Raw genomic sequence first — 57,065 nt, 5'->3', positions numbered from 1 at the left:
GGTAGTCCGGCGATCAAAGGCGAATCCGCGGACAAGGACCACCAGGGCTGGATCGAACTGAAATCGTGGGATCACTCGATTATCCAGCCGCGTTCGGCGACCGCGTCGACCGCAGGCGGCCACACCGCCACGCGTTGCGAGCACGGCGACATGATCTTCACGAAGGAAATCGATTCGTCGAGCCCGCTGCTGTATCAGCACGCGTCGGGCGGCACGACGTTCGACGAAGTGACGATTCATTTCTCGCGTGCGGACGGCGAAGGCAAGCGTGTCCAGTATCTGGAAATCAAGCTCAAGTACGTGATCATCTCGAGCATCGCGCCGAGCGTGCGCGAGGAGGGCCTGCCGGTCGAGACGTTCTCGCTGAAGTATGCGGCCGTGCAGTGGAAGCAGACGCAGCAGAAGATCGGCGGCAACCAGGGCGGCAACACGCAGGGCGCCTGGAGCCTGACGAAGAACGACAAGACCTACGCGGTCTAAGGTCGGTTGCGGCAACGGGGCGCGCGGCGCTCCGTTGCCGTTTTCGCAGCAGATGCCGGCCGATGAAACGCTTCGAACCCAGTTTTCTCGACAAGCTGTTCGACGACGAACCGCATCTGCCGGCCTCGGCCGCGATGCGGCAATTGTCGCTGGACGAGCTGAAGAACACGGTCGCCCGCGACGTCGAGGCGATTCTCAATACCCGTATCGCACACACCGAAACCGAGCTGGCCACGCTGCCGGAATGCCAGAAGTCGGTGCTGACTTACGGGCTCAACGATTTCGCGGGGCTGAGCCTCGCCAGCCACTACGATCGCGCATTCATCTGCAAGTCGATCCAGCAGGCGATCGCACGCCATGAGCCGCGGCTGCAGCAGGTGCAGGTGACGTTCGAGCTGAACGAGCAGTCGACCAACGCGCTCTACTTCGCGATCCAGGCGCTGCTCGTCGTGCATCCGGCCGAAGAGCCGGTCAGCTTCGATGCGATGCTGCAGCCTTCGACGCTCCAGTATTCGGTCACGCGCGCGCGCACTGCACGCATGCTGTAATTCAAGCCGCCGCGCGGGCCGGACCGCACGGCGGCGGAACAGGGTCCGGCAAGGAATGGAAGAGGTTCGGGGTCGTCGATGGAAGAATTGCTGCCGTACTACGAGCGCGAATTATCGTTTTTGCGGCGCTATTCGCGGGATTTCGCCGAACGCTATCCGAAGATCGCGGCGCGCCTCGCGCTGTCCGGCGAGCATTGCGAGGATCCGCACGTCGAGCGGATGATCGAGTCGTTCGCGCTGCTCGGCGCGCGAATCAACAAGAAGCTCGACGACGACTACCCGGAATTCACCGAAGCGCTGCTCGAAGTGCTGTATCCGCACTATCTGCGGCCGTTTCCGTCGTGCTCGATCGCGCAGTTCGCGGCGGCGGCGCCCGGGCAGCAGACGGAGCCGGTCGTGATCCGGCGCGGCACCGAGCTCAAGAGCCGCCCGATCCGCGGCGTGCAGTGCCGGTTCCGCACCGCCTACGACGTGACGCTCGCGCCGATCCGCATTTCGGAGGCGCGCTATACGCCGGTCGCGCTCGCGCCGAGCGCGACGGTGCTGCCGTCGAACGCGACGGGCGTGATCTCGATCACGTTCGAATCGCTCGCCGCGCAGCTCGATCTCGGCGCGCTCAAGCTGCCGACGCTGCGCGCGCATCTGCACGGCGAGCAGTCGTTCGTCGCCGCGCTGACCGACTGCCTGTTCGTCAACGTGCTCGGCGCGTACGTCGAACCGGAGCGCAACGGCCGCTGGACCGCGCTGCGCCAGTTGCCGATCGCGCAGGCCGGCTTCGACGAAGACGATGCGCTGATCGACTATCCGGCGAAATCGCATCCCGCCTATCGTCTGCTGACCGAATACTTCGGCTTTCCCGACAAGTTCGACTTCGTCGATTTCGACATCGCCGCGATCGCGCGCGCATCGGGCCGCTGTCAGCGCGCGACGCTGCATCTGGTGCTGCAGGACGTGCGCAGCGATTCGCATGTCGCGCGGCTGCTCGAGCTGCTCGCTGCCAGCCACTTCCGCTTGTTCTGCACGCCGGTCGTCAACCTGTTCCGCCAGCACGGCGAGCCGATCCGCATCACGCATCGCGCGGTGTCGTATCCGGTGATCGCCGAAGCGCGCCGCGCGTTCGCGTACGAAGTCTATTCGATCGATTCGGTGAAGCTCGTGCGGCAGCAGGCGCACGAGGAATCGGTGATCGAGTTCCGGCCGTTCTATTCGCTGCATCACGGCGAAGCGGCGCGGGTCGGTCATTACTGGTTCGCGCGCCGCAACGATTCGGTCGCGCAGAAGAGCCCCGGCTACGAGACCGAGATCTCGATCGTCGACATCGATTTCGAGCCCACTTCACCGCAGACCGACACGCTGAGCCTCGATCTCACCTGCACGAATCGCGACCTGCCGGCGATGCTCGCGTTCGGCCTCGAAGGCGGCGATCTGTTCCAGGACGGCGGCGCGCAGACGGCCGGGATCGCGCTGCTGCGCCGTCCGACGCAGACGGTACGCTTCGAGCGCGGTCGCGCCGCGCACTGGCGTCTCGTGTCGCACCTCGCGCTGAACCACGTGTCGCTCGTCGCGCACGGGCTCGCGCCGCTCAAGGAGATGCTGACGCTGTACGACCTGCGGCGCACGGCGGTGTCGACGCGCCAGATCGACGGGCTCGTCGCGATCGAGCAGCGCGGCGCCGTGCAGTGGCTGCCCGGCAAGCCGTTCGCGACGTTCGTGCGCGGAATCGAAGTGCGGCTGACGATCGACGAAGAGCATTTCGTCGGCGCGAGCCTCGCGTCGTTCGTGCGCGTGCTCGACAGCTTCTTCGGGCTGTACGTGCACCTCAACAGCTTTGTTCAACTGGTCGTCGTGTCGAAGCGCACCGGCGAGGAGATCATCCGATGCAAGCCCCGCACCGGCGAATCGATTCTGGCGTAGTCGATACGCTGCTCGACGAACCGCACCGCTTCGAATTTTTTCAGGCGGTACGCGTGCTCGAAGGGCTGTTCGCGCGGCAGGCCGCCGATGCGCCCGGCGCGTGGCGGCAAGGCGACGTCGTCGCGCACCGGATCGCGTTCCGCAATACGCTGTCGCTCGGCTTTCCGCCGAGCGAGATCGAAGGCGCCCGCTCGTTCGACGACGACGGCCTGCCGCTCGACTCGGCCGAGCAGCGCGAAGCGGCGGTCGCGGGCGGCGAGCTCGGGCGCGTCGAACTGACGCCGGCGTTCTTCGGGCTGCTCGGCGCGCAGGGCGCGCTGCCGCTGCACTACACCGAACAGATCGCGGCGCGCGAGCATCTGAAGCGCGACCATGCGGCGCGCGCATTCTTCGACGTGTTCTCGAACCGCGCGACCGCGCTGTTCTACGCGGCGTGGAAGAAATACCGGCTGCCGTTCCACTACGAGCTCGATCGCGACGAGCGCTATCTGCCGCTGCTGCTCGCGATCGCGGGCGTGCCGAGCGACGACGTGCGCGACAGTCTCGCGGCAGGCGCGGGCGGCGTGCTCGACGAAGCTGTCGCCGGCTATGCGCTCGCCGCGCGGCACCGGCCGATGTCGGCCGCCTATCTGCAGCGCACGCTGTCCGACTATTTCCGCGTGCCGGTGAAGATCGATCAGTTCGTCGGCAAGTGGTACGACGTGCCGCCCGATCAGCTGAGCGTGCTCGGCCAGGTCAACGCGGTGCTCGGCGCGACGGCGCTGGTCGGCGAACGCGTGTGGCAGCGCGACATGCGCGCCCGGATCGTGATCGGCCCGCTGTCCAAGCGCGACTACGAGGCGTTCCTGCCGGGCGGCGCGCAGGCCGTTGCGCTTGAGCGGATGCTGACGCTGCTCGCCGGCGTCACGCTCGAATACGAAGTGAAGCTCGTGCTGAAACGGACCGAAGTCGGCGCGAGCGTGCTCGGCGCCGGCTCGCGGCTCGGCTGGGACGCGTTCCTCTGCACGCGCGACGCCGACGAAGACCGGTCCGACGCGCGCTACGAGCTGCACGTGATTCACTGATACCGAACGACAACAAACACGCAAACGAACCTGAGATCGACGCCATGAGCACGCCTCTGAAGACCCTCATCACGAAACTGAATCCGCTGTGCCGGCATGCGGCCGAGCGCGCGGCGAGCGCGTGTCTTGCGCGCGGCCATTACGAGGTCGATCTGGAGCATCTGTTTCTCGCGCTGCTCGAGGAGCCGGCGGGCGACCTGTCGCTCGCGCTGCGCGCAAGCCGCATCGACGCGCATGCGTTGCGCGCCGATCTCGAGCGCGAGCTCACGCGTCTGAAGACCGGCAACACGCGCACGCCGGTATTCTCGGTGCATCTGATCGCGCTGTTCGAGCAGGCCTGGCTGATCGCGTCGCTCGATTCGCAGCTCGGCCGCATCCGCTCGGGCCACCTGCTGCTCGCGCTGCTTACGGCGCCGGACCTCGCACAGTTCGCGCAGCGGATGTCGGCGCGCTTCTCCGAAGTGAACGTGACCGATCTGAAGCACAAGTTCGACGAGATCACGGCCGGGTCCAGCGAAGCCGAGCCGCATCGTGCGGACGCGGCACACGGCGACGCCGCTGCGCCGGCCGAGGGCGGCGCGCCGGCAGCGGGCGCATCGAAGACGCCCGCGCTCGACACGTACACGACGAACCTCACGCAGCGTGCACGCGACGGCAAGATCGACCCGGTGATCGGCCGCGAAGCCGAGATCCGTCAGGCGATCGACATCCTGATGCGGCGCCGCCAGAACAATCCGATCATGACGGGCGAGGCCGGCGTCGGCAAAACGGCCGTGGTCGAAGGGCTCGCGCTGCGCATCGCAGCCGACGACGTGCCGCCGCCGCTGCGCGGCGTCGCGCTGCACGTGCTCGACATGGGGCTGCTGCAGGCCGGCGCGAGCGTGAAGGGCGAGTTCGAGAACCGTCTGAAAAGCGTGATCGACGAGGTCAAGAAGAGCCCGCATCCGATCATCCTGTTCATCGACGAGGCACACACGATCATCGGTGCCGGCGGACAGGCCGGCCAGAACGACGCGGCGAACCTGCTGAAGCCCGCGCTCGCGCGCGGCGAGCTGCGCACGATCGCGGCGACGACGTGGAGCGAATACAAGAAGTACTTCGAGAAGGATGCCGCGCTCGCGCGACGCTTCCAGGTGGTGAAGGTCGAGGAACCGAGCGAGCCGCTGGCGGCCGCGATGCTGCGCGGCATGGCCGGTCTGATGGAGAAGCACTTCAACGTGCGGATTCTCGACGACGCAATCACCGAGGCCGTCCGGCTCTCGCATCGCTATATCAGCGGGCGGCAACTGCCGGACAAGGCGATCAGCGTGCTCGACACCGCGTGCGCGAAGGTCGCGCTCGCGCACAGCGCGACGCCGGCCGCGATCGACGACACGAAAAAGCGCATCGAGCGCATCGACGCGGAAATCGCGTCGCTCGAGCGCGATGCGGCAGGCGGCGCAGCGCACGACGAACGGCTCGGCGAGTTGCGCGGCGCGCGCGACGCGGCGCTCGAACAACTCGCGAAGGACGAAGCGCGCTACGAGGCGGAACGCGCGATCGTCGCCGAGATCACCGCGCTGCGCGAGACGCTCGACCGCGCCCGCGCGCCGGCCGACGACGGCCAGCCGGTCGACGTGCAGGCCACGCGCGAGAAGCTCGCCGAACGCGTCGCGGCGCTGCATGCGCTGCAGGGCGGCGAGCCGATGGTGCCGCTGCAGGTCGACGGTCACGTGGTGGCCGAGATCGTCGCTGCGTGGACCGGCATTCCGCTCGGCCGGATGGTGAAGGACGAGATCGGCACCGTGCTCAATCTGAAGCCGCTGCTCGCCGCGCGCGTGATCGGCCAGGACCATGCGCTCGAAGCGATCGCGCAGCGCGTGCGCACCGCGTCGGCGAACCTCGAGGATCCGAACAAGCCGCGCGGCGTGTTCATGTTCGTCGGGCCGTCGGGCGTCGGCAAGACCGAGACGGCGCTCGCGCTCGCGGACATCCTCTACGGCGGCGAGCGCAAGATGATCACGATCAACATGAGCGAGTATCAGGAGGCGCACAGCGTGTCCGGGCTGAAGGGTTCGCCGCCGGGCTACGTCGGTTACGGCGAAGGCGGTGTGCTGACCGAGGCCGTGCGGCGCAATCCGTATTCGGTCGTGTTGCTCGACGAGGTCGAGAAAGCGCATCCGGACGTGCTCGAGATGTTCTTCCAGGTGTTCGACAAGGGCATGATGGACGACGCCGAAGGGCGCGAGATCGACTTCCGCAACACGCTGATCATCCTGACGTCGAACGTCGGTTCGGCTGCGGTGATGCAGGCGTGCCTGAACAAGCCGGCCGAGGAACTGCCCGATCCCGATGCGCTCGCGGAAGCGCTGCGCCCGCAGCTGTACAAGGCGTTCAAGCCCGCGTTCCTCGGCCGGATGAAGGTGGTGCCGTACTACCCGATCTCCGACGACGTGCTCGCCGAGATCATCGAGCTGAAGCTCGAACGGATTCGCAGCCGCATCGAGGCGAACCACAAGGCCGCGTTCGAATGGGACGAATCGCTCGTCGAAGCGGTCCTCGCGCGCTGCACCGAAGTCGACTCGGGCGCACGCAACGTCGACCACATCCTGAACGGCACGCTGCTGCCGGAGATCGCGGGCCACGTGCTGGGCCGGATCGCCGACGGCGCGTCGATTGCGCGCATCGCGGTGCGCGCGGACGACGCCGGCGAGTTCGCATACACGGTCGAATGAGCGCGACCCTTTCGATGCATCAACGGATTTACTGAACCATGCCGATCAATCTGCCCGAGCTGCTGACGCCGATCAGCGACGCGTCGCCCACCGGCGACGACCTGCTGTTCTCGAACGAATTCGACGCGATCCAGGAGGCGCGGCGCTACGACGATCCGACGCTCGATCAAGGCGAGTGGGTGACCGAGATCAAGGAGGCCGACTGGGGCCTCGTCGTCGAGCGCGCGACCGACCTGCTGCGCACGCGCACCAAGGATCTGCGCGTCGCAGTGTGGCTGACCGAGGCGCTCGCGCTCGAGGACGGCATCACCGGTCTCACCGAAGGCTATGCGCTGCTCGAAGGACTGTGCCGCGAGTATTGGGACACCGTTCATCCGCTGCCGGAAGGCGAGGACGTCGAATACCGGCTCGGCAACGTGGCGTGGCTGGCCGGCCGCACGGCCGAGCTGCTGCGCGGCATACCGATGACGGACGGCGCGGCGAACGCGTTCACGACGCTCGACTGGGAGGTCGCGCAGCACGTGGCGCAGGCGATCAAGCGCGATCCCGAGCATGCGGACGACATCGCGCGCGGCAAGCCGTCGGTCGAGCAGATCGATGCATCGCGGCGCGTGACGCCGATCGCGTTCTACGCGACGTTGCTCGCGAACCTGAAGGCGTTCGAGTTCGCGCTCGACGCATTCGAGGACACGCTGGTCGCGCGCGCGGGCGATGCCGCGCCGAGTTTCCGGCAGACGCGCGACGCGTTCGAGACCGTGTATCGGCTTGCCGAGCGCTTTGCGCGCGAGCAGGGCTATACCGGCAGCGCGCCGCACAAGGAGGCGGCGCCTGCCGCGCAGCCCGAGCGCATCGAGCCGAGTTTCGGCACGCCGATTCAGACCGAGGAGACCCACGTGCAGTCGCAAACCGCTCCGCGTCCGCCGGTGACGCAGACGATCGCCGGCATCCAGAACCGTGCGCAGGCCGTCGATCAGTTGCGTGCGGTCGCGCGTTATTTCAGGCAGACGGAGCCGCATAGCCCGGTCGCGTATCTCGCCGACAAGGCGGCGGAATGGGCCGACATGCCGCTGCACAAGTGGCTCGAGAGCGTCGTCAAGGATGACGGATCGCTATCGCATATTCGCGAGCTGCTGGGGGTGAGGCCGGACGAGCAGGGGTAAATGCGCTCGAACGTTAGCCGTAAACCAAACGGGCGGCGTTTGCACGCCGCCCGTTTCGCGCTTCAGCCGGCCTCGTCATAGATGGCCGGCCGCTGCACCTACTGCCCAACCCTGAACTCGATCCTCCGATTCCTCGCCCGCCCGTCCGCCGTATCATTCGGCGCGATCGGCTGATCCGGCCCGACGCCTGTCGTCGTCATCTGCTGCGGCGCGATCCCTTTCGTGATCAGATACCCCTTCACCGCATCCGCCCGAGCCTGGCTCAGCGCGATGTTCGACGTCCGGTTCCCCGAGTTGTCGGTATGCCCGATGATGTCGACGGTCCGGTTCTGCAGCTTCGCGAGCGCCGCCGCCATCTGATCGAGAATCTGCTTGCCCTGCGGCGTCAGCGTCGCGCTGCCGGTCTCGAACTCGATCGTGCGGTTCGCGAGCGTCTGATCGAGCAGCCCCTGCTCGGACGCCGACACACGCAACCCGTTCCGGATCGTATAGGTCGGGTTCAGCGTATTGGCCATGTCGCTCGCGATCTGCTGGCGCTGCGCCTCGTTGTGCACCTCGCCCTTCATCTCGATCTGCGTGCCGTTGATCTTCAACTGCCCCTTGCTGATCTGCTTGAGCTGCGTACCGAGCAGCTTCTGCACGTTCGCGCTCCAGTTCGGCGGCGTCGCGACGTCGCCGACCTCGATCTGATCGACGACGTTCGCGGCGCCGTACGTATCGCGCAGCTTCTGCAGCACGGCGGCCTTGGTCGCCTCGTCGGGCACCTTGCCGCCGACGACCACCTGGCCGGGCGTTGCATTCGCGGGCGGCGGCGCGAGCGTGCCGGCCGTGCCGCGCACGAGCGTGCCGGATGCGGCCGCGCTCGCCGAACCGGTGCCGGTATTCGCGGGCAGCGCACTCGCCGCGACGATGCCGTTGCCGACCGGCGTGACGGTCGCGCCGCCGGCGTTCTGCGCGTATGCCGCACCGCTGGCGACGAAGCCGGCCGCGGCCAGCGCGGCGACGACAGCGCAGCGGCGCGCGCGCAGTGCGTGATTCGTCCGTTGCATCGCATCAGCCTCCGATGAACGCTTCGCGGAACGCGTCAATCGCGACGCGCAGCGAGAGTTGCGGTTGATCGAGATAGCTGACGAGTTTGCTGACCTGCGGATCGTTTTGCGCATGGGCGTCGATCCACTCGGGATCGTCGATATCGATGTTGTGGGCGGCATAGGTCTGCGGGTCGACGACGCTCAGCAGCGTCTTCGCCGACGCGCCGTTGAAGCCGATGATCAGTCGTTCGCGCTCGGCGATCGTGCCGATGAAGATCGCGAGCTCGAAGTCGGCCTGCGCGACGAACGGCGCGATCAGTTCGAGCCAGAACGCGGCGACGAGGCTGCGGTAGAACGGATCGACGGGTAGCGGCAGCGTGAGGCCGCGTTCGATATGCGACGAGCCGCTCTGCATCACGGGCCGCAGCAGCGAGCCGAGCGCGAGCATCGCGCCGCGCAGCCGCACGGGATGGCCGCTTTCGAGCAGCATCTGCTGCAGCCCGTACAGCGACTGATGTTCGACGAAGTCGTTGAACGTGCCGTCATGCGACGTGCCGGGCCCGCCGATGTCGATCGGCACCTGCGTGTCGCCGAGCGCCTGCAGCGCGCCGGGCGGCTCCTCGCTCGCAAGCAGCGGCGCGATCTGCGCGGCGACGCGCGACCACAGCCGCGCGAACGCGAGCGGGCTGCGCGCGAGGAACGCGAGCGGCCGGTCGACTTCGAGCGCGGTCGCGCCGAGGAACGGGAAGCGGCGCATCGACACGTCGTGGCTCGCGACCATATGGCCCGCGATCGCGAGCTTGCTGCGCGAGCCGAGGAACGCGAAATGCATCGGCTTCGCATCTTCGTAGACGATCTTCCAGCGCGGATCTTCCGCGAGCAGTTCGAGCGCCTGCGCGATCCAGCGATCGAGCGTCTGCAGCAACTGCGGATTGTGCGCGCTCTTCACGAAGTCGCCGCGCGAAGGAATCTTGCCGAAATAGGCGACTTGCGCCTGAACGGTTTGCGTCATTGCGCCCCCTGTGCATTCGAACCGGTAGCGGCCGCGACGGTCGGCGCGGCGGCCGGCGCGCCGGCGCCGGCCTGGGCCGCGTTCTGTGCGGCGCCCGCGCTCGCATCGACGACCGACGACGGCAGTTGCAGCCCGCGCAGGCTCTGCTGCTGCGGCTGGTCGCCGCCGCCGCTCGTCGGCTGCGACGTGCTGATGATGCGCATCGTCACCGACACGCTCACGCTGCCCTGCGTCCACGTGAGGTCGAACGTGCCGTCCGGCCGCCGCTTGCGCTGCGCGGAGTTGATCAGTTTCTCGAGACCGTAGCGGCCCGGCTCGTTGACGAGCTGCACGGTGCGCCCGTCGAACGTCGTCGCCGACAGCGTCGCGCCCGGCGAGCCCTGCGGGTTCGGCCACACGAAGTTGGTCCACTGCGGCGGCGTGTTGCGGTAGCGCAGCTGCTGGCCGTCGATCGCGACCGTGTATTCGGTCGTGCCGGTGCTCGGCTGCGGCAGGATCTGGAACACGGTCTGCGGTTCCGCCGACGCGGCGGCACCGCCGGCCGCGCCGCCCGCGAGCGGTGCGACCCAGCGCGCGAAGCCGTTCGTGAAGTCCGGCGCGAGCGCGAGGCCCATGTCGCCCCACGTACGCGCGGCAAGCGTATCGCCGCGGCGTACGGCGAGCGGCCCGAGCGTCGTGCCGACGAACTTCGCGATCGAGCCGTCCGGACCGAACACCTGCGCGATTTCGCCGGCGCCGGCCTCGACCTTCGCGTTCGCCGCGAACGGATACTTGGTCGCGAGCGAGCTCTGGAACGGCTGATAGACCTGCGCGTTCCACACCTTGTTGACCTCGACGCTGGCCGGCTGGATCACGACCGAGAACGCCTGCATCAGCGGACGCACGAGCAGCGGGCGCAGCGCCTTGCGTTGCGAATCGGTGAGGCCGGTCAGCATCTGCTCGTCGACGAACTTCAGCGAATCGGCGAGCTCCGAGCCGTTGCCGTCGAGCGTCTGCTGCATCAGCTGGCGCGCGCCGGGCCCCGGATCGCCCTGGTTCTTGATCACGTTGAAGCGCGTGCGCACCTTCGACAGCGTGTCCATGTAGCCCTTCAGCATCGACGTGCCGTCGTGCGTCGCGACGATTCGCGCGAGGCCGATGAACGCCTGGCCGATCGGCCCCATCGGCACCTCGACCGGATTGCCGTTGATGTCGATGTTGGCGGCCGCAACCTGGCCTGCCTGCGAGCGCGTGAACAACTGCTTGACCCAGTTCACCACGCCGGTCTGCGCCTTCTTGATCGCGACGTTCGCCAGCGACGGGTTGTCCCACGAGGTCTGCTCGTACGCGGTCTCGAGGATCTTGCGGATCGGCGAGTCCTGCGGGTCGCCGAGGCGGTTCATGCCGTCGACGGCCTGGCCGAAGCTGCTGAAGCCTTGCACCGCGATGCCCTGCATGAACTTCTGCCAGTGCTGCGCGTACTCGGTCTTGTACATCCCGACCAGCGTCTTCTGGATCTGCTCGGGGCTGCCTTCGAGCGTCAAGTCGTCCTGCGTCGACGTATTGAGCACCCAGTCCTTCGCCTGCAGCTCCTTGGTCGCGGCGTCGCGGATCGCGGGCTGCACGTAGTCGAACCACGCGTCGCGCGTGAACGTGCCCGGAATCGCATAGCTGCCGGCAATCAGCGCCTGGTTGCCGTCGCCGACGATGCGCGCGACGGTCATCGGCGCGAAACGCGTCGACGCGCGTGCCTTGATTTCCTCGTACACGCGCTGGCGGGCCGGCATGCCGCGCACCACGCGACGCAGGTTCTCGCGCGTCTGGTCGACGAGCGCGAGGTTCGCGTCGATCATCGGCCAGTCGTCGTCGTTCACGCGCGCGAGATAGAACGAGATCATGCGCTCGGCGCTCTTGATCATCTCGTCGCGCGGCATGTTGCCGCGATTCGTCTCGAGCCAGCCGCGCCAGAAGCGCGCGAGCTGGTCGGTCAGGTGCGCCTGTTCGACGTGACGCTTGTCGGACAGCATCAGGTAGGTCTTCAGCGCGTTGTACGCGTCCTGCACGTTGGTCGGCGACGCGTCGCTGTACAGGCCGCCTTGCGGCGCGGCCGGCGGTTGCGGCGCGGCCAGCGCACCCGCGACGGACGACGACGGTTGCGCGGCGCCCGCCGGATTCGTCGATACCGGCAGCGCGCTCGCCTGCACGGCGCCCGATTCGGGCGGCCGCGTCATCGGCACGAGCTGGTCGGGGTGTGCATTCACGTCCTTCAGGAACGACGCGAGGTTCTGCGAAACCGGGTTCAGCAGGATCTGGCGCACGCCGTTGTAGTACTCGGTCAGCAGGTGCTGTTCGAGACGATCGCCCTGATACAGGCCGAGCGACACCGACAACGGCTTGTCGCGGCGGAACTGTTCGAGCTGCTCGATGCGGTCCTCGAGGATGTCCATCGCCTGCAACCGCGACTGCAGATCGTTGCGGCCCTGCTGCAGGCGCGTGACGTTGTCGAGATCGGCCTGCACGTTCGCGACGAGCTGCTGGTTGCCGATCGTCGACCACGTCCAGCCGCCGAGCGCGAGCGCGAGCGCCGCGACGAAGCCGAAGAAGGTCGCGTAGCGCAGCCGCGTCTTGGTCGGGCTCGCGAACTGGCGCACGGTCTGGCGGTCGGCGAAGATGACCTTCGAGAACAGGTCGCGCAGGAAGAAGCCGTTCTTCGAGAACGCGCTGTGCGGCTTCGGCAGCGCGGTCGCGTCGAGGCCGAAGCGGTGTGCGATGCGCTGCGCGGCCGCGCTGCTGGTTTCGCCTTCCTGCAGCGCGCTCGTGAAGTAGAAGCCGCGGAAGATCGGCTTGTACTGGAACGGGTTGTTCTCGAACAGCGTCGCGAGGAACGCGCGCAGCGCCGGCTTGATCGTCGAGAACTCGAGCGGGAAGCTCAGTTGGCCCGGCGACAGCTGATGGCCGCGCGACAGCGACAGCTGCGCGATGCTGATTTCCTTCAGCCCTTCGTAGAGTTCCTCGAAGCGCTCGTCGAACAGCGCGACGACGTCGCGCTTCTCGTCCGGTTCGTACGGCAGCGTCGCGCCCCACACGCGGTCGTACTCGTGCTTGTCGCTGCTGCTGAAGAATTCGGTGAAGCCGGTAATGAGGTCCGCCTTCGTGAACATCACGTAGACGGGCGCGAACACCTCGAGTTTTTCGGTCAGCTCCTGAACGCGCTGACGGAGGTTCTTCGCGAGATTGATCGCGAATTCGGGGCGGTTGCCGGTGAGTTCGGCAATGCTCGCGGTCACGATGATGCCGTTGATCGGCGCCTTCGGCCGGTAGCGTTTCAGCAGGCCGAGGAAGCCGAGCCATTCGCTGCGGTCTTCCTCGTGAACCGAGTAGCGGCCCGCGGTGTCGAGCAGGATCCCTTCGGTCGTGAAGAACCAGTCGCAGTTGCGCGTGCCGCCGATGCCGTGGATCACGGCGCTGTTCTTGTCGGCGAACGGGAACTGCAGGCCCGAGTTGATCACCGCGCTGCTCTTGCCGGCCGCGGGGTTGCCGATCACGATGTACCACGGCAGTTCGTACAGCGCGGAGCCGCCCGATACCTGGCCGATCTTCGAGGTCTTGATCGTCTTCACCGCATCGGACAGGCGCGTGCGCAGCGCATCGAGGTCGGCCGTCTTCGCATCGGGCGCGACGGCCGCCGCGGCGGGCGCTGCGATCTTGCCGGTTTCGGCCTGTTCTTCGAGCACCTCGCCGAGCTGCCGGTTCGCGCGCTTCACGCGCCAGCGCCGCCAAAGCGCGACCGCGAGCCACAGCGCGAGGATCGCCGCGAGCGCGATCGCGGCCCACAGCAGCGGCAGCTGCAGCATGTCGGCGACGATGAAGAGGATCGCCGCGAGCGCGACGATCCCGACGATCGAGAGCGTACGCGGGTGAGTCAGCACGTTGAGGATGCGTTGCATAGGACGTTCAGGTTCCGGTGCGATTCGGTGAGGCGACGGGCGTGCGAGCGGCAAGCGTGACACCGCGACGTGTCGCCATGCTGTCAAACGGGGTGAAGGGGGCTGGCATCAATGCGCCCGCGGCATCGGAGAAGGCGCGCGCATGAATGAAAGGACGCTGTGAGTTTTAAAACGCAGGCGGCGGCCGGAAAAAATCGCGCATCGAAATGCCCGATCGATTGCGCCGCCGATATCGTTTCCTGTCGGGTGATTAACAAGCCCCATGCCGCCCTCATTATTTCCTGTCCGGCAGCCCTGGCTAGCTGCCGCGTCCCAGTTTAAAACCGGGTTTATGGTATTCCACGTGCCCGAGATCCATCATTTTCCATCGGCCGCCCCATGTGAGACCGACCTGTTCGGCCACCTGTCCGTACAACTGATAGCCGCGCATTGCCCACGGATCTTTCTCGGAAATGACGAGCTTGCCGTCGCGCAGGAATGCATTGTCGGCCGCGAGCCCGAATTGGTGATAGCTCTGGAACGCCGCCGCATTTGTTACGTTGCTGCCCATCTGCGCGAGCCGGTTTTGCCGTTCCGGGCTTCGATAACCCTCGAGCAGCGCCATTTCATAACCGTATTGCTCGTGCATGATCTTGTAGACCAGCAGCAAGCGCGTACGGAAATCCGGATCCAGCAGATTCCAGTCGCGGCTCGCGTCCTTGAGCGCCGGCCTTATCTGCTCGACTTCCCGCGTGGCAAAGACTTCCGGCGGCAACGGCGGCGGCGGCACGAGCTGCTCGCCCTGCAATAGCGCGGCGATCTTTTCGTCCGGCACGCGCGCCGTGTCGTCGTACTGAAACAATTGCCTGCCGCGTAACGCAATCGCGACCAATGGCGGCGTCGCAAGAATACCCGCCGAGACCATAATCATCAAGCGCCGCCGAACCAGTAAATTTTGCACGTCGCTCAGCGTACTGCGCGTGACGCGTGCCGATTTAACAATCTGACTTCGCGCGCGTGCGGCGCGATCGTTCGCACGGCGCGTAAGACGGCCGTGAAATTGCGCGACGGAATCGAAAACCGTCGCGCGGATGCCTGGTAAAAGCAACAGTGCCGCAACCGCGACGGCGAAATAGGCGACGAGTGCGACGGCAATCAATGAAATCCCCGGAAATTGGAATTGATTGTGTTTTGCAATGCTTGCTCTTAGAATCAGGCTGCTTCGAGAGGCCGGGCTATATTATCGCGGTGAATTAAACCAGGATTCAATGAGACGCTGAATGAGTGCGCCGGAAAATTCAAATTCGAAAACTCCACCGAGCCTGCTGTCCGATACAAAGCCTGCGGACAACGGCGGCTCGCAGCCGTCGCGCATTCTCGCGGATCTGGAAGGACGCGTCACGCCGCCGGCCGAGCCGCCGCGCCGGTCGCTGAAGGCGCCGATCGCCGCCGTCGTCGCGCTGCTGGTCGCCGTCGGCGGCTGGGGCGCATGGCGCTGGCAGCAGCAATCGGCCGACGAGCCGGCCGCGGTAGCCGCCGCGCCCGCGCAACCGGCCGGGAAAGCGGCGCCGGCAAGCGGGGCGAGCGTGCAGGTCGCGCAGAACGGCGCATCGGCGGCGTCGGCCGTGCAGCCGGCGACGATCGTCAACGACGAGCCGGCATCGGCGGCGGTTGCGTCCGCATCGGCACCGCCGGCAGCGGACGACAGCCGGCTGTCGCGCGCGCTCGCGAACGGCGCCGACGACGCATCCGGCGCGACGACGGCCGGCGCAGCGGCGACGGCCGCCACTGCTGCCGCGACGACGGCCGCAGCCGCCACGACGGCCGCAGCCGCCACGACGGCGAAAACCGCGAAGGCCGATGCGAAACCGGACGCGAAGAGCGCGAAGGTGGCCGCCCGCAGCAAGGCGGACGCCAAGGTCGACGCAAAGGCCGAGGCCCGCAAGCATCGGAAGGAGCAGACCGAACTCGCGCAGAAGAAGCATCGCGACACGTCGGTGCGCACTGCGTCCGCGAAGGACGATCCGGACGCCGACCTGCTCGCCGCGCTCGTCGCACGTACGAAGCCGGCCGACAAGAAAGCGGCCGCGCAGAAGGCGCAGCCCGTGCCGACCAAGGCGGCAGCCGCGACCGGCGGCTCGCTCGCGGCACGCGTGAAGGAATGCTCGGAGCGCGGCTTCTTCGAAGATCAGCTGTGCCGCTGGAGAGTCTGCGACGGCCATTGGGGCAAGGATCCGGCGTGCCCGACTGCCGCACAGTCGGACGCGCGCCAGTAAGGCTTCGCACGCACCGAATCGCCGCATGCGCGCCGCCCGCCGGGCGGCGCGTTGCTTTTGGGGCCCGTGCATCGGCGCGGCACGGTCGCAGCGCGCCATATGTGACACTGTCACGAAACCGTCACACATGTGCGGCATACGTCATGTTTCCCTTCCCGGTGCGCTGCCGGCGACGCGCGCTCGACGCACCCTCGCTTCGACACGATGGACCTGATCGCACAGACTTACGGCGCCGACACGTCCGGCATGATATGCGGGTTCCGCTTCATGCGCGGCGAGCCCGGCGTGCCGCTCGACGCATCGGCTGCGGCCGACTGGCTGCGCACGTGCTGCGCGCGCGATGCAGCCGACGCCGACGATTTCGTGTGGCTGCACTTCAATCTCGCGCACGGCGCGAGCGAGCGCTGGATGCGCACGCATCTCGGGCTGCCCGACAGCTTCTTCGAATTTCTGCATGAAGGCTCGCGTTCGACGCGTATCGAGCAGGAAGACGGCGCGCTGCGCGCGATCGTCAACGACGTGATGTTCAACCTCGAGCTGACGCCGTCGGAGATCGCGACGCTGTTCGTGCACGTCGAGCAGCGCATCATGGTTACCGCGCGGCTCAAGCCGCTGCGTTCGGTCGACACGCTGCGCGCGTGCGTGCGCGACGGCGAGCGCTTCCGGTCGCCGGCCGAACTGCTGATGCATCTGCTGCGCGATCAGGCCGACCTGCTGATCCAGATCATGCGGCGCACGAGCATCGACGTCGACCGGATCGAGGACAGCTTCCTGTCGCAGCGACTCACGTCGAACCGCATCGAGCTCGGCACGATGCGGCGCACGCTGACGCGCCCGCAGCGCATGCTCGCGCCGGAACCGGGCTCGATCTTCCGGCTGCTCGCGCGGCCGCCCGCTTGGCTGCACGCGGACGACGTGCAGGAGCTGCGCGAATCGACCGAGGAGTTCTCGCTCGTGCTCGCCGATCTCGCGGGGCTCGTCGAGCGCATCAAGCTGCTGCAGGAAGAGATCGGCTCGCGTCTGGACGAACAGAACAACCGCACGCTGTTCACGCTGACGCTCGTCACCGTGATCGCGCTGCCGATCAATATCGTTGCGGGCTTCTTCGGGATGAACGTCGGCGGCGTGCCGTTCGCGGAGAACAAGCACGGGTTCTGGCTGATGGTGCTGTTCGTCGCCGGCTTCACCGCGCTCGCCGCATGGTGGGCGTTTCGGCGGCGCAACGATCGCTGAGCGGCACAGCCGCATCGCGCGACGCATCCGCAAAAAAACGGGCCTCGCTCGCGAGGCCCGTCGTACGGGTAAGCGCATGCGCCGGCCGGCGCGGCGCCGCAAGCGGCGTCGGCCGGCCGTGCATCGTTACTGCGTGAGCACCTTGCGCGGCTTGAACGCGCCCTGGTAACGCAGTGCCGGACGTTCCTTCGTCGTCGGCGCGAGGCCGTCGAACGTCGGCGTCTGACGCAGCTTCATCGCAGCCGGCGAGGCGACCGAACCGATCGACGTCGAGCGCGATGCCGGCGCGAGGTTGTTCGCGACGAGCAGCGCGGCTTCGCTCTTCAGGTTCGCGAGCAGCACCGGATCGGTCGAGCTGTTGACCTGCGTGAGCACGCCGCTCCAGGCCGCGTCGCTGTAGTTCACGACGTAGTAGTCGAGACCGCTCGGATCGGCGACCACGCCCGTGCAGCCGTCGAGCCGCGTTTGCGCCTGCGTGTCCTTCAGCGCGAGCGTCGTGCGCTTCGACAGGCCCTGACCGTACGCGAGCGTGATCGGCACCGTCCATTGCAGGCCCGGATACGCGTTCTTGTTCGGGAACGGCTGCTGTTTCAGCGTGACGATCGTCTGGTTCTTCGTCAGGTCGCACTGCGTGTCGAGCGAGACCAGCGGCACGCCCGTCTGCCGCACATAGCTGTCGCCGATCGGGCCGACCGGCTGGCCGCTCGCCTTCGACAGCGCGTCCCACAGACGCTTCGGCGTGCCGTTACCGAAGGAGTAGTCGGTCAGGTACTGCTGCAGGCCCTTGCGCAGCGTCTGCTCGCCCAGATAGTTCTCGAGCGTCTTCAGCACGTGGCCGCCCTTGTCGTAGGTGAACGCGCTCGCGCTCAGCACGAAGTCGTTCGACGCCCAGCCGTTGAAGTTCGGTGCGACCGGGAACGCGTTCGGGCCGATGTCGCGATTGATCACGCGGTACTTGTTCTTCACCTGATCGAGCCAGCTGAACTCGTCGGGGAAGAACTGGATCGTCGTCTTCGTTTCGAAGAACGTCGCGAACGACTCGTTGAGCCACACGTTGTCCCACCAGTCGGTCGTCACGAGATCGCCGAACCACTGGTGCGCGACTTCATGCGTGAGCACCTCGTTGCCGTACTGCGACATCGGCTGGCCCGGCTCCGGCAGGATGTCGTCCGCGAATTCGAGAATCGAGCCCCAGTTCTCCATCCCGCCGAAGTTGAGGTCCTTCTGCTCCTTGAACGCATCGTTCGCGGCGACCGTGTCGAACTTCGTGAGCGGCAGCGGAATGCCGGTGTACCGATAGTAGAAGTCGAGCGCCTGCTTGGTGCGGTCCATCGCCGGCTTCGCCCAGTCGCGCATGCCCGGCGGCGTGAACACGCGCAGGTGCAGGCCGCCCTTGCCGCCCGGCAGCGGGCTCGTGAAGTCGTCCTCGTAGGTGTCGAACAGGCCGCCGCCGAAGAACAGCAGGTACGACGGCATCGGCGGCGTCTTTTCGAACTGCACGAGCTTGTAGCCGCCGCCGACGTTCGTCGACGGCTTCTCGGCCGCGTTCGACACGACGCGCCAGTTCTGCGGCACTTCGGCCGTCACTTCATAGGTCGGGCGGAACGCCGGCTCGTCCCAGCCGGGGAACCACTGGCGCGCGAGGTTGGTTTCGCCCTGCGTGAGGATCGCGCCGCTCGTCGTGCCGTCGGTCGCCTTCAGGTCGACGCGGAAGATCCCTTCGGCGGCCGAGCAGCCCGGATACGGATCGTCGCCGCAGCTGCCGCCGGTCTTGTTCACCGGATCGTCGTACGACTTGAAGTTGATGATGCCCGACCACTCCATGTGCAGCGAATAGTTGCCCGGCGAGATCGTGCCGCTGACCGGGCGCAGCTGATAGAAGTCGCCCTTGTCCTGCGGCGTCGCGATCAGCTGGACGTTGCCCGGCTGCAGCGTGATGCGGCCGTTCGTGAACTTGATCCGGTGGCCCGCGATCACGATGTTGTTCACGGGCTTCAGCACCTTGATCTCGACGTCGGCGCGGCCGTCGAACGCGTTGAGCGCCTCGTTCGGACGGAACCAGAGGCGGTAGTTGATCGGCACGACGGTGTCCGGCAGCTCGACGGGCGCGACGCTCTTGTCGACGTTGGACGCGCTGGTCTGCGGGCCGCCGGCGGCGGGCGACGAGCCGGCGTTCGGCGCGGCGGCCGAACTGAGTGCGGAAGCGGAGCCTAGGCCGCCGTCGTCGCCGCCGCACCCGGCGAGCGCGAGCGCGGCAACGAGCGGCAGATAACGCATCTTGCGAATAGAAATCGACATGACTGAAAACCTCGATTGTAGAAAGAGTCGTTCAGTGCTGCGAAAACGCCGGCAAAAGCAATCCCCCGCCGCTGGATAAGCGGCGAAAAAAGCCAATGACGGATTTATTCGAAAAGACGGCCGGCCGACTACGTAAAGGTAATCATGGTTTGCTGCCCCCTCTGTGTTTCCGGATATCGGTTGACTTGCCGGTTCGAAATCGCCGGGCGCGTGTTGTACTGAATGGAATGCGCGCGCACGACAGACGGCGCGCCGTGCACGGGCGCGCGCCTGCTTTGAACCGACGCCCCACGGGGCGGGCCGGGCCAGGCCGCCGGACGGAAGGACGGCGTGGTATCGCCGTTCCGCAAAGTCGCCGTCATGCGGCTTGAAGGTTTGTCGGCCTGCTCGAAGGATGCGTCAATATACTTGATGGTTTTGGGTAAAGGAAACGAAAAAATTAGAAAGTCCGTCTATTGCGGTTTTTGCGCTTCATTGAATTACGGATGGAATGAATTAACGATTTGGTTATTCGTTGAATTCCGTAGTTTTAATCTGTTAAGGAACCGGCGGTGCGCTGAAACTACGAAATCGGGCGCGTGCGGGTGCGGTCGGTACAATGGCAGATCGATCCGACGAATTCGCTGCCGCGAGGAGGCTGTCCATGCTGCGAGCCCTGTTCCGTTTCGCGCCGCTGCGCGCCGTGCTGTTGCTGTTCGCGGCCGCGTTCCTGCTCGGCGGTTGCGCGAGTCTCACGCGCGAGCCCCTCAGCGTGTCGGTGGTCGGGCTCGATCCGCTCGTCGGGCAAGGGCTCGAGATGCGGTTCAGTCTGAAGCTGCGCGTGCAGAACCCGAACGACACACCGATCGAATACGACGGCATCGCGGTCGCGCTCGAGCTGAACGGCGCGCCGTTCGCGAGCGGTGTCAGCGATCGCTCGGGCGTCGTGCCGCGCTTCGGCGAGGCCGTGCTCGACGTGCCGGTGTCGGTATCCGCGTTCGCGGCCGCGCGGCAGGCGTGGAACCTGCCCGGCGCCGCCGCGAACGGCGAACTGCCGTATGCGCTGCGCGGCCGGCTCGCAGGCGGCGTGCTCGGCACGGTGCACTTCAGCGACGCGGGTACGCTGCGCCTGCCCGCGATGCCGGGCTGGGGCGCATCGTGACGCGCCTGTACCGTGCCGTGCCCGCTTTGCCGCACGGTGCAAAGCGCGGTATGGTGTCGTCCGCGCGGCGAATGTCCGCCGCGCGCAAGCCAACCGTAGCCGAGCTCGCGTGACCGATTTCCCCGTTTTCCACTGGACCGACGCCGACGGCGTCGATCATGCCGTGCGCTGGCGTTCCGAAGCCGGCGTGCCGCCGCCGAAGCGCGCGGTGCCCGCCGACGACCGCCTGACTGCCGACGCCGCCTATCGCCTCGCGTGCGAGGGCACCGCACTCGTCTGGCAGGGCGATTTCCAGAATGCGCGCCAGCTCGTGCAGGCGATGGCGCGGCGCGTCGAGCGCAAGCCGAAGAAGGCGAAGGCCGCCGCGGGCGTCGAGGCATTCAACCTGCACCGTCTCGCGCAGTCGCAGCGCGCGCGTACGCTCGGCATGCTGCTGATTCCGCTCGACGCCGACTACACGATTCCGCTGCGCCGCGCGCCCGACGTGCGCGCCGCATGCGAGGAAGCGTACGGGCCGGGCGGCGCGCCGTCGATGGTGTCGTTGCGCGAACTGCTCGGGCTCGTCGGCGCGCACGAATGGCGCAAGAAGGGCGTGCCGATTCCGGCGCTCGGCGGCGCGGCGATTCATCCGCACTACGGCGTGTTCTCGCCGGTGCGCGGCGAATACGTGACGCTCGTCGCGCGCGCGCCGCTGCCCGCGACGTCGGTCGCGTTCGACATCGGCACCGGTACGGGCGTGCTCGCGGCGGTGCTCGCGTCGCGCGGCGTCGAACGCGTCGTCGCCACCGATCAGGATCCGCGTGCGCTGGCCTGCGCGCGCGAGAACCTCGAACGGCTCGGTTACGCGGGCCGCGTCGACGTCGTCGAAGCCGATCTGTTTCCGCCGGGCCGTGCGCCGCTCGTCGTCTGCAATCCACCTTGGGTGCCCGCGCGGCCGAGCGCGCCGATCGAGTATGCCGTCTACGATCCCGACAGCCGCATGCTGCGCGGGTTTCTCGCGGGGCTCGCCGCGCACCTCGAACCGGGCGGCGAAGGCTGGCTGATCCTGTCCGATTTTGCCGAGCATCTCGGGCTGCGGCCGCGCGACACGCTGCTGCAATGGATCGACGCGGCCGGGCTCGTCGTGCTCGGCCGCGACGACATCCGCCCCGCGCACCCGAAGAGCGCCGATGCCGACGATCCGCTGCACGCGGCGCGCCGTGCCGAGCTCACGTCGCTATGGCGGCTCGGCGCGCGAGCCTGAGCGCGCGTTTTCGGTAAACTGTCGCCATTCCTCACGATTGCCCGCCGCCGGGCCGTGGTCGACCGACCGCGGCCCGGCCGCGCTTCACGATGTCCAACAAGACTTACGAAATCCGTCCGGAGCAGTCCGTCGAACTGCTGAAGGAACTGCATATCCTGACCCGCGACGGCAAGATGAACCAGGACAGCCGCCGCAAGCTGAAGCAGGTGTATCACCTGTTCCAGTTCATCGAGCCGCTGCTCGCGAGCGTGCAGGCCGATCGCGGCGCGGTGACGCTCGTCGATCACGGCGCCGGCAAGTCGTATCTCGGCTTCATCCTGTACGACCTGTTCTTCAAGCAGCAGCCGGGACACGGCACGCCGGCGTTCGCGTCGCATGTGTACGGGATCGAGACGCGCGAGGAGCTCGTCGCGCGTTCGACCGAACTGGCCGCGCGGCTCGGGTTCGGCGGCATGTCGTTCCTGAATCTGTCGGTCGCCGATTCGATCACGTCGCCGAAGCTGCCCGACACGGTCGACGTTGTCACCGCGCTGCACGCGTGCGACACCGCGACCGACGACGCGATCCGCTTCGCGCTCGCCAAGCGCGCACGGCACATCGTGCTCGTGCCGTGCTGCCAGGCCGAAGTCGCGGGCGTGCTGCGCCGCCACAAGGGCAAGTCGCTGGCGAACGCGCTGACCGAAGTGTGGCGTCATCCGCTGCATACGCGCGAATTCGGCAGCCAGATCACGAACGTGCTGCGCTGCCTGCAGCTCGAGGCGCACGGCTATCAGGTGAGCGTGACCGAGCTGGTCGGCTGGGAACATTCGATGAAGAACGAGCTGATCATCGCGCAGTACAAGAACCTGCCGCGCCGACGCCCGAGCGAGCGGCTGAACGAGATCCTCGACATGTTCGGGCTCGCCGAGCTGCGCGAGCGCTTTTTCGTTCCGCAGCGCGACGCGGCGGCCGGCGAAACGGTCGAACAGCACGCCGGCTGACGCCTACGCGCACGGCACGCGTGCGCGCACATCGAGCGGAGCCGGCGGCGCTAGACGTCGTCGCCCGCGCCGCTCATCCACTCGCGCCAGCCGTCGTGGCCGAGGCGGCGCAGGGTTTCCTGGTTTTTTTCGTAGATCGCGGCGGCGTCCGGAAACGCGTCGACCGCGCGCGCGATGCTGTCCTCGCGCAGCAGATGCAGGATCGGATACGGCGCGCGGTTCGTGTAGTTCTCGATGTCGTCGGGCTCGCTGCCGTCGAACCGATACTGCGGGTGAAAGCTCGCGATCTGCAGCACGCCGTCGAGTTTCAGCTGCTGCACGAGGCGATCGGCGAAGAACAGCGCGTCGTTGTAGTCGACGAAATCCGCGAACGCGTGCGGATAGATCACGAGCGTCGTGTCGATCTGCCGCAGATCGGCCGCTTCCAGCGCGCGCAGTTCGGCCTCGAGATCGGCGAGCGCCGTGTCGAGCGCGGTCGCGTCGCTGACCGCATAGCGCACCTGATCCTTCACGTACACGCTCTTCGCGAACGGGCACAGATTGAGCCCGATCACCGCGCGCGCGAGCCAGTGACGCGTGGCGGCGACGATTTCGTCGGTGGATTCGGGGCGGGTGTCGATCATCGGAAACGGACGGGAAGGGCGGCAACGGCCGCATTGTAGCGGGCGCGCGCGGCCGCTACGCGCAGGCGGCCTCGATCAGCTGCGTGACGAGCGCCGGTGCGATGCCGATCGGCGTTTCGCCGTGCCGGTACGTCTGGCTTGCCGCATAGATCCCTTCGATCACGAGCGCGAGCGAATCGGCGAGCGCCTTCGGATCGCGCGCGCCGGCCGCTTCGCAGAGCGCGACGAGCCGCTTCATCAGCTGTTCCTTGTTCTGCGCGACGCGCTCGCGCGCCGGATGCGACGCGTCCGGAAATTCGGCAGCGACGTTGACGAACGGGCAGCCGCGGTAGTCTTTCTGCGTCGCGCGCTCGGCGAGATCGACGAAATACTGGATCAGCTGCGCCTTCGGCTCGCCCGGATGCTTCGCGAGGCTCGCGTCGACGCGCTCGAAGAAGCACGCATCCATGCGCGCGAGATACGCGAGGATCAGGTCGTCCTTCGACGAGAACTGACGATACAGGCTCATCTTGTTGACGCCGGCGAGCTCGACGACCGCTTCGACGCCGACGCTGCGCACGCCTTCCCGGTAAAACAGTTCCTGCGCGGCGCGCAGCAGATGCTCCTGTGCGGTGGCGCCGGCGATCGCGCGGCGCGTGCGGCGAGCTGGCGGCTTGGCGGCCTCGATGCCCGACATGATGACCCTCGACTGCGTGGTGAATTGCTTGACATGTTACCGACTGGTCACTACGATCGCAACACACTTGTGACCGGTCAGTAACAATGCCGGTCCGGACAATGGAAAAATGCCAAGCATCGGCCCGGGTCAGCCGATGCGGTGTGCGGCGGAGGTGGCCCGGTCGAAATGGGCGGCGCGCGGGCGCGTGCCGGCCGACTGGAGAACGCGAGATGAACTGGGCAGTGAGACGAATCGGCGGGCGGTTCCATTACGGATGGCTCGCGGCGGCGGTGGTATTCCTGATCCTGCTGGCCGCGGCCGGCACGCGCGCGACGCCGAGCGTGCTGATGGTGCCGCTCGAGCGCGAGCTCGGCTGGAGCCGCGCGGCGATTTCGCTCGCGATCTCGGTCAACATCGCGCTGTACGGGCTGACGGGGCCGTTCGCGGCTGCCGCGATGCAGCGCTTCGGCCTGCGGCCGACGATCCTGACGGCGCTCGCGACGATGGGCGCCGGCGTCGCGCTGTCGTCGATGATGACGCAGAGCTGGCAGATGGTGCTGATCTGGGGGCTGATGGTGGGTTGTTCGACGGGCGTCGTCGCGCTGACGCTGTCCGCGACGTTCGTCACGCGCTGGTTCCATGCGCGCCGCGGCCTCGTGATGGGGATTCTGACCGCGAGCACGGCCACCGGCCAGCTCGTGTTCCTGCCGATGCTCGCGGCGATCGCGCAGCGTCACGGCTGGCGGCCGGTCGTGCTGGTCGTCGCGCTCGCGGCGGCGATCGTGATCCCGCTCGTCGCGTTGCTGCTGCCCGAACGGCCGGCCGACGTGAAGCTGCGTCCGTACGGCGAGCCGGCCGATGCACCGGCCGCGCCCGACGCGACGAAGGAGAATCCGCTCGCGGTCGCGTTTCGCACGCTGCTCACGGCGAGCCGCTCGCGCGATTTCTGGCTGCTGTTCTTCAGCTTCTTCATTTGCGGCGCGAGCACCAACGGCTACGTCGGCACGCACCTGATCGCGATGTGCAGCGACTACGGGATGACGGAAGTGCAGGGCGCGTCGCTGCTCGCCGCGATGGGCGTGTTCGACCTGTTCGGTACGACGCTGTCGGGCTGGCTGTCGGATCGCTACGACAACCGCGTGCTGCTGTTCTGGTACTACGGGCTGCGCGGGCTGTCGCTGATCTATCTGCCGCATGCGTTCGGCATCGACTTCTTCGGGCTGCCGCTGTTCGCGATGTTCTACGGGCTCGACTGGATCGCCACCGTGCCGCCGACCGTGCGGCTCGCGACCGACGTGTTCGGCAAGGCGGCCGCGCCGGTCGTATTCGGCTGGATCGTCGCCGGCCATCAGCTCGGCGCGGCGTTCGCGGCGCTCGGCGCGGGGATGCTGCGGGCGAGCCTCGGCACCTACACGATCGCGTCGATGATCTCGGGCGGGCTCTGCATCGTCGGCGCGCTGATCGTGCTGCGGATCAACCGCGGACCGTCGCGCGCGGCCGCGCAGGCCGCCTGAATACGGCGGCCGCCGCGTGCGGCCGCCCTTTGCAGGTACGGCGATTTGCATTGTCCGCGGCGATCGGGCGCGTGTCGCCGCAAGCGGTTATGCTTGCGTTTCGGCGAGGCGTTCGCGCCCCTTCATCGATGTCAGCGAGGAACCGCATGTCTGTCAAACCTGCTCCCACTACCGTTTCGATTCACGAACTGATCGCGGGCCGCTGGAGCCCGCGTGCCTATTCCGATGCGCCGATCAGCGCGGCCGACCTGCATGCGGTGCTGGAGGCGGCGCGCTGGGCGCCGTCCGCGTACAACGCGCAGCCGTGGCGCTTCATCGTGTTCGATCGCACGCGGGACGAAGCCGCGTTCAAGCGTGCATTCTCGACGCTCGTGCCGTTCAATCAGGGCTGGAACGCGCCGGCGCCGGTGCTGATCGCAGTCACCGCGCATACGCTCACGCCGAAGGGCGAGCCCGCACCGACCGCGCTGTACGACGCGGGCGCGGCTGCGATGTCGCTCGTGCTGCAGGCGCACGCGCTCGGGCTCGCCGCACACCAGATGAGCGGCTTCGATGCGAACGCGTTCCGCGAGGCGTTCGAGATCCCGGCCGACGTCGCGATTCCCGCGATCATCTCGCTCGGCCACTACGGCAACGTCGACAAGCTCGATCCGGTGCTGCGCGATCGCGAGAAGGCGCCGCGCACGCGTCATCCGCTCGGCGAGATCGTCTACGCGGGCGCGTGGAAGAAGGGCTTCGAAGCGGCCGCGTGAAGGCTGGTGCGCGGCGCGGCGGAGCGCGCCGCGGGCGCCGCGCGACCGGCGCGACGGCCATACGCCGATCGCGCCCGCCCGTTGTGATCGCGCGGGCTTCATGTTAAAAAGCCCGTCCTTTCCGTTTTCGCGCCGGCCATGCGGCGGCTCTTTCCCATGACTTACTGCGCGATCGATTTCGGTACGTCCAATTCCGCCGTGGCGCTGCCTCACGGCGACGGCATGCGGCTCGCGCCCGTCGAGGGCGACCACCTGACGCTGCCCACCGCGATTTTCTTCAACAACGACGAGGAGACGGTCGAATACGGCCGTGCGGCGCTCGCATCGTACATCGACGGCTTCGACGGCCGGCTGATGCGCTCGATGAAGAGCATCCTCGGTTCGCCGCTCGCCGAGACGACGACCGATCTCGGCGACGGCACCGCGATCGCCTATACCGACGTGATCGCGCGTTTCCTGCAACACCTGAAACAGAAGGCCGAGGCGTGCGCGGGCGCGCCGATCCGCCGTGCGGTGCTCGGCCGCCCGGTGTTCTTCGTCGACGACGATCCGCGCGCCGACCGCCTCGCGCAGAACCAGCTGCAGGCGGCCGCGCAGTCGGTCGGATTCGCCGACGTGCGGTTCCAGTACGAGCCGATCGCGGCCGCGTTCGACTACGAGTCGCGCCAGCAGGCGGAGCGGCTGGTGCTCGTCGCCGACATCGGCGGCGGCACGTCCGACTTCTCGCTGGTGCGCGTCGGCCCGGACCGCATGACGCGCCTCGACCGCAAGGACGACGTGCTCGCGCATCACGGCGTGCACGTCGCCGGCACCGACTACGACCGGCGCGTCGAGCTGTCGGCGATCTTGCCCGCGTTCGGCTATCGCGCGCTCGATCCGGAAGGCCGCGAGCTGCCGAACCGGATCTATTTCGATCTGGCGACCTGGCATCTGATCAATACGGTCTATACGCCGAAGCGGCTCGGCGAGCTGAAGCTGATGAAGCATCTGTACCGCGACGCGCGGCAGCACGAGCGGCTCGTGCGCGTGGTCGAGCAGCGGCTTGGGCATGCGCTGATGGCGCGCGCGGAAGAGGCGAAGATCGGCGTGGCCGCGGGCGGGGAGACGATGATCGACCTGAACGATGTCGAAGAGGATCTGCAGATCGCCTTCGACGCGGCGCGCCTGATCGATGCGAGCCGCGAGGACACCGCACGGATCGTCGATGCCGCACGCGAAACGGTGCGGCTGGCGGGCGTCGCGCCGCGCGACGTCGGCGCGCTGTACTTCACGGGCGGCTCGACCGGCTTGGCGTTCCTGTCGGGCGCGCTGGCGGCCGCGTTTCCGGACGCGCAGCCGGTGTTCGGCGACCGCCTCGCCAGCGTCGCGACGGGCCTCGGCATTCACGCGCAGCGACTGTTCGGCTGACCGGCCGACGCGCGTTGCGCACGCGCTGCGCGCCGTGCCTGGCACGCTCCGACGCGACAAATAAAAAGCCCCGCCGAAGCGGGGCTTTTTTCACGAAATCTCGCGCAGCAATTACAGCGGGCGGATGTTCGCAGCTTGCAGACCCTTCGGGCCCGTCTTCACTTCGAATTCGACCTTCTGGTTTTCTTGCAGCGTCTTGAAACCTTCGACGCGGATTTCCGAGAAGTGCGCGAACAGATCGTCGCCGCCGCCTTCCGGGGTGATGAAGCCGAAGCCCTTTGCGTCATTGAACCACTTGACGGTACCGGTTGCCATGTTACTTGTTCCTAAAAAGATAAAACGGGGCCGAAGCCCATGGGGTGCGGAAAATCAAGGAAGGGGGTAATGGGACCAACCGGAGTACCGTTGATGGGCGAACTACGAAAGACCAATTCACTCGCCGCTTGAAATCCTGCGAAGTCCGTTATACGGCTAATCGGGCGCGCGGTCAACCGTATTTCCATGTCCTCAGGGTTATTGCGGATATTTAAGCTTACAAACATTGCAGAAACGCCGGATTTTTTGTAGGGGGCGATCGATTTTGGCGCCAACTTGGAGGTGCAACCGTTAAACTACGCGCCGCGCGGACCAGGTTGCCCCGATCGGGTGACCTGTCCCCCCAAGAATGCGTGCGCGGCGCAGTTCGAGCCGATCCCGAACTGCGGGCCGACCATGCTTTTTGAGACACAGGAGAGGATGTGAAGAGTTCTATACAACGGAACATCGGCCCGTTTGCATTGATGCTGACGGGGCTGGGTTCGATTATCGGCTCGGGCTGGCTGTTCGGTGCCTGGAAAGCCGCCAAGATCGCCGGTCCGGCGGCGATCTGCGCGTGGATCATCGGCGCCGTCGTGATTCTCGCGATTGCGCTGACGTACGCGGAGCTCGGTGCGATGTTCCCCGAGTCGGGCGGGATGGTGCGTTACGCGCGCTACTCGCATGGGTCGCTGGTGGGCTTCATCAGCGCATGGGCGAACTGGATTGCGATCGTGTCGGTGATTCCGATCGAAGCCGAGGCGTCGATCCAGTACATGAGCACGTGGCCGTATCCGTGGGCGCATGCGCTGTTCGTCAACGGGGAATTGACGACGCCGGGCCTGCTGCTGTCGGCCGTGCTGGTGGTCGTGTACTTCCTGCTGAACTATTGGGGCGTGAAGGCCTTCGCGCGGGCGAACACCGCCATCACGATCTTCAAGTTCCTGATCCCGGGCCTGACGATCCTCGGCCTGATGCTGACGAGCTTCCATTCGGAAAACCTCGGCACGAGCTCCGGCGCGAGCTTCGCGCCGTACGGCTGGTCGGCCGTGCTGACCGCAGTGGCGACGAGCGGCATCGTGTTCGCGTTCAACGGCTTCCAGAGCCCGGTGAACCTTGCCGGTGAAGCGCGCAACCCGTCGCGCAGCGTGCCGTTCGCGGTGATCGCGTCGATTCTGCTCGCGCTCGTGATCTACGTGCTGCTGCAGATGGCCTACATCGGCGCGGTGAATCCGGCCGACGTCGCGAAGGGCTGGCAGCACTTCAACTTCTCGTCGCCGTTCGCGGAACTCGCGATCGCGCTGAACCTGAACTGGCTCGCGATCCTGCTGTACGTCGACGCGTTCATCAGCCCGAGCGGTACCGGCACGACCTACATGGCGACGACCACGCGGATGATCTACGCGATGGAGCGCAACAACACGATGCCGAAGATGTTCGGCAACGTGCACCCGCTCTACGGCGTGCCGCGCCAGGCGATGTGGTTCAACCTGCTCGTGTCGTTCATCTTCCTGTTCTTCTTCCGCGGCTGGAGCTCGCTCGCGGCCGTGATCTCGGTCGCGACCGTGATCTCGTACCTGACGGGCCCGATCAGCCTGATGGCGCTGCGCCGTGCGGCGACCGACATCGAGCGTCCGCTGTCGATTCCGGCGATGAAGCTGATCGCGCCGTTCGCGTTCGTCTGCGCGTCGCTGATCCTGTACTGGGCGAAGTGGCCGCTGACCGGCGAAATCATCCTGCTGATGATCGTCGCGCTGCCGGTGTACTTCTACTTCCAGGGCAAGTCGGGCTGGACCGGCTGGGGTGCCGACCTGAAGGCGGCATGGTGGCTCGTCGCGTATCTGCCGACGATGGCCGTGCTGTCGCTGATCGGCAGCAAGGAGTTCGGCGGTTACGGCTATCTGCCGTACGGCTGGGACATGCTGGTCGTCGCCGTGATCTCGCTCGGGTTCTACTTCTGGGGCGTGAACACCGGCTACCGGACGCAGTATCTCGACGAGCGCGAGTCGCACGACGAGATCCTCGAAGGCATCGGCGCCTGACGCAAGCCGCCCGCTCTGCCGCCGGAATCGGCGGCGGCCGAGCGCGCAAGCAAGCCCGCCCGAGCAGCGATGCTCGGGCGGGCTTTTTGTTTTGTGCGGTCCGGCAGGGGCGCCAAGCGGGGCGGGCAGCGAGGCCCGCAGCCGGCGCGGCCGCTCAGGCCGTCGCGCTCGAGAACACGTAGTTCGTCATGGCCAGCACGCGCTGATACGTGCCGAGCGCCTGGATGCCGAGCCGGTAGTCGTCGTCGGCCGCGCCGAGCGCCGCGAACACCGGCAGCAGATGCTCGTCGGTCGGATGCATCAGCGCCGCGTGCGGCGCCTGCCTGCGGTAGTCGAGCAGCGCGTCGATGTCGCGCTCGGCGAGCTTCGTCTCGAACCAGTCGGTGAATTCCGCGACGCGCGGATCGGCGTCCTCCGGCGACGCGCCGAAATCCGCCGCGCGCAGATTGTGCGTGATCTGGCCCGAACCGATCACCATCACGTCCTCATCGCGCAGCGGCCGCAGCGCGCGGCCGACGGCGAAGTGATGCGCGGCGTCCGCGCGCGGCTGGATCGACAGCTGCGCGACCGGCACGTCGGCGTGCGGGAACATCAGCAGCATCGGCACCCACGCACCGTGATCGAGGCCGTGCTCGAGCGTCGCGGTCGCGATGCCCGCCGCATTCAGGAGGTCGGCCGCATGCTGCGCGACGTCGGGCGCGCCGGGCGCCGGGTAGCGGATTTCGTAGAGCGCGCGCGGAAAGCCGTAGAAGTCGTGAATCGTGTCCGGATGCGCGGCAATGCTCGCGACGGGTTGCTGCGTGCCCCAGTGCGCGGACAGCATCAGCACCGCGCGCGGGCGTGGCAGTTCGGCACCGAGTTCGGCGAATGCGCCGGACGGCAATGCCGGATCGATCGGCAGCGTCGGCGCGCCATGCGACAGGTAAAGCGAAGGCAAGCGGTTCATGTCGGTGGCCTGCTGAAGGGATGTTGCGTTCGACTATAGATCCGCACGCGAGATTGATAAACAGCGGTTCTGGATTTTATTGAATCTCTATGGTTGATAATCGAACCGCACATCGGCTCGCCGGCCATTCGCATCATCTGCGGAAGGCTTTCGCCGAACTTGGGCGAAAATCGGCGAAGATGGCTAGAAAACGGCGATGTTTCGCCGCGAGAGACGCGCTACTGCGCGTGACGGAGCCCTGCCCACGGCGTCGTGAGCGGCGTATCGGGTGCGAACAGGTCGAGCACGCGCGTGACGGTCTGGTCGACGAGTTCGTCGATCGTCTTCGGCATCGCATAAAACGCCGGCAGCGGCGGGAACACGATGCCGCCCATTTCGGTGACGGCCGTCATGTTGCGCAGATGCGCGAGATTGAACGGCGTTTCGCGCACCATCAGCACCAGGCGGCGACGTTCCTTCAGCGTCACGTCGGCCGCGCGCGTGATCAGGTTGTCGGACAGCCCGTGCGCGATGCTCGCGAGCGTCTTCATCGAGCAGGGCGCGATCACCATGCCGTGCGTCGCGAAGGAGCCGGACGCGATCGTCGCGCCGACGTCGCGCACCGAATGGACGACGTCCGCGCGGCTTTCGACGTCGGACTTCGACAGCTTCAGTTCGTGCTGGATATTGAGCCAGCCGGCGTTCGAGATCAGCAGATGCGTCTCGACGCCGCCGGCGGCGCGCAGCAGATCGAGCAGCCGCAGGCCGTAGATCGCGCCGGTCGCGCCGGTGATCGCGACGATCAGCCGGCGACGCGGCGCGCTGGGAGAGACCATCGGGGAAGCGGTGTTACGCGGCGGCGAACAGTTGCTGCAGTTCGCCCGACTGGTACATCTCCATCATGATGTCCGAGCCGCCGATGAATTCGCCCTTCACGTACAGCTGCGGGATGGTCGGCCAGTTCGAGAATTCCTTGATCCCCTGGCGGATCTCTTCGTCCTCGAGCACGTTGACCGTCTTGAACTGATCGACGCCGCAGGCCTTCAGCACCTGCACCGCGCGGCCGGAAAAGCCGCACATCGGGAATTGCGCGTTGCCCTTCATGAAGAGCACGACCGGGTTTTCGTCGACGATTTGCTTGATACGTTGTTGGGTGTCCATGACTGACCTTGCGTTTGCGGGGCGTTAGATCGAAATGATAGCGGATTTCAACCGGGCGGGCCGGGCGTCAGCGGGGCAGGCGGCCGCCCGTCGTGCGTTCGATCGCGGCGAGATCGGCGAGCGATTCGACCGCGTCGAAACCGTGCGAGGCGAGCAGCGCGCGCACCGCTTCGGCCTGATCGTAGCCGTGCTCGATCCACAGCGTGCCGCCCGGCTTCAGGTGCGCACGCGCGCCGGCGACGATCGTGCGGATCGCGCTCAGCCCGTCTGCGTCGTCGGTCAGCGCGCCGCGCGGCTCGAAGCGCAGGTCGCCTTGCGACAGATGCGGATCGTGCCGCGCGATATACGGCGGATTGCTGACGATCGCGTCGAAGGCGAGCGCGGGATCGAGTGCCGCGTACCAGTCGCTTTGCAGCCACTGCAGCGGGCCGCCGGGGCGGCGCGCGTCGAGCAGTTTGTCGGCGTTGCGCTGCGCGACCGCGAGCGCGGCGGCCGACCGGTCGAGCGCCCATACGCGCGCGTCGGGCCGCTCGGCCGCGATCGATACCGCGATCGCGCCGCTGCCGGTGCCGAGATCGAGCACGGCCGGATGCGCGAGCCCGTCGATCGCGTCGAGCGCCGCTTCGACGAGCAGTTCGGTTTCGGGACGCGGGATCAGCACGTCGGGCGTCACGTCGAACGGGCGGCCGAAGAACTCGCGCATCCCGACGAGCTGCGCGACGGGCTCGCCGGCCGCGCGGCGCGCTTCGAGCGCACGATAGCGTTCGACCGCCTCTGCGTCGAGCGGCCGATCGCCGCGCGTGATCAGCTGCGTGCGCGTCCAGCCGAGCGCGTGCGCGAGCAGCACGCGCGCGTCGACCGCATCGAGCGGCGTCGCGCGCAGCAGGTCGTCGGCGGTCGGTGCGGACATCGTCGCGGCCTCAATCGGCGTCGCCGAGCGACGCGAGCAGCTCGGCCTGATGCTCGCTGACGAGCGCGCCGATCAGTTCGTCGAGATCGCCGTCCATGATCGCCTCGAGCCGGTAGAGCGTCAGGTTGATCCGGTGATCGGTCATGCGGCCCTGCGGGAAGTTGTACGTGCGGATCCGCTCGGAACGGTCGCCCGAGCCGATCAGGCTCTTGCGCGTCGCGGCTTCCTTCGCGTGCTGCTCGTGATACTGCTTGTCCTTGATGCGCGCGGCGAGCACCTTCAGCGCGCGATCCTTGTTCTTGTGCTGCGAGCGGTCGTCCTGGCACTCGACGACGATCCCGGTCGGCAGGTGCGTGACACGCACCGCGGAATCGGTCTTGTTGATGTGCTGGCCGCCCGCGCCCGAGGCGCGGAACGTGTCGATCCGCAAGTCGGCCGGATTGATCTCGACTTCGCCGATTTCGTCCGCCTCCGGCATCACGGCGACCGTGCACGCGGACGTATGGATGCGCCCCTGCGTTTCGGTGGCCGGCACGCGCTGCACGCGATGGCCGCCCGACTCGAACTTCAGCCGCGAATACGCGCCCTGGCCGGCGATCCGCACGATCACTTCCTTGTAGCCGCCGAGATCGGACGGACTTTCCGACATCATCTCGACCTGCCAGCGCTGCCGTTCCGCGAAGCGCAGGTACATGCGCAGCAGATCGCCGGCGAACAGCGCCGATTCGTCGCCGCCGGTGCCCGCGCGAATTTCGACGAAGATGTTGCGATCGTCGTTCGGATCCTTCGGCAGCAGCATCTTCTGCAGCTCGACCTCGAGCCGCGTCATCCGCTCGCGCGCGCTGCGGATTTCTTCCTCGGCGAAATCGCGCATCGACGGATCGGCGAGCAATTCCTGCGCGGCCGTCTCGTCGCTGCGCGACTGGCGCCACAGCGCGTACTGCTCGACGACCGGGCCGAGTTCCGCGTGTTCGCGCGTGAGCTTGCGGTACTGGTCGAGATCGGCCGTGACGTTTTCGCGGCTCAGCAGATCGTTCAGTTCGGCCAGCCGGGTGGACAGCTGGTCGAGCTTGCGTTGCATGCTCGTCTTCATGGTGTGGAGCGGCGCTCCCGGGCAAGGAGTATTCGGAAAGGATAGGCCGGCCGGCAGCCGGCGGCAGTGCGATCGGCCGGCGCTAGTGGCCGGACTGATCGTTGGAGCGCGGCGCGTGCTGGTAGAAACCACGCATCAGCTCGATCAGCGAATCGCGATCGGCGCCGTTCACGCGGTTGAGCGCACTCGTCGGGCCGTGGATCAGCTTGTTGGTCAGCGCCTGCGACAGCGCTTCGAGCACGGCGGCCGGATCGTCGCCGCGAGCGAGCATTTTCTGCGCCTTCTCGACTTCCAGGCGGCGCAGCGCGTCGGCCTGCGTGTGCATGTGACGGATCACCGGCACGACGCTGCGCGTATCGAGCCACTGCATGAAATTCTGCACGCGCGTCTCGATGATCGCTTCGGCCTGCGCGACCGCCGCCTGACGCGATGCATTGCCTTCGCGCACGATCGCGCCGAGATCGTCGACGGTGTACAGGAACACGTCCTTCAGCTTGCCGACTTCGGGCTCGATGTCGCGCGGCACGGCGAGATCGACCATGAAGATCGGACGGTGGCGGCGCGCCTTCACGGCGCGCTCGACCGCGCCGAGGCCGATGATCGGCAGCGTCGACGCGGTGCACGACACGATGATGTCGAATTCCTGCATCCGCGCCGGCAGGTCCGACAGCGGCATCGCGCGGCCGTTGAAGCGTTCGGCGAGCCGCTGGCCGCGCTCGGCCGTGCGGTTCGCGACGACAAGCTCGCGCGGGCCTTGCGCGGCGAAGTGCGTCGCGCAGAGCTCGATCATTTCACCGGCGCCGATGAACAGCACGCGCTGATCCGACACCTTTTCGAAGATCCGCTGCGCGAGGCGTACCGCGGCGGCCGCCATCGACACCGACTGCGCGCCGATTTCCGTCGTGCCGCGCACTTCCTTCGCAACCGCGAACGTGCGCTGGAACAGCTGGTTCAGATAGGTGCCGAGCGCGCCGGCTTCGGACGCGGTACGCACCGCGTCCTTCATCTGGCCGAGGATCTGCGTTTCGCCGAGCACCATCGAATCGAGGCCCGAGGCGACGCGAAATGCGTGCCGGACCGCTTCGGACTGCGGCAGCGCATAGACGTGCGGCGCCAGTTCATCGACCGGAATGCGGTGATAGTCGGACAGCCAGCGGATCGCGGCATCGCGCGCCGCGCGATCGTCGGTTGCGCAGTAGAGCTCGGTACGGTTGCAGGTGGACAGGATCGCCGCTTCGGGCGCGTTCGGCGCCTGCGGGCCGAGAAAGACGTTCTTGAACGTGACGAGAGCCGGCTTGATCTGCTCGAGCGGAAACGCCACGCGTTCGCGCAAGGCGACTGGCGCAGTGTGGTGGTTGATTCCGATCGTGAGGAGTTGCATATCGAGGGCTATCGTTTAGCCGCATATTATAGCGTCTCGGCGGATTGCTCACCTGCGCTGTAGCGGGCGTCCGCGATGCGCGGGCGGCGATTTGGGGGCTCGATCGGCACGCGATCGAGCTGATAGCCGTAGCCGTACAGCGGCAGCAGCCGGTAGCCGCGTTCCGGCAGCAGCCGCAGCTTGCTGCGCAGCCGCGATGCGTGCGTGTCGAGCGTGCGCGACTTCATGTCGCGGTGGCGCGCCCACACCGTCTCGAGGATATGTGCGCGCGACACCGGCCGCGACAGGTTCGCGAGCAGCAGCCGCGCGAAGCGGAACTCCTTCGGCGTGAGCGCGACGGTGTGCTGGCCGAAGCTGACGAGCAGGTGCGTCGCATCGAACGCGAATTCGCCATACATTTCGCGCGAGCGCACCGGCGGCCGCCGCACACCCGCGCGCCGGCTCAGCGCGGTCACGCGTGCCAGCAGCTCGGGCCCGCCGACCGGGCGCACGAGGCAGTCGTCGGCACCCGCATGCAGGCAGGCGACGATTTCGCTTTCGCGTGACAGCTGGAAGACGGCGATCGCGGGCAGCCCGGGCAAGACCGCCTGCGCACGCGGAATGATGTCTTCGGCAGGGCTGTCGCCGGCCCAGCCCGCGACGATCAGCATGTCGCAGGTGTCGCCTGCAAACCATTCGAAGAACGCCGCGCTGGTGGAAAATGCGTGGCAAACGTGACCGCCGATGAAGAGCTGGCGATTCAGGAACGCGGCGTGGTCCGCGTCCGGATCGATCAGAGCGATTCGCATGATGTGTGTTCAATGCGGCAGCCGGTGCGCGCTTGCCATAACGTCGACTGGGCCCCTACACTCGAACGTTCGCGGCGCCCGGCTGTCCCGGGTTCGATGGATGATCGATGCTAGCCGCTGGCAACGTTCACGCCTATTGGACGAATCTGAATTTATAGAAGGCGTCGAATGAACTGGTTTGGGATTGTTGTCCTGGGGGCGGCCGTCGGGCTCGTCGGCCGCTGGCTGCACCCGATGCGGCGTGCGGGCCGGCCGGCGTGGTGGGCGTCGGTGCTCGTCGGCATCGCGGCGGCGGCCGCCGCGCGCATGCTCGGCAACCTCTCGGGACTGTTTTACGACGGCGAAACGCTCGAATGGCCGGTCTGTACCGGCGCCGCGTTCGTCGCCGTCGCCGTGACGGTCGCGCTCGCGGCCCGTCGATGAAAGCTCTCAGGTGAAATCATGAATGCCCGTCTTCCCGAAGTCTCGCCGGTGCCGGCCCGGCTCGCGCTGCTGCGCGACGCGATGGTCCGCGAGGACCTGGCCGCGTATCTCGTACCGTCCGCCGATCCGCATCTGTCCGAATACCTGCCCGAGCGCTGGCAGGCCCGCCGCTGGTTGTCCGGCTTCACGGGCTCGGTCGGCACGCTCGTCGTGACCGCCGATTTCGCGGGCCTCTGGGTCGACAGCCGCTACTGGGTGCAGGCCGAAGTCGAGCTCGCCGGCACCGGCGTGCAGCTGATGAAGATGACGGGCGGCCAGCAGAGCGCGCCGCACGTGGACTGGCTCGCGCAGAACGTGCCGGCCGGTGCGACGGTCGGCGTCGACGGCGCGGTGCTCGGCGTCGCCGCCGCGCGCGCGCTGACGGCGGCGCTCAGCGCGCGCGGGATCGCGCTGCGCACCGATCTCGACCTGCTCGACGCGATCTGGCCCGAGCGGCCGGCGCTGCCCGCCGACCCGGTGTTCGAGCACGTCGCGCCGCAAGCCGACACGACGCGCGCGAGCAAGCTCGCCGACGTGCGGCGCGCGATGCAGGCGCAGGGCGCGCAATGGCATTTCGTGTCGACGCTCGACGATCTCGCGTGGCTGTTCAATCTGCGCGGCGCGGACGTCAGCTTCAATCCGGTATTCGTTGCGCACGCAATGATCGGCATCGACAGCGCGACCTTGTTCGTCGCCGACGGCAAGGTGTCGCCCGCGCTGGCCGCGTCGCTCGCGCAGGACGGCGTCGAGGTGCGGCCGTACGGCGACGCGCGGGCGGCGCTCGCCGCGCTGCCGGACGGCGCGACGTTGCTGGTCGACCCGCGCCGCGTGACGTTCGGCACGCTCGAAGCCGTGCCGGCCGGCGTGAAGCGCGTCGAGGCCGTGAACCCGTCCACGTTCGCGAAATCGCGCAAGACGCCCGCCGAGATCGCGCATGTGCGCGTGACGATGGAGCACGACGGCGCGGCGCTCGCCGAATTCTTCGCGTGGTTCGAGCAGGCCGTGAACCGCGACACGATTACCGAGCTGACGATCGACGAGCAACTGACCGCCGCGCGCGCACGGCGCCCCGGCTACGTGTCGCCGAGTTTCGCGACGATCGCCGGCTTCAACGCGAACGGCGCGATGCCGCATTACCGCGCGACGCCTGCGTCGCATGCGACGATCGCCGGCGACGGGCTGCTGCTCGTCGACTCGGGCGGCCAGTACCTGACGGGCACGACCGACATCACGCGCGTCGTGCCGGTCGGCACCGTCAGCGATCTGCAGCGGCGCGATTTCACGATCGTGCTGAAGTCGATGATGGCGCTGTCGCGTGCGCGTTTCCCGCGCGGCATCCGCTCGCCGATGCTTGACGCGATCGCGCGCGCGCCGATGTGGGCGGCCGGTCTCGACTACGGTCACGGCACCGGCCACGGCGTCGGCTATTTCCTGAACGTGCACGAAGGTCCGCAGGTGATTTCGCACTACGCGCCGGCCGAGCCGTACACGGCGATGGAAGAAGGGATGATCACGTCGATCGAGCCGGGCGTGTACCGCCCCGGCCAGTGGGGCGTGCGGATCGAGAACCTGGTCGTGAATCGCGCGGCCGGGCAGACCGAGTTCGGCGATTTCCTCGCGTTCGAGACGCTGACGCTGTGCCCGATCGACACGCGCTGCGTGCTGATCGAGATGCTGCACGAGGAAGAGCGCGCGTGGCTCAACGCGTATCACGCGACGGTGCGCGAGCGCGTCGGCCGGCACGTGAGCGGCGACGCGAAAGCATGGCTCGACGCACGCACGCAGCCGATCTGACGCGGCGAGCGGCACGGGCCGCGCGGCGGCCCGACGGCAACGACGGCGAGGAGCGACGATGGCGGATACCGCAGTGATCGTGGTCGACATGCAGCGCGGGCTCGTGCAGCGGGCGACGCCCGCGTACCGGCTCGACGACGTCGTGTCGGGCATCAACCGGCTGACCGCGGCGGCGCGCGCCGCGCGTGCGCCCGTGTGCTTCGTGCAGCACGACGGCGACGCGGCCGACGACATCGTGCCCGGCACGCCCGGCTGGGAACTGCATCGCGGGCTCGTCGTCGAGGCCGGCGACTGGCGCATCCGCAAGCGGATGAGCGATGCGTTTCACGACACGCCGCTCGCCGCGCAGCTGGACCGCCACGGCGTCCGGTCGGTGCTGATCTGCGGCTACGCGACCGAGTTCTGCGTCGATGCGGCCGCGCGCCGCGCGGCGCTGCTCGGCTACCGCACGACCGTCGTGTCGGATCTGCATACGACGAATACGCGCGCACACCTGTCGGCCGAGCAGATCGTCGCGCATCATCACTTCATCTGGGAAAACGGTTCGCTGTCGGGCAACGCGGTGACGCCGCGCCCGCTGGCCGACGTGCTCGCAACGGAGCTCGCATGACGATCAAGGCGGTGGTGTTCGATTTCGGCGGCGTGCTGATCGACTGGAGCCCCGAGTATCTGTACCGGAAACTGATTGCCGACGACGCCGAGCGCCGCTGGTTTCTCACGCACGTCTGCGCGATGGAGTGGGTCGTGCGGCAGGACGGCGGACAGACGATCGAAGAAGGCACGAACGAGCTCGTTGCGCAGTTTCCCGAACACGAAGCGCTGATCCGCGCGTTCTACGCACGCTGGCACGAGATGATCGGCGGCGTGCTCGCGGAAGGCGTCGCGCTCGTCGAGCGGCTCGAGGCGCGCGGCATGCCGCTGTTCGGGCTCACGAACTGGTCCGCGCAGACGTTTCCGTATGCATGGGAGCACTTCCCGGTGCTGCGGCGCTTCAAGGACATCGTCGTGTCGGGCCACGTGAAGCTCGTGAAACCCGATCCGGCGATCTACCGCGCGATGCATGCGCGGATCGATCCGCATCTGCCGGGCATCGCGCCGCACGAACTCGTGTTCATCGACGACAACGCGAAGAACGCGGCCGCCGCAACCGCGCTCGGCTGGCACGGCATTCACCACACGAGCGCGGCCGCGACCGAAGCGCGGCTGCGCGAACTCGGCGCGCTCGCGTAAGCCGCCGCCAACAAAAAACCCCGCGCTTCGGACGGACAGCGCGGGGTTTGTGCGTCGGCGGGGACGCCGGCCGATCAGCGCGTGATCGGCTTGTAGCGGATGCGCTTCGGCTTCGCCGCTTCCTCGCCGAGACGTGCGCGCTTGTCGGCTTCGTATTCCTGGTAGTTGCCGTCGAAGAACGTGACCTGCGAGTCGCCTTCGAACGCGAGGATGTGCGTCGCGATCCGGTCGAGGAACCAGCGATCGTGCGAAATCACCATCACCGAGCCCGCGAACTCGAGCAGCGCGTCTTCGAGTGCGCGCAGCGTTTCGACGTCGAGGTCGTTCGACGGTTCGTCGAGCAGCAGCACGTTGCCGCCGGAGATCAGCGTCTTCGCGAGATGCAGCCGGCCGCGCTCGCCGCCGGACAGGTTGCCGACGATCTTCTGCTGGTCGCCGCCCTTGAAGTTGAAGCGGCCGATGTACGCGCGCGACGGCGTTTCGTACTTGCCGACCGTCAGCACGTCGGCGCCGCCCGAGATTTCCTCGAACACCGTCTTCGAGCCGTCGAGCGCATCGCGGCTCTGGTCGACGTACGCGAGCTTCACGGTCGGTCCCGTCACGATCTCGCCCGAATCCGGCTGCTCCTTGCCCGTAATCATCCGGAACAGCGTCGACTTGCCGGCGCCGTTCGGACCGATGATGCCGACGATCGCGCCGGCCGGAATCTTGAAGCTCAGATTGTCGATCAGCAGCCGATCGCCGTACGACTTGCTGACGTTCTTGAATTCGATCACTTCATTGCCGAGGCGATCGCCGACCGGAATGAAGATTTCCTGCGTTTCGTTGCGCTTCTGGTATTCCTGGCTGTTCAGCTCCTCGAAGCGCGCGATACGCGCCTTCGACTTCGCCTGACGGCCCTTCGGGTTCTGGCGCACCCACTCCAGTTCCTTCTTGATCGCCTTCTGGCGCGCGGATTCGGCCGCCTCTTCCTGCTTCAGGCGTTCCTCCTTCTGGTCGAGCCAGCTGCTGTAGTTGCCCTTCCACGGAATGCCGTGGCCGCGGTCGAGTTCGAGAATCCACTCGGCTGCGTTATCGAGGAAGTAGCGATCGTGCGTGACGGCGACGACCGTGCCCGGGAAGCGCACGAGGAACTGCTCGAGCCAGTCGACCGATTCCGCATCGAGGTGGTTGGTCGGTTCGTCGAGCAGCAGCATGTCGGGCTTTTCGAGCAGCAGCTTGCACAGCGCGACGCGGCGCTTTTCGCCGCCCGACAGGTGCTCGATCTTCGCGTCCCACGGCGGCAGGCGCAGCGCGTCGGCCGCCACTTCGAGCTGCTGCTCGGGGCTACCGCCGTCGCTCGACGCGAGGATCGCCTCGTATTTCGCCTGCTCGGCCGCGAGCGCGTCGAAGTCGGCGTCCGGTTCCGCATACGCGGCGTAGATTTCCTCGAGCTTCTTGTTCGCCTGGAACAGATCGCCGAGCCCTTCCTCGACCGCCTCGCGCACCGTCTTGCTCGGATCGAGCTGCGGTTCTTGCGGCAGGTAGCCGATGTTCAGGTTCGGCATCGGCGTCGCTTCGCCTTCAATATCCTTGTCGACGCCCGCCATGATGCGGATCAGCGTCGACTTGCCCGAGCCGTTCAGGCCGAGCACGCCGATCTTCGCGCCCGGAAAGAACGACAGCGAGATGTCCTTCAGAATCTGGCGCTTGGGCGGCACGATCTTGCCGACCCGGTTCATCGTGAAAACGTATTGGGCCATTTCGGTGTGAAGTCAGAAGTGGTTGAGACGGCCGCGCAGCGCGCTGGCGTGGCGGCGTCGGATGATTCGGTACGGAGCGGCCGCGCGGTGCGCGGCGGTGTGCCGCGTGCGGCGACGCGAACGGCTATTGTACTTCGCCGCCGGCTGTCGCTGGCGCGGCTCGGCCGTTTGGCCTAGGCACGCTCAGAGCCACTCGGCGACGCCGCCGTGGCCCGAGCACGTGCCGCGTCGATGGCGGCTGAAGCTGTACGCGCCGTCGCGGCATCGCGCGCTCGCGCCTTCCGGCACGCGGCCCGATTTCGAGCGGGCCGGCGCGTGGACGGTCTCGCCATCGCGATTGCGATAGGTGTCGTGGCGATCGAGGTCGGCCTCGTTGCCGTAGGCGGGCGATGCGCGGAACGCGTGTGCCGGAGCGGACAGCGGCGCGGTGGCGGCGAACAGCGCGATCGACAAGGCTGCGATGCGCGTCGCGCGGCGGAGCAGGGCGGGCATGGTCTTCTCGTGATGTTGTTATTGGAACGGCGCGATGGCCCTGGGCGGCATGCTAACCGATGCGCGGGAGAAGCGGCGCGGCGCGGGCCGGCCGGGGCGCGCGCTGTCGCTACGTCGCGCCGGATATCGATGGCGCGTCGCCGGCGCGCGCGGCATCGAGTATCCAGCGCCGGAACGCAGCCACCTTCGGCCGTTCCGCATGATGCGGCGGGTAGACGAGGTAGTACGCGAAATCGTCGAGCCGTGCGACGTCGGCGAGCTGCACGAGCCGGCCGTTCGCGAGCTCGCCGCGCACCATCGCGGCCGGCAGCAGCCCCGCGCCTTGCCCGGCGACGATCGCCTGCAGCAGCAGGCCCGCATCGTCGAAGGCGGGGCCGCGCGGCGGGCCGAAATCGTCGATGCGCTGCGCATCGAACCAGATGTGCCAGCCTTTGCGCTCGGCATCGTGCAGATGCGGCCAGTCGACAAGGTCGGCCGGCGTGCGCGGCATGCCGAGCCGTGCGACGAGCTCGGGCGATGCGAGCGCGACGATCTCCACCGTCAGCAGGTGCTCGCTGCACAGTCCGGCGTAGCGGCCGAGGCCGTGACGAATCGCGACGTCCACGCCGTCGCGCGCGAAATCCGTGAGTGCATGACTCGTGACGATTTGCAGATCGACGTCCGGACACGCGTCGCGAAACTGCGCAAGGCGCGGCACGAGCCACGCCGACGCGAAAAACGGCGTGACGCTGATCGTCAGCACGCCGCTGTCGGCCGCGCCCGACACACGCTGCGACGCGTCGGCGATCTGCCGGAACGCGTTGCGCACGGGCGGCAGGTAGTCGCGACCCGCGGCGGTCAGCAGGATGCCGCGGTTCACGCGTTCGAACAGCTGCACGCCGAGATGCGTCTCCAGCGTGCGGATCATCTGGCTCACGGCGCCCGGCGTGACCGACAGTTCTTCGGCCGCGGACTTCACCGACAGATGGCGGGCGGCCGCCTCGAATGCGCGCAACGCGTTCAGCGGCGGCAGGCGGGAACGATTCATTGAGTTTTTCTCAATCGAAAGGCCGAGCAAATATCGTTTGAGGCGCTGCGCACGCGCGAGTAACGTCGGTGTGTCGGATCGCGTTGCCGAAGTCGCCGTGGCGGCGGGCGATGCGATCAACATAGTTCAACTATATCCATGACGCAAATCCGGACGCCGGCGTGGCGGCCGGTGCGGCTCGGGAGGAGCATCGTGATCGATCGCCTGCGCACATCGCGCGTGTTCTACGGCTGGTACGTGGTCGCCGCCGCGTTCGCCGTGACGTTCGTCGGATTCGGCAGCGCCTATACGTTCAGCGCGTTCGTCGAGCCGCTGCAGCGCGATTTCGCCGCGTCGCGCGGCCAGATCTCGCTCGTGTTCTCGCTCGCCGGTTTCCTGTATTTCGGCTTCGGCATCGTCAGCGGGCCGCTCGCCGATCGATTCGGCTCGCGGCGGCTGGCCGTCGTCGGCATGTTGCTGACCGCCGCCGGGCTCGCGGCCGCCGGCGCCGCGCGTACGCTGCTGCAGGTCTATGCGGCATACGGGCTCGGCGTGGGCTTCGGCGTCGGCTGCGCGTACGTGCCGGCCGTCGGCGCCGTGCAGCGCTGGTTCGTGCGGCGCCGCGGCTTCGCGTCGGGGCTCGCGGTCGCGGGGATCGGCGTCGGCACGCTCGCGATGCCGCCGCTCGCGTCCGCGCTGATCGCGCAAGTCGGCTGGCGCGGCGCGTACTTTGCGCTGGCCGTGCTTGCGGTCGTGCTCGGCGCGGGGATGTCGCTGCTGATCGAGAACGATCCGCGCGGGCGCGGACTGCTGCCCGATGGCGATGTGACGGATCCGGCCGCCGACGGCGCGTCGGCGTCGGCGGGCGATCGCGGCCCGTGTGCTAAGCGGGCGCCGTCGGATGCGGCGCCGCGGCGCAGTCCGACCGACGTGCCGGCCGCCGGTACGACGGTGCGCGAAGCTGTCATCTCGCGGCCGTTCGCGAGCCTTTACGCGGCTTGCCTCGTCTGCTCGTTCGGCGTGTTCGTGCCGTTCGTGCATCTCGTGCCGTACGCGGTCGATCATGGCGTCGCGCCGGCCGCGGCCGTGCTGCTGCTCGGCGCGATCGGCGTCGGCAGCACGGCCGGGCGCTTCTTCCTCGGCGGCCTCGCCGACCGCTTCGGCCGCCGCGCGTCGTTGCTCGCGATGTTCGCCGGCATGGCTGTCGCGCTCGTCGCGTGGGCGGGCGCCGGCACCGTTGCGACGCTCGCCGCGTTCGCGCTCGTGTTCGGCGTGTTCTACGGCGGCTGGGTCGCCGTGCTGCCCGCGGTCGTGATGGACGCCTTCGGCGGGCGCAATGTCAGCGCGATCATCGGCGTGCTCTATACGAGCGTCGCGTTCGGCACGCTGATCGGGCCGGCCGCGGCCGGCTTCATCTACGACGCGGGCGGCGGCTATCTGGTGCCGATCCTGGCCAGCGCCGCCGCCAACGCGATCGCGTTCGCGATCGTCGCGACGAGCGGGCGCACGCGAGCGGCGGCGCGCGCGGCCGGCCGATAGGCGCACCGCGCGATTTCCGGTAGGGTGGGCGGATCGTGAACCGGCGACGAAACGCGGAGGGCCTCATGACGTTCGACGAAGTTCGGCAAATCGTGCTTGCGTGGCGGGGCGTCGAGGAAGGCACGTCATACGGCACACCCGCGCTGAAGGTGAGGCGCAAGATGCTCGCGCGGCTGCGCGAGGACGGCGACACGCTCGTCGTCAAGGGCGTGGGCCCCGACGAGCGCGCATGGCTCATCGAATCGGAGCCCGACGTGTACTACGTGACCGATCACTACGTCGGCTGGCCGATCGTGCTGGTGCGCCTGTCGGCCGCGAGTCCCGAGGCGGTGACAAACCTGCTTCGGCGCGAATGGGAGGCGATCGTGCCGGCCAAATGGCGGGAAGCGGGCGACGCGAGTTGACGCGTCGATCGGTGCCGGCACGTGCGGCCGAACCGGATCACGCGTTGCATCGATTCGCGTCGATGCAACAAGTGGTTCCATCGAAAATATTCAATTGGTTCTTAGTGAAGAACCGTTTGATGCTTACACTGCATCGCTTCGAAGGCGGCTGACCGAAAGCCGACGGAATCGACGCTCGCGATGCGCCGGCGCGCTGCGCGCCGCATCGCACCCGCAGCTTCGCAGACTGCGCGGCGCGCCGTCCCGCAGCGGCCCGGCGGATTCGCGTGCCGCGCGCACGTGGCTCCATCCCGGCTCAACAAAGACAATCCCCACGCCGTCTTCACGCGACACCCGGTCGTACCGGACCGTTTTTTGGAGAGAGACAGATGAAGGAAAGCAAGACAGGCCTTGGCACCGGCCTGAAGCAGCGGCACGTGACGATGATGTCCATTGCGGGCGTGATCGGCGCGGGCTTGTTCGTCGGTTCCGGCCACGCGATCGCGGAAGCCGGCCCGGCATCGATCCTCGCGTATGCGATCGCGGGCGTGCTGGTCGTGCTCGTGATGCGCATGCTCGGCGAAATGGCCGTCGCGCATCCGGACAGCGGCTCGTTTTCCACCTATGCCGACCGCGCGATCGGCCACTGGGCCGGCTTCACGATCGGCTGGCTGTACTGGTGGTTCTGGGTGCTCGTGATCCCGATCGAGGCGACGGCCGCCGCGACCATCCTCAATGCGTGGTTCCCCGGCATCGCGACGTGGATGTTCGCGCTCGGCATCACGCTGCTGCTGACCATCACGAATCTGTTCTCGGTCAAGAACTACGGTGAATTCGAATTCTGGTTCGCGCTGATCAAGGTCGTCGCGATCGTCGTGTTCCTGTGCGTCGGCGCGGCGGCGATCGTCGGCATCGTGCCGGCGCCGGCCGTGTCGGGCGTGTCGAACCTGTTCGCGCATCACGGCTTCATGCCGAACGGCGCCGGCGCGGTGCTCGCGGCGATGTTGACGACGATGTTCTCGTTTCTCGGCACTGAAATCGTGACGATCGCGGCCGCCGAATCCGACAACCCGCAACGCCAGATCGTGCGTGCGACGAATTCGGTGATCTGGCGCATCACGCTGTTCTATCTCGGCTCGATCCTCGTCGTGGCGGCAATCGTGCCCTGGAACGACCCGCTGCTGCCGGCGCACGGCTCGTATCAGCGTGCGATGGAGCTGATCGGCGTGCCGAACGCGAAGGCGATCATCGATGTGATCGTGCTCGTGTCGGTCGCGAGCTGTCTGAATTCGGCGCTGTACACCGCGTCGCGGATGCTGTTCTCGCTGTCGAAGCGCAAGGATGCGCCCGCGTTCCTGCATCGCACCGATGCGACCGGCACGCCGCGCGCGGCCGTGCTCGCCTCGACCGCGTTCGGCTTCGTGACCGTGATCGCGAACTACCTGATGCCCGAGCAGGTGTTCGGCTTCCTGCTCGCGACCTCGGGCGCGATCGCGCTGCTCGTGTATCTCGTAATCGCGATCTCGCAGCTGCGGATGCGCAGGACGCTCGAAGCGACTGGCGCGGATCTGCCGCTGCGGATGTGGATGTTCCCGTGGCTCACGTGGGCCGTGATCCTGTTCATCTGCGGCACGCTGACCGTGATGCTCGTGAGCGAGGAACACCGGATGGAAGTCGGTGCGACGGCCGTGCTGGCGCTGTTCGTGCTGCTTGCGTCGTGGCTGAACAAGCGAGGTCGCGATGCGCGGGTGGGGGAGGGGCGGCGCGTGTCGGCGACGTAACTCGCGTGAACCGGACGGGCGCGGCTGCTGCGCCCGTTCGCGCTGTGCGGCGTAGGCGCGGTGGAATCGAGGCGTGGCGTCGGGGAGGGCGGGCGTTGGCGGCACACCGCGCGCGGCAGCGCGATGAATATCGGCGATAGCGCGTTACGCGAGAGAAAACTCCAGAATATCCTGGCGACAGAGATCCGTGGCCAGATCGCGGATGCGGTCCGCATCGGTGTCGGCAAAACCAGAAATCAGTGTTCCGAGGCTGATGCCGGGGCGCTCGACGATCAGTCGAATCAGCGTTGCGCCTTGATCGTCCAGATTGACCTTGGTGCCGTTGGCGATCACATAGCGATCGTCGCGGCCAGGCGGCCGATAAGCGCTCAAGCGAATTCTCGATTCATCTGGGATTGCCGGCACCGCTGGGTTCCCCAATGTCTCGAGTGCGAGATCTGTCTCGATACGTATGGCCCCGGTCCTATCGTCGAGAAAGCGGCGGTAATTCTCTCGGGTGCAAATGAAGTCCTCGAATTGTTGCCCTATCGACGCCAGGACGTTTTTATCGTTCTCCCAGTCACTCAACGAACGTCTGGCGTCGAGCAAGTGCGGCATTCGGTTTATCGCCCAACTCAAGTAATCAATGACATAGGCCGGGAAAGTTCCGAATGCAAGATGGAAGGTCGCTTCACCGACGGGAAGCGGGTTGTGCCACCAGCCTCGTGGTAGATAGAGCAGATCACCGGCCTCCAACATGACGTCCATATACGGGGTGTCAGGACACGGATACAGGCCCTCGTAATCCTTGCTTTGTTGCATGTAAAGCGGTGCCTCGAGTGAGGGCTCGTACAGGACCCACCGCTTGCGCCCGATGAGTTGTATTGCGAAAACGTCACGTGTATCCCAATGGCAGCGGAACGAGTCGCGCTCACCGAATGCCAGATAGGCGCTACTGACCACCTGTCTGCCGGTGAATTCGATGAGTTGTCTCGATAACTGATTGACCTTCGGTTCAGTGGCGATTTTGTTTGCGATCAATGTCGCGCCCTTGCGCAATAATCGTAGACAACTGGCTTGATCAGGCGATGGCGAAGCGTGCCGATGTCCCACCAGCTTTCGATGTATTCGCTCTTTGGTCGGATGCCGTCGAAAGTCAGCTTGAAATCGTCGGAGGCTACGTTGCTGCGTTCGAAGATTTCGTTTACGTCTCGCCAGGAGAAGTTGCGAAGCGATACGGCTCCTTTCATAAGCAAGGGGCGCTTTTCCTGGTAATTGAGTGCGAAGTCTTTAGGGGAGACGCTGAACGAAATGCGCATCGGAACGATTTGATGTTTGGGCTGCTTTCGGGTTCGGTTGGGGAAGGCGATTTAGTTGTAGTTGGTTCATGGCGCGTTGTAGTTGGTGCCCGCTGAGTTGGTCGCATTTTCCAAGAATCCAGCGGCCATTCCGCTATAAAATCCAAGCTGACCACTGAGAATGGTCATTGCACCCGCTTGCATGAGTGTGGGGGTTGCTGAGCCGGTAAAAAAGCCGAACGCGGCCCCGGCAAGTATGGCTGAAGCGAAACCGCCCGGGTTTCCTTGTCCAGTGACCGATGCTTGCCCCAAGTAACTGGCTCCGCTTGCGAGGCCGCCAAAAATGGCCCCGGCTGGCCCCACGGCGCCAGAGACTGCCTTCAGATCTTGAATCGAGATTTCACGCATTTCAATTTTCCGTAAAGTTGTGACGTCAGAGGTGTTTGGCAAGTAGTGATCTTGCGACGTTTGCCAAAATTACAGATAAAATTATTAGGAACATCCAGGGATTTATGTTTGTTTTTATGATGTGCGATGATATTATCTTGAATAGCCAGTGCAGGACGATATAGATAGAAATGATGAGTGCGCATCCAATGAAGAAGTCGATGAAAAAAGCGTCGACTGAACCGGGGGTGAATTTTATGCCGAGAATTTCGGCGTGCGGTTCATTTCTCATGGAGTGATTGATCCTTGGATTGATGCGATGTCGAGTGACTGCGGGAAGTGATTGGGGGAGTATTGTGTGCGATCAGATGCTTGTATATAGAACAAATACTAATTTTTATAAATCTGCGTCGGAAAATGTCTGAAGTCGTAGCTCGATGACGATCGCTGTTTTTTGTCGGAAGTGTGCTGAACGAATTTTCGGGTTGTATCCGTCCGGCGCCATTCAATTGATCCATCGATTCGAGTCGGTCTACGGACAGCCGGTGTGTAACGGCTTTGCGGTCGGACCAGGGCGGAGAAGCCGGTCGACGCATCCGTCGGGCAACATTCCCAGGTAAAGGCAAACCAAAAAGCAAATTTGCGTCGCGCCCTCCGCGATTCGTTCTCGCGAGTAAATGGACGATCAACAGATCGGCTATTTGTAACTGACATGGTTTCATTTATCGTTCGTCCACCTCATCTCTGAAGGAGTACGACCATGTCGGTACGTCATCTGGTTTCATCCGTGCTGGCGGCGAGCGCGCTGCTCGGCGCGGCATCGTCGAGCATTGCCGGCCCGCTCGCCGTGGATGTCTACAATCCGGGCGCGAAGAGCATCTTTCCGGTGTCGTCGGAGATCGTGTCGGGCAAGACCGAAGCGATCCTGATCGACGCGCAGTTCCAGCGCAACGACGCGCAGGCGCTCGTGAACCGGATCAAGGCGACGGGCAAGACGCTGAAGGCCGTCTACGTCAGCCATAGCGATCCGGACTACTACTTCGGCCTCGACACGATCCACGCGGCGTTCCCGGACGCGAAGATCGTCGCGACGCCGCAGACGGTCGCCGCAATCGAAGCGAGCAAGGACGGCAAGCTCGCGTACTGGCGGCCGATCCTGAAGGGCAACGCGCCGGCGTCGATCATCGTGCCGCGGCCGCTCGACGGCGACACGCTGAGCGTCGACGGCGAGAAGCTGCGCATCGTCGGGCTCGACGGCCCGACGCCGGATCGCACGTTCGTGTGGATTCCGTCGGAGCGCACGGTGGTGGGCGGCATTCCGGTCGCGGCGAACGTCCATGTGTGGATGGCCGATACGCAGACCCCGCTGTCGCACGCGAACTGGCTCGCAACGCTCGACCGGATCGATGCGCTGAAGCCGGTGCGCGTCGTACCGGGCCACTTCCTGCCGAACGCGGACGGCAGCCGGCCGTTCACGACCGGCGTCGCGTTTACGCGCGCCTATGTGAAGGCGTTCGATCAGGAGGCCGCGCGCGCACGCGATTCGTCGGCGCTGATCGCTGCGATGGAGGCGCGCTATCCGACGCTGGGTGCGAAATCGTCGCTCGAACTGAGCGCGAAGGTCGCGAAGGGCGAGATGCAGTGGCCTGCGCCGCAGCCGTTTCCGGCGATCGGCAAGGTCGCGCGCGTGACCTTCGGCGACACGGTGTTCGACCTGCACTTCAAGGACGACAAGACGATGTCGTTCATCGGCACGGCAGGCCAATTCAAGGGCGTGGCCGATACCGTGCAATACACGGCGCACGAGATTCGGCCGCAGGTGTACATGGTGTACTGGCACGAGCCGTCGACCGGCTCGAACGTCGTGCACGTCGAGGATTTCGCGCGCGGCACGGTGAACACGAACATCGCGACGAAAGACGGGCAGTTTCTCCACATGTCCGGCACGATGGCGATCGTCGGCGCCGAGTAACGAACGGATGCGGCCGCGACACGGTACCGTCGCCGCGGAGCGTCCCGCGACGCAAAAAAAAGCCCGCATCGAGCGGGCTTTTTCACAGCAGCATCGAAACGACGCTCAGACGTTGAACAGGAAGTTCATCACATCGCCGTCGTGCACGACATATTCCTTCCCTTCCGCGCGCATCTTGCCGGCTTCCTTCGCGCCTTGCTCGCCCTTGTACGCGATGAAATCGTCGAACGCGATCGTCTGCGCGCGAATGAAGCCGCGCTCGAAGTCGGTATGGATCACGCCGGCCGCCTGCGGCGCGGTGTCGCCGATGTGGATCGTCCACGCGCGCACTTCCTTCACGCCCGCGGTGAAGTAGGTCTGCAGCCCGAGCAGCTTGAAGCCGGCGCGGATCACGCGATCGAGACCCGGCTCCGACATGCCCATGTCGGCGAGGAACGCTTCCTTGTCGGCATCGTCGAGATCGGCGATTTCCGCTTCGATCGCCGCGCACACCGCGACCACCGGCGAATTCTCGCTTTCCGCGTACTTGCGCACCGCGTCGAGGTGCGGGTTGTTCTCGAAACCGTCGTCCTTCACGTTCGCGACGTACATCGCCGGCTTCGCCGTGATCAGGCAGAACGGCTTGAGCAGCGCCTGCTCGTCGTCGGACAGCGCGAGGCCGCGCACGGCCTTGCCCTGGTCCAGATGCGCGCGCACCTTGTCGAGCACCGCGACGAGCTTCGCCGCTTCCTTGTCGTTGCCGGACTTCGCGGCCTTCGAATAGCGCGCGAGCGCCTTCTCGACCGTGCCGAGATCGGCGAGCGCGAGTTCGGTGTTGATCACCTCGATGTCGTCGATCGGGCTCACCTTGCCTGCGACGTGGACGACGTTGTCGTCCTCGAAGCAGCGCACGACGTGCGTGATCGCATCGGTTTCGCGAATGTTCGCGAGGAACTGGTTGCCGAGGCCTTCGCCCTTGCTTGCGCCGGCGACGAGGCCCGCGATGTCGACGAACTCGACGACGGCCGGCACGATGCGCTCGGGCTTCACGATTTCGGCGAGCGCCTTCAGGCGCGCGTCGGGCACTTCGACGATGCCGACGTTCGGCTCGATCGTGCAGAACGGGTAGTTTTCGGCGGCGATGCCGGCCTTGGTCAGCGCATTGAACAGAGTGGACTTGCCGACGTTGGGCAAGCCGACGATGCCGCATTTGAGGCTCATGGAATCCTTCGAACGGATGAAGCGGCGCGGCCGGGCAGGGCGCGGCGGCGCGGGACAAAGAGGGCGGCCGGCGCTGGGCAGCGCGACGGGCCGGCGTTCAAAGACGCTATTGTACCGTGCCGACGCGCCGGTTTCCGGCTGCGGGCCGCACCGGCGCGGCCGCCGGCGCCACCGCCATCACCGCCACCGCGGTCACCGCCGCTGCTGCCGGCAGGGCCATCGCCGCTACCTCACGCTCCCAATCGACGTGCGCGCGCCGCAGCAATCGCCCACATGCGGCGACGGGTCGCGCCGCCGCGCGCCGCGATTCCGCTGATTTCCCGCAAAGTCCGGCCGCGTAAGGGTTTGGCCCCGCGGCTATAATGCCCGCCATGACTGTCCACCATACCTTCGACGTCGCCGTGGTCGGCGGCGGGCTCGTCGGCAAGACGGCCGCGCTCGCGCTGACCCAGTCCGGCTACAAGACCGCGCTGCTCGCGCAGCCGGTCACGCCGCGCCCGGCCGATCTCGCGTTCGATACGCGCGTGTATGCGCTGTCGTCCAGCTCGCAGGCGCTGCTTGAGCGGCTGCGCGTCTGGCAGGCGCTCGATCACGGCCGGCTCGCGCCCGTCTATGACATGCGCGTGTACGGCGATGCGCACGCCGAGCTGCATTTTTCCGCCTATCAGGCGTCGGTGCCGCAGCTCGCCTGGATCGCCGAATCGTCGTTGATCGAGACGTCGCTCGACGCCGCGCTGCGTTTTCAGCCGAATCTGACCTGGTTCGACGCGCGCGCGCAGGGCCTCGACGTGCGCGACGACGCGGCCGTGCTCGCCTTGTCGTCGGGGCAGGTGCTCGAAGCCGATCTCGTCGTCGGCGCAGACGGCGCACACTCGTGGGTACGTTCGCAGATGGGCGCGCGCGTCGAGCGGCGCGATTACCGGCAGACGGGCGTCGTCGCGAATTTCAAGGCGTCGCTGCCGCACCGCGAAACCGCGTATCAGTGGTTTCGCGACGGCGAGATCGTCGCGCTGCTGCCGCTGCCCGACGGCCACGTGTCGCTCGTGTGGTCCGCGCACACCGCGCATGCGGACGAGCTGCTCGCGCTCGACCCCGCGCAGCTCGCGGCCGAAGTCGAGCGCGTGTCGCACGCGCAGGTCGGCACGCTCGAATGCGTGACGCCGGCCGCCGGTTTCCCGCTCGCGCTGCAGACGGTCGACAAGCTGATCGCGCCGCGCGTCGCGCTCGTCGGCGATGCCGCGCATCTGATCCATCCGCTCGCGGGGCAGGGGATGAACCTCGGCCTGCGCGACGTCGCCGCGCTCGCCGACGCGATCGCGAACAAGGAAAGCTTCCGCAACCTCGGCGATACGGTGCTGCTGCGCCGCTACGAGCGTTCGCGCCGCGAGGACATCCGCGCGCTGATGGTCGCGACCGACGGCCTGCAGCGGCTGTTCGCCGTGCCCGGTTCGTTCGCGAAGGCCGTGCGCAATGCGGGCATGGCGTTCGTCGGCGCGCAGCCGCTCGTGAAGCGCTGGCTGGTATCCGCCGCGCTCGGTTGAGCGAACCTTCGGCCGCATCGCCGGTCGGACTCGGTTCCGTTACGGCGTACACTGTGCCGTGCATTCCGATAGAGCTGAAGGAACAACTCGATGAAAAAAACGATCCGCATCGCCTCGCTGGCGCTGGCCGTCACGACGGCGGCGCTCGGCTGCACCGCGCAGGCCGATCAGACCACCGACAAGCTGAAAGCCACGCTGCAAGCGCGTCTCGGCAACGACGCACCGATCAAGAGCGTGTCGAAATCGCCGGTCGCGGGGCTGTACGAAGTGAACCTCGGCTCGCAGATCATCTATAGCGATGCGGCGGGCGACTACGTGCTGCTCGGCGATCTCGTCGACGCGAAGACGCACAAGAACCTCACCGACGCACGCCTGTCGGAGCTCAACAAGATCGACTTCACGAGCCTGCCGTTCGCCAACGCGATCAAGGTCGTGAAGGGCAACGGCGCGCGCAAGATCGCCGTGTTCTCCGATCCGAACTGTCCGTATTGCAAGCGTCTCGAAACCACGCTGCAGTCGGTCGACAACGTCACCGTCTACACGTTCCTGTATCCGGTGCTGTCGCCCGATTCGACCGCGAAGTCGAAGGCGATCTGGTGCGCGACCGATCGCGCGAAGACGTGGCAGAGCTGGATGCTCGATCATCGTGCGCCGTCCGGCACCGGCAACTGCGACACGAGCGCGCTCGACAAGAATCTCGCGCTCGGCCGCGGCATGAACGTGACGGGCACGCCGACGATCTTCCTGCCGGACGGCCGCCGCCTGCCGGGCGCGGTGTCGGCCGACCAGCTGAACCAGGCGCTCGCGTCGAGCAAGTAACCGACCGACACGCCGGGCCCTGCGCCCGGCCAGCGAGGGGCGCCCGCGATGCCTGCCGGCGCCTCTCTTCGTTTCCGCAGCCGCAGTTCGACCGATTGCCACGATGAACCAGCCGATCCGCTATTCGATTGTCCCGAAAGACGTTGCCGCCCACCTGTTCGAAGTGACGGTGACGGTTTCCGATCCCGATCCCGACGGCCAGCGCTTCTCGCTGCCCGTATGGATTCCGGGCAGCTATCTCGTGCGCGAGTTCGCGCGCAACATCGTGACGCTCGACGCGTTCAACGACGCCGGCCGCAAGGTGCGGATCGCGAAGACCGACAAGCATACGTGGCAGGCCGCGCCCGTCAGCGGCGCGCTGACGCTGCGCTACGTCGTCTACGCATGGGATCTGTCGGTGCGCTCCGCCTATCTCGACGAATCGGGCGGCTTCTTCAACGGCACCGCGGTGTTCCTGAACGTCGCGGGCCGCGACGATGCGCCGTGCGAAGTCGACATCGCGAAACCGTCCGGCGACGCGTTCCGCGCATGGCGCGTCGCGACCGCGCTGCCGGAGGCGCGCGGCACGAAGCGCTACGGCTTCGGCGCGTATCGCGCGGCAAACTACGACGAACTCGTCGACCATCCCGTCACGATCGGCGAATTCGCGCTCGCGACGTTCGACGCGCATGGCGTGCCGCACGACATCGTGATCGCCGGCCGCGTCACGCAGCTCGATCTCGAACGCTTGCGCACGGACCTGAAACGCGTATGCGAAGCGCAGATCGCGCTGTTCGAGCCGAAGTCGAAGAAGGCGCCGATGGATCGCTACGTGTTCATGACGCTCGCGGTCAGCGACGGTTACGGCGGCCTCGAGCATCGCGCCTCGACCGCGCTGATCTGCAATCGCACCGATCTGCCGGTGAAGGGGCGCCCGGAAACGACGGAAGGCTATCGCACGTATCTCGGCCTCTGCAGCCACGAATACTTCCACACCTGGAACGTGAAGCGGATCAAGCCGGCGGTGTTCGTGCCGTACGACCTGACGCGCGAGAACTACACGTCGCTGCTGTGGCTGTTCGAAGGCTTCACGTCGTATTACGACGACCTGATGCTCGTGCGCAGCGGGCTGATGTCGCAGGACGAATATTTCGCGGCGCTCGGCCGCACGATCGGCGGCGTGCTGCGCGGCACGGGCCGGCTCAAGCAGAGCGTCGCCGACAGCTCGTTCGACGCGTGGATCAAGTACTACCGCCAGGACGAGAACGCGACGAACGCGATCGTCAGCTATTACACGAAGGGCTCGCTCGTCGCGCTCGCATTCGATCTCGCGATCCGCGCGCAGACGCGTCACCGCAAGTCGCTCGACGACGTGATGCGTCTGCTCTGGCAGCGCTACGGCCGCGACTTCTATCGCGGCAAGCAGGCGGGCGTCGCCGAAGACGAAGTCGCCGCGCTGATCGAGGAAGCGACCGGCGTCGCACTCGGCCGTCTGTTCAGCGATGCGGTGCACGGCACGCGCGACCTGCCGCTCGCCGAGCTGCTCGCACCGTTCGGCGTGACGCTCGCGCCGGACCTCGGCGCGCCCGGTGCGGTCGCGAAACCGTCGATCGGCGCACGTCTGCGCGGCGGCGCCGATTGCACGCTCGCGGCCGTCTATGAAGGCGGCGCCGCGCATCGCGCGGGGCTGTCGGCCGGCGACACGCTGATCGCGCTGGACGGGTTGCGCGTGACGGGCACGAACCTCGATGCGCTGCTCGCGCGCTACCGTCCGGGCGACAAGGTCGAAGTCCACGCCTTCCGCCGCGACGAGCTGCGCACCGCGAAGCTCAAACTCGACGGCCCGGAGGTGTCGCGCTACCGGCTGACGGCCGCCGCGAAACCGGCCGCGTTGCTGAAGGCGCGCGAAGCCTGGTTGAAGGGCTGAGCACGACGAAGCGGGAATCGGGGCGTGATCGGGGCGCGATCCGCAATTGTTCTGCTGTTGCAACAATCCGTCGCCCTGAGCCCGCTTTTTCACGCAAATGCGGCCACGCACAATGGCGTCACTCGCGCTACCGAAGCGCAACCCAACCGGAGCCTGACATGACGACCATTCTGCAAATCAATTCCGCGGCGCGTTCGCAAGGCGCGCAGTCCACGCTGCTGTCCAACGAACTGACGGCAAAGCTGCAACAATCGAATCCCGGTGCGAAGGTCGTGGTCCGCGACCTGCTGGCCGATGGTCTGCCGCATCTCGACGAATCGGTGCTCGGCGCGTTCTTCACGCCGGCCGAGAACCGCAGCGCGGAGCAGAATGCGATCGTCGCGAAGAGCGATGCGCTGATCGCCGAACTGCAAGCCGCCGACATCATCGTGATCGGCGCGCCGATGTACAACTTCGGCATCTCCTCGCAACTGAAGACGTACTTCGACTGGATCGCGCGCGCCGGCGTCACGTTCCGCTACACCGAGAACGGCCCGGAAGGCCTCATCAAGGGCAAGAAGGTGTACGTCGTCTCGGCGCGCGGCGGCAAGTACGCGGGCACCCCGCACGACAGCCAGACGCCGTACCTGCGTTCGTTCCTCGGCTTCGTCGGCATGACCGACGTGAGCTTCATCTACGCGGAAGGCCTGAACATGGGGCCGGAAGCGCAAAGCGCGGCGCTGGCCGGCGCACGCGAGGCGATCGCCGCTGCGTAAGGGTTGGACGGGTTGGACGCGGGCGACGCGCGCCCGCGGCTCGATCAGAAAACAAAAAGCGCCGCGTCTGAACTGCACCCCAAAAGTTGGATACCGATCCAACCTTTGGGGTGTTTTTCATGACGAAGTACGACGAGCAATTCAAGCAACGGGTGGTCAGCGCATATTTGCGTGGCGATATTGGTTTTGACGCACTGGCAGCCCGTCACGGCATCCATTCCGGAATGTTGCA

At 66.7% G+C, this 57,065-nt stretch carries 49 protein-coding genes (1 of these 49 running past the window's edge); 27 read left to right on the top strand and 22 right to left on the bottom strand.

Going from position 1 to position 57,065, the window contains the following annotated elements:
• The 6 genes from ACSHSS_RS18030 to tssA form a co-directional block, all read left to right on the top strand.
• On the top strand, positions 1-480 hold the 3' portion of the coding sequence (locus ACSHSS_RS18030) for an Hcp family type VI secretion system effector (protein ID WP_006400546.1). 24 nt of this gene lie to the left of the window's left edge; only the last 480 of its 504 coding nucleotides appear in the window; its start codon lies off the left edge, out of view; the stop codon is at positions 478-480.
• A 62-nt stretch (positions 481-542) separates the two neighbouring features.
• Positions 543-1,028, top strand: a complete 486-nt coding sequence (tssE, locus tag ACSHSS_RS18025; RefSeq protein WP_006400545.1) for a type VI secretion system baseplate subunit TssE — start codon at positions 543-545, stop codon at positions 1,026-1,028.
• Between the two features lie 78 nt (positions 1,029-1,106).
• Positions 1,107-2,942, top strand: a complete 1,836-nt coding sequence (tssF, locus tag ACSHSS_RS18020) for a type VI secretion system baseplate subunit TssF (protein ID WP_253577765.1) — start codon at positions 1,107-1,109, stop codon at positions 2,940-2,942.
• Positions 2,906-4,006 carry a type VI secretion system baseplate subunit TssG gene (gene tssG / locus ACSHSS_RS18015; RefSeq protein ID WP_006400543.1) on the top strand — a complete coding sequence of 367 codons (1,101 nt, stop codon included), beginning with the start codon at positions 2,906-2,908 and terminating at the stop codon, positions 4,004-4,006. Before tssF ends, tssG begins: the two co-directional genes overlap by 37 nt.
• A 44-nt stretch (positions 4,007-4,050) precedes the next feature.
• A complete protein-coding gene (gene tssH / locus ACSHSS_RS18010; protein ID WP_445545314.1) occupies positions 4,051-6,720 on the top strand; it encodes a type VI secretion system ATPase TssH in 2,670 nt (889 codons plus the stop codon).
• A gap of 38 nt (positions 6,721-6,758) precedes the next feature.
• Complete coding sequence (gene tssA / locus ACSHSS_RS18005; protein ID WP_059874995.1) at positions 6,759-7,880, top strand: type VI secretion system protein TssA; 1,122 nt, start codon at positions 6,759-6,761, stop codon at positions 7,878-7,880.
• Positions 7,881-7,978: 98 nt separating this feature from the next.
• Here the strand turns inward: tssA and ACSHSS_RS18000 are convergent, their stop codons facing one another.
• The 4 genes from ACSHSS_RS18000 to ACSHSS_RS17985 all read right to left on the bottom strand — a co-directional run bounded on the left by ACSHSS_RS18000 (position 7,979) and on the right by ACSHSS_RS17985 (position 14,987).
• Positions 7,979-8,929 (bottom strand): OmpA family protein, encoded by a 951-nt coding sequence (locus tag ACSHSS_RS18000; protein ID WP_261513235.1) that lies wholly within the window; start codon positions 8,927-8,929, stop codon positions 7,979-7,981.
• Between the two features lie 4 nt (positions 8,930-8,933).
• Positions 8,934-9,923, bottom strand: a complete 990-nt coding sequence (gene tagF, locus ACSHSS_RS17995; protein WP_006400525.1) for a type VI secretion system-associated protein TagF — start codon at positions 9,921-9,923, stop codon at positions 8,934-8,936.
• On the bottom strand, positions 9,920-13,849 hold the full coding sequence (tssM, locus tag ACSHSS_RS17990) for a type VI secretion system membrane subunit TssM (protein WP_261513236.1): 3,930 nt from the start codon (positions 13,847-13,849) through the stop codon (positions 9,920-9,922). The genes tagF and tssM overlap by 4 nt, the downstream gene beginning before the upstream one ends.
• Before the next feature lie 298 nt (positions 13,850-14,147).
• Positions 14,148-14,987, bottom strand: a complete 840-nt coding sequence (locus tag ACSHSS_RS17985) for a M15 family metallopeptidase (protein ID WP_445545313.1) — start codon at positions 14,985-14,987, stop codon at positions 14,148-14,150.
• Between the two features lie 121 nt (positions 14,988-15,108).
• Between ACSHSS_RS17985 and ACSHSS_RS17980 the strand changes: the two genes are divergently transcribed.
• Entirely contained in the window at positions 15,109-16,104 is a 996-nt protein-coding gene (locus ACSHSS_RS17980; RefSeq protein WP_261513238.1) for a phage tail protein, read from the top strand.
• A gap of 204 nt (positions 16,105-16,308) precedes the next feature.
• Positions 16,309-17,337, top strand: a complete 1,029-nt coding sequence (locus tag ACSHSS_RS17975; protein WP_445545312.1) for a transporter — start codon at positions 16,309-16,311, stop codon at positions 17,335-17,337.
• Between the two features lie 126 nt (positions 17,338-17,463).
• On the opposite strand, the gene ACSHSS_RS17970 is transcribed toward ACSHSS_RS17975, so the two are convergent.
• Entirely contained in the window at positions 17,464-19,635 is a 2,172-nt protein-coding gene (locus ACSHSS_RS17970) for a M1 family metallopeptidase (RefSeq protein WP_261513239.1), read from the bottom strand.
• A 643-nt stretch (positions 19,636-20,278) separates the two neighbouring features.
• Here ACSHSS_RS17970 and ACSHSS_RS17965 point away from each other — a divergent pair.
• From ACSHSS_RS17965 to ACSHSS_RS17955, 3 genes are all read left to right on the top strand, one after another.
• Complete coding sequence (locus ACSHSS_RS17965; RefSeq protein WP_261513240.1) at positions 20,279-20,776, top strand: LEA type 2 family protein; 498 nt, start codon at positions 20,279-20,281, stop codon at positions 20,774-20,776.
• A gap of 109 nt (positions 20,777-20,885) precedes the next feature.
• Entirely contained in the window at positions 20,886-22,019 is a 1,134-nt protein-coding gene (locus ACSHSS_RS17960) for a methyltransferase (protein WP_039226063.1), read from the top strand.
• Between the two features lie 89 nt (positions 22,020-22,108).
• The gene (locus ACSHSS_RS17955; RefSeq protein ID WP_105776447.1) at positions 22,109-22,999 is read left to right on the top strand and encodes a class I SAM-dependent methyltransferase; all 891 of its coding nucleotides are present in this window, start codon (positions 22,109-22,111) and stop codon (positions 22,997-22,999) included.
• A gap of 50 nt (positions 23,000-23,049) precedes the next feature.
• Here the strand turns inward: ACSHSS_RS17955 and ACSHSS_RS17950 are convergent, their stop codons facing one another.
• On the bottom strand, positions 23,050-23,622 hold the full coding sequence (locus ACSHSS_RS17950; protein WP_261513241.1) for a DUF1415 domain-containing protein: 573 nt from the start codon (positions 23,620-23,622) through the stop codon (positions 23,050-23,052).
• 55 nt (positions 23,623-23,677) lie between these two features.
• Complete coding sequence (locus ACSHSS_RS17945) at positions 23,678-24,298, bottom strand: TetR/AcrR family transcriptional regulator (RefSeq protein WP_006400513.1); 621 nt, start codon at positions 24,296-24,298, stop codon at positions 23,678-23,680.
• 212 nt (positions 24,299-24,510) lie between these two features.
• Here ACSHSS_RS17945 and ACSHSS_RS17940 point away from each other — a divergent pair, with 212 nt between their 5' ends.
• The 3 genes from ACSHSS_RS17940 to ACSHSS_RS17930 all read left to right on the top strand — a co-directional run bounded on the left by ACSHSS_RS17940 (position 24,511) and on the right by ACSHSS_RS17930 (position 27,953).
• Positions 24,511-25,794 carry an MFS transporter gene (locus ACSHSS_RS17940; RefSeq protein WP_261513242.1) on the top strand — a complete coding sequence of 428 codons (1,284 nt, stop codon included), beginning with the start codon at positions 24,511-24,513 and terminating at the stop codon, positions 25,792-25,794.
• 146 nt (positions 25,795-25,940) lie between these two features.
• Positions 25,941-26,546, top strand: coding sequence for a nitroreductase family protein (locus tag ACSHSS_RS17935; RefSeq protein WP_006400510.1), 606 nt, complete (start codon positions 25,941-25,943; stop codon positions 26,544-26,546).
• A gap of 156 nt (positions 26,547-26,702) precedes the next feature.
• Positions 26,703-27,953: an Hsp70 family protein gene (locus ACSHSS_RS17930; RefSeq protein ID WP_035948474.1), complete on the top strand. Its 1,251-nt coding sequence runs from the start codon at positions 26,703-26,705 to the stop codon at positions 27,951-27,953.
• Between the two features lie 111 nt (positions 27,954-28,064).
• On the opposite strand, the gene ACSHSS_RS17925 is transcribed toward ACSHSS_RS17930, so the two are convergent.
• Entirely contained in the window at positions 28,065-28,268 is a 204-nt protein-coding gene (locus tag ACSHSS_RS17925) for a cold-shock protein (protein WP_006400508.1), read from the bottom strand.
• A gap of 422 nt (positions 28,269-28,690) precedes the next feature.
• On the opposite strand from ACSHSS_RS17925, the gene ACSHSS_RS17920 reads away from it, so the two are divergent.
• Complete coding sequence (locus tag ACSHSS_RS17920) at positions 28,691-30,289, top strand: APC family permease (RefSeq protein ID WP_006400506.1); 1,599 nt, start codon at positions 28,691-28,693, stop codon at positions 30,287-30,289.
• Between the two features lie 154 nt (positions 30,290-30,443).
• Here the strand turns inward: ACSHSS_RS17920 and ACSHSS_RS17915 are convergent, their stop codons facing one another.
• The 7 genes from ACSHSS_RS17915 to ACSHSS_RS17885 form a co-directional block, all read right to left on the bottom strand.
• Positions 30,444-31,235, bottom strand: a complete 792-nt coding sequence (locus ACSHSS_RS17915; RefSeq protein WP_261513243.1) for a DODA-type extradiol aromatic ring-opening family dioxygenase — start codon at positions 31,233-31,235, stop codon at positions 30,444-30,446.
• Positions 31,236-31,453: 218 nt separating this feature from the next.
• Positions 31,454-32,050 carry a UbiX family flavin prenyltransferase gene (locus tag ACSHSS_RS17910; RefSeq protein WP_261513244.1) on the bottom strand — a complete coding sequence of 199 codons (597 nt, stop codon included), beginning with the start codon at positions 32,048-32,050 and terminating at the stop codon, positions 31,454-31,456.
• 13 nt (positions 32,051-32,063) lie between these two features.
• A complete protein-coding gene (gene grxD, locus ACSHSS_RS17905) occupies positions 32,064-32,375 on the bottom strand; it encodes a Grx4 family monothiol glutaredoxin (RefSeq protein ID WP_006400503.1) in 312 nt (103 codons plus the stop codon).
• A 67-nt stretch (positions 32,376-32,442) separates the two neighbouring features.
• Positions 32,443-33,285 carry a peptide chain release factor N(5)-glutamine methyltransferase gene (prmC, locus tag ACSHSS_RS17900; RefSeq protein ID WP_261513245.1) on the bottom strand — a complete coding sequence of 281 codons (843 nt, stop codon included), beginning with the start codon at positions 33,283-33,285 and terminating at the stop codon, positions 32,443-32,445.
• Between the two features lie 10 nt (positions 33,286-33,295).
• Positions 33,296-34,378 (bottom strand): peptide chain release factor 1, encoded by a 1,083-nt coding sequence (prfA, locus tag ACSHSS_RS17895; protein ID WP_105761594.1) that lies wholly within the window; start codon positions 34,376-34,378, stop codon positions 33,296-33,298.
• 82 nt (positions 34,379-34,460) lie between these two features.
• Positions 34,461-35,759: a glutamyl-tRNA reductase gene (hemA, locus tag ACSHSS_RS17890; protein WP_006400498.1), complete on the bottom strand. Its 1,299-nt coding sequence runs from the start codon at positions 35,757-35,759 to the stop codon at positions 34,461-34,463.
• 26 nt (positions 35,760-35,785) lie between these two features.
• Positions 35,786-36,547, bottom strand: a complete 762-nt coding sequence (locus tag ACSHSS_RS17885; protein ID WP_006400497.1) for a response regulator transcription factor — start codon at positions 36,545-36,547, stop codon at positions 35,786-35,788.
• 168 nt (positions 36,548-36,715) lie between these two features.
• Here ACSHSS_RS17885 and ACSHSS_RS17880 point away from each other — a divergent pair, with 168 nt between their 5' ends.
• From ACSHSS_RS17880 to ACSHSS_RS17865, 4 genes are read left to right on the top strand one after another with little or no spacing between them, the layout of a single operon-like run.
• Positions 36,716-36,970 (top strand): hypothetical protein, encoded by a 255-nt coding sequence (locus ACSHSS_RS17880; protein WP_006406928.1) that lies wholly within the window; start codon positions 36,716-36,718, stop codon positions 36,968-36,970.
• 18 nt (positions 36,971-36,988) lie between these two features.
• Complete coding sequence (locus tag ACSHSS_RS17875; protein WP_217104124.1) at positions 36,989-38,803, top strand: aminopeptidase P family protein; 1,815 nt, start codon at positions 36,989-36,991, stop codon at positions 38,801-38,803.
• Positions 38,804-38,861: 58 nt separating this feature from the next.
• Positions 38,862-39,413, top strand: coding sequence for an isochorismatase family protein (locus tag ACSHSS_RS17870; protein WP_006400491.1), 552 nt, complete (start codon positions 38,862-38,864; stop codon positions 39,411-39,413).
• A complete protein-coding gene (locus ACSHSS_RS17865) occupies positions 39,410-40,033 on the top strand; it encodes an HAD family hydrolase (protein ID WP_006414111.1) in 624 nt (207 codons plus the stop codon). Before ACSHSS_RS17870 ends, ACSHSS_RS17865 begins: the two co-directional genes overlap by 4 nt.
• Before the next feature lie 74 nt (positions 40,034-40,107).
• On the opposite strand, the gene ettA is transcribed toward ACSHSS_RS17865, so the two are convergent.
• The 3 genes from ettA to gcvA form a co-directional block, all read right to left on the bottom strand.
• The gene (gene ettA / locus ACSHSS_RS17860) at positions 40,108-41,775 is read right to left on the bottom strand and encodes an energy-dependent translational throttle protein EttA (protein WP_006400488.1); all 1,668 of its coding nucleotides are present in this window, start codon (positions 41,773-41,775) and stop codon (positions 40,108-40,110) included.
• Between the two features lie 183 nt (positions 41,776-41,958).
• Entirely contained in the window at positions 41,959-42,267 is a 309-nt protein-coding gene (locus ACSHSS_RS17855) for a DUF3761 domain-containing protein (RefSeq protein ID WP_006400487.1), read from the bottom strand.
• A 109-nt stretch (positions 42,268-42,376) separates the two neighbouring features.
• On the bottom strand, positions 42,377-43,294 hold the full coding sequence (gene gcvA, locus ACSHSS_RS17850; protein WP_261513246.1) for a transcriptional regulator GcvA: 918 nt from the start codon (positions 43,292-43,294) through the stop codon (positions 42,377-42,379).
• A gap of 138 nt (positions 43,295-43,432) precedes the next feature.
• Here gcvA and ACSHSS_RS17845 point away from each other — a divergent pair, with 138 nt between their 5' ends.
• The 3 genes from ACSHSS_RS17845 to gabP all read left to right on the top strand — a co-directional run bounded on the left by ACSHSS_RS17845 (position 43,433) and on the right by gabP (position 46,976).
• The gene (locus tag ACSHSS_RS17845) at positions 43,433-44,812 is read left to right on the top strand and encodes an MFS transporter (RefSeq protein ID WP_394853698.1); all 1,380 of its coding nucleotides are present in this window, start codon (positions 43,433-43,435) and stop codon (positions 44,810-44,812) included.
• A 65-nt stretch (positions 44,813-44,877) separates the two neighbouring features.
• On the top strand, positions 44,878-45,216 hold the full coding sequence (locus ACSHSS_RS17840) for an MmcQ/YjbR family DNA-binding protein (RefSeq protein ID WP_006400484.1): 339 nt from the start codon (positions 44,878-44,880) through the stop codon (positions 45,214-45,216).
• 368 nt (positions 45,217-45,584) lie between these two features.
• Positions 45,585-46,976 (top strand): GABA permease, encoded by a 1,392-nt coding sequence (gene gabP, locus ACSHSS_RS17835; protein WP_006406920.1) that lies wholly within the window; start codon positions 45,585-45,587, stop codon positions 46,974-46,976.
• Positions 46,977-47,120: 144 nt separating this feature from the next.
• On the opposite strand, the gene ACSHSS_RS17830 is transcribed toward gabP, so the two are convergent.
• From ACSHSS_RS17830 to ACSHSS_RS17820, 3 genes are all read right to left on the bottom strand, one after another.
• On the bottom strand, positions 47,121-47,996 hold the full coding sequence (locus tag ACSHSS_RS17830) for a JmjC domain-containing protein (RefSeq protein ID WP_445545311.1): 876 nt from the start codon (positions 47,994-47,996) through the stop codon (positions 47,121-47,123).
• Positions 47,993-48,274 carry a hypothetical protein gene (locus tag ACSHSS_RS17825; protein ID WP_244122424.1) on the bottom strand — a complete coding sequence of 94 codons (282 nt, stop codon included), beginning with the start codon at positions 48,272-48,274 and terminating at the stop codon, positions 47,993-47,995. Before ACSHSS_RS17825 ends, ACSHSS_RS17830 begins: the two co-directional genes overlap by 4 nt.
• A 66-nt stretch (positions 48,275-48,340) precedes the next feature.
• On the bottom strand, positions 48,341-48,661 hold the full coding sequence (locus ACSHSS_RS17820) for a hypothetical protein (protein ID WP_146121200.1): 321 nt from the start codon (positions 48,659-48,661) through the stop codon (positions 48,341-48,343).
• 739 nt (positions 48,662-49,400) lie between these two features.
• On the opposite strand from ACSHSS_RS17820, the gene ACSHSS_RS17815 reads away from it, so the two are divergent.
• On the top strand, positions 49,401-50,612 hold the full coding sequence (locus tag ACSHSS_RS17815) for an MBL fold metallo-hydrolase (protein ID WP_105840330.1): 1,212 nt from the start codon (positions 49,401-49,403) through the stop codon (positions 50,610-50,612).
• Between the two features lie 105 nt (positions 50,613-50,717).
• Here the strand turns inward: ACSHSS_RS17815 and ychF are convergent, their stop codons facing one another.
• Entirely contained in the window at positions 50,718-51,812 is a 1,095-nt protein-coding gene (gene ychF, locus ACSHSS_RS17810; protein ID WP_006406916.1) for a redox-regulated ATPase YchF, read from the bottom strand.
• Between the two features lie 362 nt (positions 51,813-52,174).
• On the opposite strand from ychF, the gene ACSHSS_RS17805 reads away from it, so the two are divergent.
• The 4 genes from ACSHSS_RS17805 (at position 52,175) to ACSHSS_RS17790 (ending at position 56,833) form a co-directional block, all read left to right on the top strand.
• On the top strand, positions 52,175-53,353 hold the full coding sequence (locus ACSHSS_RS17805) for a UbiH/UbiF family hydroxylase (RefSeq protein ID WP_012214205.1): 1,179 nt from the start codon (positions 52,175-52,177) through the stop codon (positions 53,351-53,353).
• 90 nt (positions 53,354-53,443) lie between these two features.
• Positions 53,444-54,172 (top strand): DsbC family protein, encoded by a 729-nt coding sequence (locus ACSHSS_RS17800; protein ID WP_261513248.1) that lies wholly within the window; start codon positions 53,444-53,446, stop codon positions 54,170-54,172.
• Between the two features lie 103 nt (positions 54,173-54,275).
• Complete coding sequence (locus ACSHSS_RS17795; RefSeq protein ID WP_261513249.1) at positions 54,276-56,078, top strand: M61 family metallopeptidase; 1,803 nt, start codon at positions 54,276-54,278, stop codon at positions 56,076-56,078.
• A gap of 158 nt (positions 56,079-56,236) precedes the next feature.
• The gene (locus ACSHSS_RS17790) at positions 56,237-56,833 is read left to right on the top strand and encodes an FMN-dependent NADH-azoreductase (protein WP_006400474.1); all 597 of its coding nucleotides are present in this window, start codon (positions 56,237-56,239) and stop codon (positions 56,831-56,833) included.
• The last annotated feature ends 232 nt before the right edge of the window (positions 56,834-57,065 follow it).

Source organism: Burkholderia sp. BC1 (assembly GCF_052683555.1).
The sequence above is the reverse complement of the archived record's forward strand: the minus strand, read 5'-3'. Positions and strand labels throughout refer to the sequence as shown.

Bases quoted from the DNA above. Each gene is read 5' to 3' on its own strand.
- tssE (WP_006400545.1), top strand. From the start codon at position 543: ATGAAACGCTTCGAACCCAGTTTTCTCGACAAGCTGTTCGACGACGAA.
- tssF (WP_253577765.1), top strand. From the start codon at position 1,107: ATGGAAGAATTGCTGCCGTACTACGAGCGCGAATTATCGTTTTTGCGG.
- tssG (WP_006400543.1), top strand. From the start codon at position 2,906: ATGCAAGCCCCGCACCGGCGAATCGATTCTGGCGTAGTCGATACGCTG.
- tssH (WP_445545314.1), top strand. From the start codon at position 4,051: ATGAGCACGCCTCTGAAGACCCTCATCACGAAACTGAATCCGCTGTGC.
- tssA (WP_059874995.1), top strand. From the start codon at position 6,759: ATGCCGATCAATCTGCCCGAGCTGCTGACGCCGATCAGCGACGCGTCG.
- ACSHSS_RS18000 (WP_261513235.1), bottom strand. From the start codon at position 8,929: ATGCAACGGACGAATCACGCACTGCGCGCGCGCCGCTGCGCTGTCGTC.
- tagF (WP_006400525.1), bottom strand. From the start codon at position 9,923: ATGACGCAAACCGTTCAGGCGCAAGTCGCCTATTTCGGCAAGATTCCT.
- tssM (WP_261513236.1), bottom strand. From the start codon at position 13,849: ATGCAACGCATCCTCAACGTGCTGACTCACCCGCGTACGCTCTCGATC.
- ACSHSS_RS17980 (WP_261513238.1), top strand. From the start codon at position 15,109: ATGAGTGCGCCGGAAAATTCAAATTCGAAAACTCCACCGAGCCTGCTG.
- ACSHSS_RS17975 (WP_445545312.1), top strand. From the start codon at position 16,309: ATGGACCTGATCGCACAGACTTACGGCGCCGACACGTCCGGCATGATA.
- ACSHSS_RS17970 (WP_261513239.1), bottom strand. From the start codon at position 19,635: ATGTCGATTTCTATTCGCAAGATGCGTTATCTGCCGCTCGTTGCCGCG.
- ACSHSS_RS17965 (WP_261513240.1), top strand. From the start codon at position 20,279: ATGCTGCGAGCCCTGTTCCGTTTCGCGCCGCTGCGCGCCGTGCTGTTG.
- ACSHSS_RS17955 (WP_105776447.1), top strand. From the start codon at position 22,109: ATGTCCAACAAGACTTACGAAATCCGTCCGGAGCAGTCCGTCGAACTG.
- ACSHSS_RS17950 (WP_261513241.1), bottom strand. From the start codon at position 23,622: ATGATCGACACCCGCCCCGAATCCACCGACGAAATCGTCGCCGCCACG.
- ACSHSS_RS17945 (WP_006400513.1), bottom strand. From the start codon at position 24,298: ATGTCGGGCATCGAGGCCGCCAAGCCGCCAGCTCGCCGCACGCGCCGC.
- ACSHSS_RS17940 (WP_261513242.1), top strand. From the start codon at position 24,511: ATGAACTGGGCAGTGAGACGAATCGGCGGGCGGTTCCATTACGGATGG.
- ACSHSS_RS17935 (WP_006400510.1), top strand. From the start codon at position 25,941: ATGTCTGTCAAACCTGCTCCCACTACCGTTTCGATTCACGAACTGATC.
- ACSHSS_RS17930 (WP_035948474.1), top strand. From the start codon at position 26,703: ATGACTTACTGCGCGATCGATTTCGGTACGTCCAATTCCGCCGTGGCG.
- ACSHSS_RS17925 (WP_006400508.1), bottom strand. From the start codon at position 28,268: ATGGCAACCGGTACCGTCAAGTGGTTCAATGACGCAAAGGGCTTCGGC.
- ACSHSS_RS17915 (WP_261513243.1), bottom strand. From the start codon at position 31,235: ATGAACCGCTTGCCTTCGCTTTACCTGTCGCATGGCGCGCCGACGCTG.
- ACSHSS_RS17910 (WP_261513244.1), bottom strand. From the start codon at position 32,050: ATGGTCTCTCCCAGCGCGCCGCGTCGCCGGCTGATCGTCGCGATCACC.
- grxD (WP_006400503.1), bottom strand. From the start codon at position 32,375: ATGGACACCCAACAACGTATCAAGCAAATCGTCGACGAAAACCCGGTC.
- prmC (WP_261513245.1), bottom strand. From the start codon at position 33,285: ATGTCCGCACCGACCGCCGACGACCTGCTGCGCGCGACGCCGCTCGAT.
- prfA (WP_105761594.1), bottom strand. From the start codon at position 34,378: ATGAAGACGAGCATGCAACGCAAGCTCGACCAGCTGTCCACCCGGCTG.
- hemA (WP_006400498.1), bottom strand. From the start codon at position 35,759: ATGCAACTCCTCACGATCGGAATCAACCACCACACTGCGCCAGTCGCC.
- ACSHSS_RS17885 (WP_006400497.1), bottom strand. From the start codon at position 36,547: ATGCGAATCGCTCTGATCGATCCGGACGCGGACCACGCCGCGTTCCTG.
- ACSHSS_RS17880 (WP_006406928.1), top strand. From the start codon at position 36,716: ATGAACTGGTTTGGGATTGTTGTCCTGGGGGCGGCCGTCGGGCTCGTC.
- ACSHSS_RS17875 (WP_217104124.1), top strand. From the start codon at position 36,989: ATGAATGCCCGTCTTCCCGAAGTCTCGCCGGTGCCGGCCCGGCTCGCG.
- ACSHSS_RS17870 (WP_006400491.1), top strand. From the start codon at position 38,862: ATGGCGGATACCGCAGTGATCGTGGTCGACATGCAGCGCGGGCTCGTG.
- ACSHSS_RS17865 (WP_006414111.1), top strand. From the start codon at position 39,410: ATGACGATCAAGGCGGTGGTGTTCGATTTCGGCGGCGTGCTGATCGAC.
- ettA (WP_006400488.1), bottom strand. From the start codon at position 41,775: ATGGCCCAATACGTTTTCACGATGAACCGGGTCGGCAAGATCGTGCCG.
- ACSHSS_RS17855 (WP_006400487.1), bottom strand. From the start codon at position 42,267: ATGCCCGCCCTGCTCCGCCGCGCGACGCGCATCGCAGCCTTGTCGATC.
- gcvA (WP_261513246.1), bottom strand. From the start codon at position 43,294: ATGAATCGTTCCCGCCTGCCGCCGCTGAACGCGTTGCGCGCATTCGAG.
- ACSHSS_RS17845 (WP_394853698.1), top strand. From the start codon at position 43,433: ATGACGCAAATCCGGACGCCGGCGTGGCGGCCGGTGCGGCTCGGGAGG.
- ACSHSS_RS17840 (WP_006400484.1), top strand. From the start codon at position 44,878: ATGACGTTCGACGAAGTTCGGCAAATCGTGCTTGCGTGGCGGGGCGTC.
- gabP (WP_006406920.1), top strand. From the start codon at position 45,585: ATGAAGGAAAGCAAGACAGGCCTTGGCACCGGCCTGAAGCAGCGGCAC.
- ACSHSS_RS17825 (WP_244122424.1), bottom strand. From the start codon at position 48,274: ATGCGCATTTCGTTCAGCGTCTCCCCTAAAGACTTCGCACTCAATTAC.
- ACSHSS_RS17820 (WP_146121200.1), bottom strand. From the start codon at position 48,661: ATGCGTGAAATCTCGATTCAAGATCTGAAGGCAGTCTCTGGCGCCGTG.
- ACSHSS_RS17815 (WP_105840330.1), top strand. From the start codon at position 49,401: ATGTCGGTACGTCATCTGGTTTCATCCGTGCTGGCGGCGAGCGCGCTG.
- ychF (WP_006406916.1), bottom strand. From the start codon at position 51,812: ATGAGCCTCAAATGCGGCATCGTCGGCTTGCCCAACGTCGGCAAGTCC.
- ACSHSS_RS17805 (WP_012214205.1), top strand. From the start codon at position 52,175: ATGCCCGCCATGACTGTCCACCATACCTTCGACGTCGCCGTGGTCGGC.
- ACSHSS_RS17800 (WP_261513248.1), top strand. From the start codon at position 53,444: ATGAAAAAAACGATCCGCATCGCCTCGCTGGCGCTGGCCGTCACGACG.
- ACSHSS_RS17795 (WP_261513249.1), top strand. From the start codon at position 54,276: ATGAACCAGCCGATCCGCTATTCGATTGTCCCGAAAGACGTTGCCGCC.
- ACSHSS_RS17790 (WP_006400474.1), top strand. From the start codon at position 56,237: ATGACGACCATTCTGCAAATCAATTCCGCGGCGCGTTCGCAAGGCGCG.